We start from the raw sequence: 55,520 nt of genomic DNA, 5'->3' as shown, positions 1-55,520 counted from the left end.
CCGAGCAGAAGCTGGGCAAGCCGGTCGTGTCCGCGGCGATCTGCACGGCGCACCAGATGCTGCGCTCGCTGGGGCTGCCCGCGGTCGCGCCGGGAGCGGGCACACTGCTGTCGGGGCGGTACGCCGAGGCGGGGTGACCGGTCGGTAGGATCGCCGCCGAACCTGGCAGGAAAGGCGATCATGACGGAGAGCAGGCCGAGCTCGCTCATCAACACGGTCTACGGTGCGTTCGTCCGCCGCCTCGGCGGCTGGATCTCGATCGCGGACCTCATCACGTTGATGGCCGAACTGGACGTCGACGGCCCCGCGGTGCGCTCCGCCATCTCCCGCCTGAAGAAGCGCGGAACGCTGGTCGCCGAACGCCGCTCGGGCACCGGTTACCGGCTCGCCCCCGAGGTGGTGCCGGTGTTCGACGAGGGCGACCGCCGGATCTTCGACCGCCTCGAGCCCGCGGCGCTCGAGGACGGCTGGGTCGTGGCGGTGTTCTCCGTCCCCGAGAGCGAACGCGCCGCCCGGCACCAGCTGCGCTCCCGCCTGACCTGGCTCGGCTTCGGCAACGCGTCACCGGGCGTCTGGGTCGCGCCGGCCCGCCTGCTCGACGACGCACGCAGCATGCTCGAACGCGTCGGCCTGTCGTCCTACGTTCACCTGTTCGCCGGGGGCTACGAGGCGTTCGCGGACCTCTCGGACACGGTCGGCGCGTGGTGGGACTTCGAGGCGATCGAAAAGCAGTACGCCCAGTTCACCGACGCCTACGGCGGCATCGCCGCGGACCTGGGCACCGGCGACGAGGTCGACCCCCTCGACGCCTTCCGCAACTACGTCCCGATGCTCACCCAATGGCGACGCCTGCCCTACCTCGACCCGGGCCTGCCCGCCGAACTCCTGCCCGCCGACTGGAACGCCGTAGAGGCCCGCCGCGTCTTCGCGGACCTGCACGCGCTCCTGGCCGAACCCAGCCTGACGCACGTGCGGGCGGTGACGGGGCTGGAGGAACAGTAGGGGCACCGGCGATGCAGCTTCCTGCGGCCGCGCTCCGAGCTTCCGCCGTCGCCCGTATCCGTAACCCCCCGTGCCGTCCGCGCGTCGGCCCTGCCCGCGCTCCCGCTCCCGCGCCCCCAGCGCCCGCCCGCTGGCCCAGTCAGCCGCTCGTCAGCGTGCCCGGTCGCAGCGCTGCTCCCGCCCGTGCGCTCCGGGCGCTCGTGCCCACGGACGCGTTCCGTGTGCCTGGGGCCTGTGCTCCTGCCGTCCGCCGGGACCATGTCCCACGCCCCGCAGTTCGCGCCCTGCGCCCCCGCCGGCTGCGTTCGGGGTGTCTGGGGCCTGTGCTCCTGCCGTCCGCCGGGACCATGTCCCACGCCCCACCTTCCGCCGCAGCGCCGCTCGCGCGTTCGCCTCCGCTCTCGTGCGCTCCTGCCCACAGGCCGATCCGTCGCCCGAGCCCCGCCTTTCCGCTGGCGGTGCCCTCTCGCGGCTTCGCGCGGAGTGCTGGCGCACTCCGTCCGTTCCTGCGCGGAGCGCTCGTGCCCACGGACCCGTTGCTCGCGGCCACACATTCCGCAGGCCGCGCCGGGGCGGTCTCGCCTTGTGGCGCCGCTCTCGCGCTCCACGCTCGCACCCCCACTTTGCGCCCCCCTGCGCCCGCGTCTTGAGCTCGTGCCGCCGGATCCGTGGCCGACGCCCCCGCGATCCGCCTGCAGCGTCTCGCGCGTTCCGTTCGTGGCCCGTTCGTTCGCGCCCTGCGCCCCCGCCGGCTGACCGACCCGTCGTCCACGCCTCCCTGCCGCTCGTGCGCCGTGCTCGCGCGTTCGGGGTGTCTGGGGCCTGTGCTCCTGCCATCCGCCGAGACCGTGTCCCACGCCCCGCCTTCCGCCGCAGCGCCGCTCGCGCGTTCGCCTCCGCTCTCGTGCGCTCCTGCCCACAGGCCGATCCGTCGCCCGGGCCCCGCCTTCCCGCTGGCGGTGCCCTCTCGCGGCTTCGCGCGGAGTGCCGGCACACTCCGTCCGTCCCTGCGCGGAGCGCCACTGCGGGCAGGCGCGCCCACGTGTGCAGTAATTCTGGCGGTCGTCAGAATCTCGCGGTATCGTGCGGGATTGCTGGCTCGATTAAGCGGCCGGTATCGCACCGGAAGGGGTAGCACATGTCCGCAGCCGAGAACGACGTCGCAGGCGCGCCCGTCGTCGAGACCTCCGGCGGCGCGTTGCGCGGTACCCGTGAGGACGGGCTCGCCGTCTTCCGGGGGGTCCCGTACGCCGCCCCGCCCGTCGGTGAGCTGCGGTTCCGGTCGGCTCGGCCGCACCCCGGCTGGGCCGGTGTGCGCGACGCCTCCGCATACGGCCCGAGCGCCCCGCAGCCCGTCGGGCACCCCGTGCTCGGCGACCACGGCCGTCCGCCGTTCGACGAGGACTGCCTCACCCTCAACGTCTGGACCCCCGCCCCCGACGGCGCCCGCCGGCCCGTGCTCGTCTGGATCCACGGCGGCGGCTTCCTCTCCGGATCCGGCACGCTGCCGTACTACGCCGGCGACACGTTCGCGCGCGACGGCGACCTGGTCGTCGTCACCATCTCGTACCGCATCGGCGCCCTCGGCTACCTCTACCTCGGCGACGAGGACTCCACGAACGTCTGGCTGACCGACCAGCTCGCCGCGTTGCGCTGGGTGCACGAGAACATCGCGGCGTTCGGCGGCGATCCGGACAACGTCACCGTGGCGGGTCAGTCCGGCGGCGCGTTCTCCACCGCGGCGTTGGCCGTCCACCCCGAAGGCGGCCCGTTGTTCCGCCGCATGATCCTGCAGAGCCCGCCGTTCGGGCTCACGCTGCCCACGCCGGACGAATCCCTGGCCACCACCGAGCTGTTCGTCCGCGCCGCGGACGCCGGCAGCGTCGAAAAGCTGCGCGAACTGCCGTACGAGCGGCTGATCGAGGCCACCTTCGGCATGTTCGCGGCCCCGGCGCCGTGGGCGACCTGGCGCGTGCCGTTCCTGCCGGTCGCCGACGGCCGGCTGCTCGTCGGGAACCCGTTGGACACGCTGGTCGGCGGCGCCGCGGCGACCACCGACCTCATGCTCGGCTGGACCCGCGACGAGGCCACCTTCGCGCTCGTGCTCGAACCGCAGTACGCCGACCCGGACCCGGCCCTGGTCCGCGAACGCTTCGCCGGCGCGTTCGGCGAACGGGCCGACGCCGCCTACGCGCACTACACCGAGACCACGAGCGGCGGCCTCGGCGCGGTGGTCACCGACCTCCTCGGCGACGAACTGTTCCGCATCCCGTGCTCGACCCTCGCCGAAGCCCGCGCCACCGCCGAAAACCCCGCCTGGGTCTACCAGTTCGACTACGCGACCCCCGCCTACGACGGACGCCTCGGCGCGACCCACTGCCTCGAACTCCCGTTCACCTTCCACAACGCCGACCGCTGGTCCCAGGCACCCTTCCTGGCCGGCGCCGACCCCAAGACCGTGGCCGACCTCGGCGCCGCGATGCACCGGGCCTGGATCGCCTTCGTCCGCACCGGCGACCCGTCAGCGCCCGGCGACACCGGCCTCCCGGACTGGCCCCGCTACACCACCGACGGCCGAACGACGATGCGCTTCGACGCCACCAGCCACGCCGCCCCCGACGAACTCGGCGACCGCCGAGCCCTGTTCGGCGTCTGACCGAAATGGCGAACCGCCCGTGCCCCTGCGGATCTCCCACAGGGGCACGGGCCGTTCCCCGGCCACCACCACCCTCGCGGTCAGAGCCGCCCGCACACCGCCGCTACGCGCTCCCGCAGCGCGTCCGCGAGGTCGAGGTCGAGACCTTCGGAGACCCGCTCCAGCAGCTGCGCGAGCACCACCGTTTCGGCGACGCGCCCCGCCGCGCTGTCCAGAACCGGGAACTCCCTGCGGACGCGCGCCGCGACGTCCGGGTGCAGCAGTGCGTACGTGTGGAGCATCGCCGCGTCGAAGCCGACCGGGGCCAGGCCCCAGGCCTCCCAGTCGACGATGTGCGGGCCGTGCCGGGTCACGCTCGCCCAGTGCAGGTCGCCGTGCGCGGGCACCATGCCGCCGATCCGCGGCGCGGCGACGCCGACGAACCGCGGCACCGCCCGGTCCACCCAGTCCTGACGCACCGTCACCCGCTCGGTGCGGGCCCGGCCCACCGTCTCCAGCGCGCTGCGCAGCGTCGACCACCACCGCGGGCCGGGGTCGAATCCCTCGGGCGCGCGGGCCGACGCCGAGCACACCGGCTCGTCGACGTACGCGATCAGCTCCGCCCGGAACGCCGCACCGCCCTCGGCCCAGTCGAACAGGTTCAGCAGCGCGGGCCGTACCCCGGCCAGGTCCCCGAACGCCTTTTCGGCGGCCTCGTTCCCCTCCCACAGCCGGCCCCGCGCACCGGACGCGGACGCCTCCAACACCCGCAGCCACGCGGCCCGCCGCCCGTACCGCACCCTCCGGGACACCATCCGGGACGAGAATCCCCACACGACCTCGCCGTCCGACACCACACCCAGCACGTCGGCGGCCTGGTCGAGGGCATCGAGAACGCGGAGCGGGTCCGCGCCTTCCCCCGGCGACGAATACATCCGTAGCCCCCCTTCCCCTGGCGCCAGGCTACGGGTCGGCGGCGGATTGGCAACCCAGGTTCACCCGTAAGGATGCGGACCACCCGCGACCGCGCCGTGAGCTTCGTCGCCCGCCACCTCCAACGAACGCGCGGCGCACGGATCGTCAGGGCTTCGAGTTCACCGCAACTCATGTGACCTTTACCGCTGTTCGTCATTGAACAGTCGGAATGATCCGCTCCGTACCCGACGTCGAAGCGCCACCGTGCAGTGCGGTGGCCGCGGTACTGGGGGGTCCAGTCATGAACATCAAGAGGATGGCGGCAGGCGTGTCCGCGCTCGCCGCGTTGGGGATCGCCGTTGCGGGGCCTGCGGTTTCGGCCGGGGCGGCGGCGGACGGGACGGGCACCGACGCCGCCTACTTCGCTGTGAGCCTCAACGGAGGCAACGAGGTTCCCACGCCCGGCGGTCCCGCAGCGGGCGACAAGGACGGCACCGCCGTCGCCTACCTTCAGGTGAGCGGCGACGAGATCCGGTTCGCCGCCGCCTTCAAGGGGATCGCCGCGCCCGCGACCGGCACGATCCAGGCGGGGGCGAAGGGGGAGAACGGGGCGGTCGAGGTCACGCTGTTCACCGCCCCGGCGTACGGGAACAACGGCACGGCCACCGGGACCGTCCGCGTCAAGGACGCCCAGTTCCTCGCCGACCTGAAGGCGAACCCGCGCGCGTTCCACCTCGACATCGCCACACCGGAGTTCCCCGGCGGCGCGGTGCGCGGGCAGGTCAACGGCATCAGGAGCACGCTGGACATGGACCACGCGCTCCAGCGCGACACCAAGGCGTCGGTGACCCAGGGCGTGCAGATCTACGCCTGCACCGTGCAGCCGGACGGCTCGTTCGCGTTCACGCAGGACAACGTGCGGGCCACGCTCGACAACGGCATCTCGCACTTCTTCGCGAACCCCGGCCCCGCCGGCCCGCCCGAGTGGCTGGCGCGGGACCGGAGCGCGGTCACCGGCAAGGTGCTGGCCCGCACGCCGAACGGCACGGGCAACATCGCGGAGTTGGACCTCGCCGCGACGCAGGCCGGGCGCCCGTTCGGCCTCCTGGCCGGCACGGACGAGATCCTGCGCCTGAACACCGTGGGCGGCGTCGCCCCGTCCGGCCCGTGCGACCCGGCCGCGCAGGCGCGCGTCGAGGTGCCGTACCGCGCGGACTACGTGTTCCTCGACTCGACGCAGCCGATCGTCTGACGAACGCGGCGGCGGGCCGGTCCAGCCAGGGCCGGTCCGCCGCCGTCGCGTAGCGGCTACCCGCGCCGGGCCTCCAGCGCGTCGAGGATCAGGTCGAGGCCGTACGCGAATTCGGCCGTGTGGTCGTAGCCCGGCTTCAGCGCGTGCTCGACGATCATCTCCGTGAGGTACGGGAACTCGTCGGCGGGCAGGGCCGCGAGGATTCCGTCGGCGACCTCCGCGACCTCGTCCGTCGAGGTCAGCGGCAGGTTCTGCTCCTGGAGCACGTACCCGCCGACGTAGCTGTCGATGAGTGAGACGGCGTGTGCGGCCGTCCGGAGACCGAACCCCGCCTCCCGCAAGACCCCCAGCACGGCGTCGTGGTGCCGCAGCGTCGCCGGCCCCGGGTTGCGGCGCGAGTCCATCAGGCCCAGCGCCCAACTGTGCCGCGACAGCACCGCACGCGCGGAGTTCGCCCGCGCGCGGATCGCGTCCCGCCAGTCCTCCCGCCCGGCGTCAGGCAGTTCGATCGCCGCGAACACCACGTCCACCACGCCGTCGAGGACCGCGTCCTTGTTCGGCACGTGCCGGTACAGCGACATCGCCTCGACGCCCAGCTCCTGCGCGACCTTCCGCATCGAGATGGCGTCGACGCCGCCGCGGTCCGCGACCCGGACCGCGGCGTCCAACACACGTTCCCTGCTGAGCGGTCGGCGGGGCGGGGGAGAGGGCGGCACGCGAGCTCCTGACCGTGAGGGTGTTGACAGGCTTACACCCGTAAGCAAGCCTTGCAAGCGTACCCCGGCTTACGCCTGTAAGGCCCGAACGGTTGGGTCGGTGCGCCGGCCGGCACAGGAGCCAGGAAGGAAGCCACGCATGCCGATGCCGCTCTGGTGGGGCCACGTCAACAAGCGCGTCTTCAACCCGCGTGAGATCAGAAACGGCCGCCGCCCCGTCCTGATCCACGTCGGCCGGACCTCCGGCACGACGTACCGCACCCCGCTCGACGCCCACCCCGTCGACGGCGGCTACCTGTTCATACTCGTGTACGGCTCCGGCTCCGACTGGGTACGCAATATCCTCGCCTCCGGCACCGCGCGACTCCGGGTCGACGGACAGGAACTCGACCTCACCGCCCCACGCCTCGTCGACAGGGCCGAGGCCTTCCAGGCACTCCCGAATCATGTGCCCCGCCCGCCCAAGGTGCTCCGCATCACGGAGTTCCTCCGCATGGACCGCTTGTGAGGAGACCGGATTGACGTCGCCGTCGATGCTGCTCGAGGCGGCACCCGAGGCCATGCGCCCCCGACTGTTCGACCGCCTCGGGCCCGCGCTGCAGACCGCGGTCCTCGGCGACTTCCGCACCCCGGACGCCGTGGTCTCGGCGCACGTCGCGGCCAACGGCACCCGCGAGCAGCAGGCGGCCCTCGGCCGCAACCGGCGCGCCCATCCGGACACGATCTACGCACTCGCCGCGAAGGCCGACGTCCAGGTCGCCGTGGCGGTGCTCAGCAACCCGTACGCCCCGCGAGAAGCGCACAAGGCGGCCGCGAGGGTGGTGCCCCAGTACCTGATCCCGCGCAAGGGCGAGCCCAGCGGGCCCTACAGCCCGACAAAGCGGTTGATGCTGGCCATCGAATGCGACGACCCGGACCTGACCGTGGCCGCGCTCGCCGTGCTCCCGTTTCCGGGCGCCAAACGGACCAGCCCCGCGATCGCCCTCCGGGGCTGCCTGGGCCTGCGCCGCATCGTCGGGCCCGATGTGGCGCGCGGCGCGACCGCCCGGTTCCTGACCAGGCCCATACCCGAGCCGGTGCGCGTGGTCCTGGCCGACCCGACCGACCTGCGCCGTCTGGAGCGGACGTATGAACGCAGCTGTGGCACCCAGGGGTTCATCCGGATGCTGCGTGGCCGAAGGAAGGTGACCCAGGATGTCCTCGAGCGCTGGCCGCACACCCCGCTGGACTGGTCGCAGATCATGGACGCCGACCGCGCCGAGCCGTTCCAGCGCGAAGCGGTGACGTACCTGTCGAGGCAGGCCGGCTGCCCCGACCTCATCCGCGACCGCCGGGAGGGACGCCCCGACGATCAGGAAGCCCGCACGCACCTCGCAGGCCTCACCGCCGCGCGCCTCGGCGACGACATCGAGGCCTGGGCGGTCGCCCTCGCCCTGGCCGGGGACTTCGCCGGCACGACCCCCGAACTCCTCGACACCGCGGTCGCGGTCGTCGGAGGCCGGGCGGCCCCGTACTAGCCCTGCCGGGAGTCGACCAGCCCCGCCGGGTGGTCCGAGGTGGCCACCGGGATCGGTCCGGCCTCGCGGCGGGCCGCCTCGGCCCGCGCGACGGGGCCGCGCAGGCGGAAGATCGCGAAGAGCCCCACCGCCTCCAGGACGAACACCGAGGAGAACGCGATCCGGTAGTCGTCGCCCGTCGCGTCGAGGAGGACGCCGACCGTCAGGAGCGTCGTCATCGAGGCGACGAAGCCGCCCATGTTGACGATTCCCGAGGCCGTTCCCTGCCGCTCGGGCGGGTTGGCGGGGCGCCCGAAGTCGAAGCCGATCATCGAGGCCGGCCCGCACGCGCCGAGCACCAGGCACAGCACGACCAGCAGCCACATCGGCGCGATGCCGCCCGGGTAGAAGATCGTGGCCGCCCACGCCGTGGCCGTGGTGAGGACGGTCCCCAACGCGATCGGCAGCCGCGCGGCCTGGTGCCGGGCGATGACCTGTCCGAACACGAAGCCGAGCACCATGCTCGACAGCACGATGACGGTGAGCAGCCCGCCGGCCGTGCCGCGCGTGTGGCCCTGCGACTCGACGAGGAACGGCATTCCCCACAGCAGCAGGAACACCATCGCCGGGAACTGCGTCGTGAAGTGCGTCCACAGCCCGAGCCGCGTTCCCGGTTCGGCCCACGACTCGGCGATCTGCCGCCGCACGTAGGCGGCTCCGCGGTGCGCCACCGCCGGCACCTCGTACCCCTCGGGGTGGTCCTTCAGGAACAGCTGGACGAGCACGAACACGACCGCCCCCGCCGCCGCGCTCCCCGCGAACACCGCCGTCCAGCCGGCCTCGTGGAGCAGCCGGGAGAGCACGAGCGTCGAGATGAGGTTGCCCGCCTGCCCGATGAGCGCGGCGAGTTGCGCGACGAGCGGCCCGCGCCGCGCCGGGAACCAGCGCGTTCCGAGCCGCAGCACGCTGATGAAGGTCATCGCGTCGCCGCACCCCAGCAGCGCGCGCGACGCGAGGGCCATGCCGTACGACGTCGAGAACGCGAAGCCCAACTGCCCGACCGTGAACAGGACGATGCCCATGGTCAGCATGCGCTTGGTGCCGAGCCGGTCGACGAGGAGGCCGACGGGTATCTGCATGCCGGCGTACACCAGCAGCTGGAGGATGGAGAACGTCGACAGCGCCGACGCGTTGACGTCGAACCGGTCGGCGGCGTCGAGTCCCGCGACGCCCAGCGAGGTCCGGAAGATGACCGCCACGAAGTACACGGCGACGCCGACCGACCAGACGGCGACCGCGCGCCGCCCGCCGGGGGGATCCGTCGGCCGGACGGGGGAGGCGGCCGGTGTGTGTGTCTGCGTCATGTCAGCGCACCTCGCCGCGGATGATCTCGGGCAGCCGCCCGACGTGACGGTGGACGGCCGCGACGGCCGCGTCGGCGTCGCCGCCGCGCAATGCCTCGAGGATCTCGGCGTGGTCGGTGAGCGACCGTGCGACCCGCTCGGCACCCGCGTGCATGACGGCGACGACCATCCGCACCTGGCGGTCGCGGAGCTGGTCGTAGAGCCGGGCCAGGATCTCGTTGCCGGCGCTGCGCACGATCGCGGCGTGGAAGCACCGGTCGGTGACGGCCGCCTCGGCGAACTCGCCGGCGGCGACCTGCGCGCGCTGCTGGTCGAGCAGTTCGGTCAGCCGGGCGATGAGTTCGGGCGACGCGGGGACGGCCTTGCGTGCCGCGTGCGCCTCCACGAGCTGCCGGGTCTCGACGACGTCCGCCACCTCCTGCGCGGACACCGGCAGGACGAGCGCGCCCTTCTTCGGGTACAGCCGCAGCAGCCCCTCGGCCTCGAGCCGCAGCAGCGCCTCGCGGACGGGCGTGCGCGACACCCCGGCGGCCTCGGCGAGCTCGCCCTCGGTGAGCAGCGTGCCGCCCTCGTAGCGGCGTTCGAGGACGCCGAGCTTGACGTGCTGGTACACGCGGTCGGCGGCGGGCGGTGGTTTGGCGGGGGACGGGACGGCGGCCATGCGCACAAGATAGATACAACATGGATGCGTGGGGAGGGTCGTCCATACTGCGGACGCACCAAGGGATTTGCCGCCCGGCAAACGCCAACAAAACGGACGAAACAACCATGCGAAAAGGGCGGCCGGACCCTCAGGCCCGACCGCCCCCGCTACCTCACACCCCCGTCACACCCGCATCGGACGCGGCTCAGACCGCCGGCTGCGCGTCCGCCATCTCCCGCAGCTCCTTCTTCAGAATCTTGTCGAGCGTCCCGGTCGGGAACGCGTCGACGAAGTACACCGCCCGCGGCACCTTGAAGTCCGACAGCTTGGCGCGGCACAGCTCCACGACCGCCTTCTCCAGCTCGGCCGCCTCCGGCGCCGCCGCGTTGCGGATCACGAACGCCACGACCACCTCGTCCAGGAAGTCGTGCTTCTTGCCGACGACCGCCACCGAGCCGACCCCGGGCACGGTGAGGATCAGGTCCTCGACCTCGCGCGCCGACACGTTCTCGCCGCCGACCTTCAGCAGGTCCTTGTCGCGCTCCCGGTAGAAGACGTTGCCGCCCTCGCCCAGCGCCACCATGTCGCCGGTCTTGAACCAGTCGCCCTCGAACGCCTTCTCGGTCGCCTCGGCGTTGCCGTAGTACTCCAGGAAGAACTGCACGCCGCGCTCGCCGTGCAGCCACAGCTCGCCCTGCTCGCCGACGCCGCACTCCTCGCCGGTGTCGCGGTCGACGATCTTGAACCCGTAGCCCGGCGCCGGCCGGCCCATCGACTTGGCCGGCAGGTGCTCGGACGGCTTGCCGGTGATGGCGTGGATGACCGTCTCGGTCATGCCGTACGCGCCGTACACCTTCAGCCCGAGCATCTTGTCCAGCATGGTGTTGACCATCCCGAACACGCCCACCCGCAGCTTCGACTCGGGCCGGTCCTTGGCCGCGAGCGTGCCCATCGCGAAGGGCATCAGCGAGATGTGCGTGATCCCGTTGCGGACCACGACGTCCCAGAAGCGGCTCGTCGACCACTTCGGCATGAGCACCGCGGTCGCGCCGACGCCCAGCACCGAGAACATCGACCAGCTCTGCGCGTTGACGTGGAACAGCGGCAGGTAGATCAGGTAGCGGTCGTCCGGCCCCAGGTCGATGCTGCGCGGCCCGGAGCGGCTGGCCCACACGGCGTTGGCGTGCGTGTGCACGACGCCCTTGGGGCGGCTGGTGGTGCCGGACGTGAACATGATCCCGAACGGCAGCAGCGGCTCGATCGGGCGGCCGGGGTACGCGTCGGCGTCGCCGTACAGCTCGGCGAACGGCACGGCGCCCTCGGGCAGCGCGGCCGCGTCGTCCGCCCCGATGACCGCCGTCCAGCGCAGGTCGGCGCCCGACTCGGCGATCAGGTCGAGGAAGCGCGGCTGCGTGATCGCGGTGGTGCAGTGCGTGTGCTCGGCGAAGTACGCCAGCTCGCTCGCGGTCGCGTGCGTGTTGGTGGTCACCGCGACGGCGCCGACGGTGGCGCAGGCCAGCCAGGCGACGAGCATCTCGGGGCAGTTGTCGGCGTGCACGAGGACCTTGTCCTCGCGGCCGACGCCGCGTGCGTGCAGGCCCGCCGCGACGCGCAGCGTGTCGGCGAGCAGCTCGGCGTACGTCCAGGTGCGCCGCTCGCCCTCGGCCGGCTCCCATACGAGCGCCGGGTGCTCGGGCCGGTGCTCGGCCCAGTGCCGCAGCAGCCAGGGGATGTCCTGTCCGTGGACCTGGTGGCCCCAGTTACCGGAGGTGAGCCCGTTGAGTGCGGCCGCCATCGCGTTCCCCTCGACATTCCGCGCGCGCTGCGACGCGTGCGCGGGCGCTTTCGGGCGCACTCGCGTGCACCCCGCATCGCGGGAACGATAGGCGCCAGTTTTTGACAGTGTCAAGGATGTGGGCGGGAGGCGGACCGCACACGGGACACCGCCCGTATCCATCGAAAGTCGGAGAGGCGGCTGCACCGAAAGATCCCGCCGGCCCCAACCGCCGCGCGATGCCCCGGCACACCCGTGCACCGGAGAGTAGAGGACAACGGCGGCCGACCGGTCGCCGGGAACGTCCGGGCCCGGTCCCGCGGGCCCGGGCAGGCTTGAGGAGGGTGCGCGTGTTCGTCGCGTTGCGGGATCTGCGGTCGGCCCGAGGGCGGTTCGCGCTCATGACCGTCGTCGTGGTGCTCATCACGACGCTGGTCGTGCTGCTGTCGGGGCTCACCGCGGGCCTCGGCCGCGAGAACACCTCCGCCGTCGACGGGCTCCACGCCGACAAGCTGGCGTTCTCCGCCTCCGCGGGCGTGTCCTTCTCCTCCTCCACCGTCAAGGAGGACGCCTGGAAGGGATGGGCCGCGCAGCCCGGCGTGCGCGACGCGTCCCCCCTCGGCATCGCGATGACCCGGCTCGGCGCCGGCGAGCGCACGGCCGGAGGCGCCGCCTTCGGCATCGACCCGGCGGGGCCGCTCGCGCCCGGCGGGGCCCGGCCGACACCCGGCGGCGTCGTCCTGTCCCAGGACCTCGCCGACGAGCTCCACGTACGCGCGGGCGACACCGTCGCACTCGGCCCGGCCGGGAACATGCGCGTCGACGCCGTCGTCCCCGGCGCGTCGTACAGCCACGCGCCCGTCGTCTGGACGACCCTCGACGACTGGCAGCCCCTCACCCCGGGCCCGCGCGCGTCGGGCGCGAAGCAGGCCACCGTCGTCGCGCTCGACCTCGGCAAGGGCGCCGACATCGGCGCGGGCGACGCGGCCCTGCACACCGAGACCGTCTCCAAGGCGGACGCCCGCAAGGGCATCGGCTCCTACACCTCGGAGAACGGCTCGCTGCAGCTGATGCGCGGCTTCCTCTTCGTCATCTCGGCACTGGTGGTCGGCGCGTTCTTCACCGTTTGGACGGTGCAGCGTTCCGGCGACATCGCCGTCCTCAAGGCCCTCGGCGCCTCGACCGGCTACCTGCTGCGCGACGCGCTCGGCCAGGCCCTCGTCGTCCTCACCGCGGGGACGGCACTCGGCACCGCCATCGCCGCGGCGGCGGGACGGGTCGCCGAAGGGACCGTGCCGTTCGTCCTGGACGCCGGGACGACCGTGCTGCCAGCCGCCGTCATGGTCGTCCTCGGCCTGGTGGGCGCCGCACTCGCGGTACGCCGTGTCACCGCCGTCGACCCGCTGACCGCACTGGGGAGCGCCCGATGAACGAGGTGGAGCGGATGGAGCGTGCGGAGCGGGTGGACGGGCTGGACGGGGTGGAGCGGGCGAAGCAGGAGGAGCAGGTGGGCAGCGTGGACCGGGTGAACATCATGAGCCAGACGCACCAGGTAAGCCGGGAGAGCCAGGCGAACCAGGCGAACCAGGGGAGCCAGGAGAGCCAGGAGAGCCAGGCGAGCCAGGCGAACCAGGGGAGCCAGAGGATCCAGGGGAGCCAGGACGACCGTGCGGGCCTGCGCCTCACCAACGTCACCCTCACCTACCCCGACGGCGACCGGCGGCTGACCGCCCTCGACCGCGTCTCCGTCACCGTCGCGGGCGGCGAACTGGCCGCCGTCGTCGGGCCGTCCGGATCCGGGAAGTCCAGCCTGCTGGCCGTCGCCGCGACGCTGGTGACGCCGGACTCGGGCACCGTCGAGATCGCGGGGGCACCCGTAGACGGCCTGAAGCCGGGTCGGCGGGCCGAACTGCGCCGCACCCGGCTGGGCATCGTCTTCCAACAGCCCAACCTGCTGCCGTCGCTCACCGCCCTGGAGCAACTCCAGGTGATGGCCCACCTGGACGGCCGCTCACCCCGCGCCGCGGCCGCCAAGGCCCGCGAACTCCTGGACGCCGTAGGCCTGTCGGAGCAGGCGCGACGACGCCCGCACCAGCTGTCCGGCGGCCAGAGGCAGCGCATCAACATCGCCCGGGCACTGATGAACGACCCCGCCGTCCTGCTCGTCGACGAGCCGACCAGCGCCCTCGACCACGAACGCGGAGCAGCGGTAGTGGAGTTGCTCGCCCGCCTCACACGGGAGCGCGGGACGGCGACCGTGATGGTGACCCACGACCGCAGCCAACTGGTCTACGCCGACGCGGCGTACGCCATGACCGACGGCCGCCTGGCGGTCCTGAACGAGGCCGCGGCCGCCTGAGCTCGGTCGGGCCCGCCGGCCGCCCGGCGGTGCGGCGAACGGGCTTCGCGGAACCGGCGCGTCCGCGCCGCCGGCCGGGGCCTTGGCCGGCACGTCCGGCCGGTGCCCGGGCACGTACAGGTGCGACCTGGGCGCCGGGCCGACGGGCGAGGTCATCCGCGAAACCCCCCTGGCCTCAGGCGGGTTCGGCACGGGCGAAGCCGACCGGGACCGGGCGGTCGGTGACGATGCGGGTGTCGAGGAACTCCCACCAGTCGTCCTGGCTGACCCGTTCGTCCTCCCAGGTGCTGCCGGCCTTCAGGTTCGCGAGCGCCGAGCGGTAGGCGCCCCAGGCCGCTCGTCCTCGAACGCCGCCCAGCTCTCCAGGACGTAGACCTCGCCGATCACGCTGTAGTACCAGCGCACTTCGCGCCCCATGGGGAGGTCCTGAACCAGCGCTCGCGCTCCTCGAGCCAGGACCAGAAGGCCTTCTGGTTGCGCCGGGCCCGTTCCGTCATCCGCATGCGGTACACGAGGTAGTTCACCGGCCGGCCTCCGTCGCGACGAGGGTGTTCCGCCGCTCGCATGCTACGCCGCGAAACGGTGTTTCTCGATATGGAACAGGCTTGCGGCGTGGAGGAGTCGGTGACCGGTCACGCCCCTACGACCGGCGGCGCGGCTTCCCGCGCTTCGGCGCCGCCTTCGCGCCGCCCGAGCCCGAGCGTCCACCACCCTTGCCGGACGATCCCGCGCCCGGCTTGCGGCCCGCCGAGCTCTTACCCGAGCCCGACCCGGATCCCGAGCGCGCTCCCGAACCCGCCCCCGACCGCTGCCCCGCCCCGGACGACGCCCGGCCCGCGCCGCCCTTGTCCTTCGCCTGCGGCGCCGTCGCCTGCCGGCCGCGCGAGCTGTTGACCGTCCGTCCGCGCACGATCCCGATGAACTCCTCCACCAGGTCCGTCGTCTTCGCCTCCGGCCAGGACAGCGCCACACGCGAAGCGGGCGCGTCGAGCACCGGCCGGTAGGTCAGGTCCTTACGGTGGTGCAGCCGGGCCAGCGACTGCGGCACGACCAGCACGCCGACCCCCGCCGCGACCAGCTCGACCGCGTCGGCCGTCGTCGCCGGACGCTCGACCGCGGGTCGACCAGGCGGCTCGTCCCACCCGAGCGTGTCGTCGAGGGGGTGCAGCACGAGCTCGTCGGAGAGGTCGTTCGTCGTCACCTCGTCGACGGCCGTCACGACGTGGTCCTTCGGAACGATGACCACGGTCGTCTCCGTGTACAGCGGGATCGCGCTCAGATCGGTGCCGTCCACCGGCAGCCGCAGCAGCGCCGCGTCGGCGCCCCCGCCGCGCAGCGTCGCCATCGCGTCGCCGGGCTCGACGGCGACCAGGTCGAGCGGGACGTCCGGCAGGCGCTCGTGCCAGACCCGAGCCCATTTCGCGGGCGTCACGCCAGGGACGTACGCGAGCCGGAAGGACGAGGGGGCATCCGCGCTGATCACCCCGCCAGGCTACCGGCCAGGATCAGAGGTGCCGCGCACGCTCGATACCCTTGACCCCATGACGTCGCACAAGACCGCCCAGACGATGAAGCCCGCGACCGCGGCGAAGAAGCTGGGCGTGTACCTCGAGGCCACCCCCGCCGAGTTCCAGGAGGGTGTCGTCACCCGCGACGAGCTCAACGCGCTCCAGACCGACCCCCCGCAGTGGCTCCGCGACCTCCGCCGCACCGGCCCCCACCCCCGCCCCGTCGTGGCCACCAAGCTCGGCATCTCCATCTCGGGCCTGGCCCGCGGCGGCGTCACCGAGGCTCTGACCAGCGACGAGATCGAAGCCATCAAGGCCGAAGACCCGGAATGGCTCCGCCGCGAACGCGAAACCCAGGCCGACGTCCGCCGCGAAACCGCCCGCCTGAAGGACCGCGACGCCGAACGCGCCGCGAAGCCCGAACGCGCCGCAAAGCCCAGCCGAGGCCGCCGCTCCTGACCGCGCGGCCTGACCTGACCACCTGACCGCGTGGTGGTGCGGGTGCCCGGCCACCCGGCCGGAGGCGACCGCGGCCCGGTGCCCCGAGACCGCGTGCCCGTCGGGGCTTCGCCCGGCTGCGTCAGCCGGGCCGTCCCCGGTGGGCACCAGAATCGCCGCCATGCCGCTCTGCGACCACCTCTCCGCCGTCGACGACCAGGCTGCCGTCGAGGTCCTCCAGACTCCGGGCGGCCCGGAGCAGGGGGACTTCGACGTGGTCCTCCTCAAGAACATCGACCCGGTCCTCGCGATCGCCCAGCTCGAAGCCGCCGTGACGGCTTGCGGCTACGAGGAGGCGAGCGCACGTCCTCGCTGCGGGCGGTTCCGGGCGTCGGTGCCTGACTGCGTGGGCGCGAGACGACCTGACCATGTGGCGGGCTGGCGACACGGTTCGCCGGCTGGTCGTGCCCCTGCGGCGTGACCGGTTCACCGTGTGACGGCTGGCCGCGTGGCGGACGGCCGACGGGGCCGGGGCAACTGCGTGCGCGTGCCCTCGCGGCGCGGCTGCGTGATCGGATGACGCCGATCCAGGTCGGCGCCTCCCGCCTCGCTCACCCGGCGTTCTCGCGGGTCGGCCCTTGCGGGACTGGCGAGGTCCGGGTTCCGGTGCTCCGGTCGGAGGTGGCTCGCCCGGCGCGTCCACGGGCCCGGCGGGTCCTGCGGTCTGCCTGGACGTTCACGTCGAGCCGTCCCGTGGTCTGCCCAGGCCCCGCCTGCCCAGCCCGTCGTGCGGTCTGCGTGAGCCTGTTTGTTCAGCCCGTCCGGTGGGCCTGCCTGAGCCTGCTCGGCGGGACCGCCCCGCAGCCTGCCGAAGGCCGTCCTTTCGGCCTGCCCCGCACTCTGCCAAGGCCTGCCTCTTTCGGCCCCCCGCGCCGTCCTGTCGCAGGCCGCCCTTTCGGTCGGTGCCGCGGGTCGCCCCTGGTCCCGCCAACCCCGTTCGGCCGGCTCGTCAGGCCGTCGTTCCCGCTGCCCTGTCCAAGGGGCTGGGCTCGGTGTCGGCGTCCACCGTGACGACCCTCCACCACGGCTGCTCCGGGAGCTTTTCCGCGCCCGGTTCGAAGGGCTCGCCGGGGCGGGGGAGGGCGATACGGGCTCCTGCGGTGCGGGCTGCGGCGAGCGTTCCTTCGCCGGGGGCCGCCCAGGGGTGGAGGGCCAGGTTGAAGGTCGCCCAGTGGATCGGGAGGAGAGGGCCCGCGTCCGGGCCGCCCTGGAGGTCGAGGTGGGTGCGGACGCCCTCGTCGGGGGTCATGTGGATGTCCGGCCAGTACTCGCTGTACGCGCCGATCTGGATCATCGTGGCGTCGAACGGCCCGTGAGCAGTCCCGATGTCCGCGAAGCCCGGGAAGTACCCGGTGTCGCCGCTGTGGAAGACGCGGTGCTCCGGGCCGCGGACGACCCATGAGGCCCACAGCGTGTGCTGGGGCCCGCGGAAGCCGCGGCCGCAGAAGTGGCGGGCGGGGGTGGCGGTCAGGGTGAGGCCTTCGACCGTCGTCGACTCGTGCCAGTCGAGCTCCCGCAGCCGGTCGGCCGGCACGCCCCAGTGCTCCAGGTGCGCGCCGACGCCCAGCGGGACGGCGAAGACGGTGTCGGTGCCGACCAGCTCCTTGATCGTGGGCATGTCGAGGTGGTCGTAGTGGTCGTGCGAGATCACCACGACGTCGACGGGCCCGAGCGCGGCGAGCGGCAGGGGCACCGGGTGCAGGCGGCGCGGGCCCACGAACGGGAACGGGGAGCAGCGTTCGCCCCACACCGGGTCGAACAGCACGCGGCGCCCGTCGAGCTCGGCGAGCACGCTGGAGTGGCCCGTCCAGGTCAGCCGCAGTCCGGTGGTCGGCGGCTTCGCGAGGTCGGCGTACGTCGTCGGGTGCACCGGCACCACGCCGGCGGGCGCGCGGTGGGCCCGGTCCTCGGCGCGGAAGTACGCCCGGGCGAACTCCCGCATCGAGCCGCTCGGCTCGGTGCGTGCCGGCACGGGGTTCTGGAACGACCCGTCGGCGAAGTTCGGCGAGCTGCGGATCCGGGCCAGCCGCGCGCCCGTCGGTTCCGCTCCGAAGGCGTCGGGTCGCAGCGCGCGGAGGCCGGAGGGGATCAGGGAACGTGGCACGGCGTCTCCCGGTGAGCGGTCTGTGCCCGCTGTGCGCGGACTTCTGACACTACCTGGCGCTGCGGGGCCGCCTGGTGTCCCAACAGGTGTCGGATGTGCTCGCCGTGTGCCGGATTCCGAGCGGCCCGTCCGGGGTCACCCCCCCACGCCCGGCGGCCTGCGTGGCACCATCGGTGGATGGACGCTACGGGGGAGCACGACACGGTGGCGGCGACGCCGCTCGGCGAGGTCCGCCTGCGGGGCGGGTCCGACGGTCGACTGACGGCCGAACTCGCGGAGTTCCACTGCATCAACGGGCGCGGCTTCGGCGGTTGGACGGCCTCCCTGGCGGCCGCCGCGGCGGCCAGGTCGGCGGGCGGCAAACAGCTGCGCAGCCTGCACACGGTGTTCTCGCGTGCCGCGGTTGCCGGCGAACTATCCTTTGACGTCGAGACGTTGGCCAACGGCCGGACGGCGTCCGCCTTCCAGGTGACGGTCCGCCAGGGTGGCGAGGCGGTGCTCGCCGCGTCGGCCTGGTTCGCCGACCCGGAGCTGTTCGGCGGGCCGGGCGCCGCCGACCCGGGCGCCGCCGGCGAGGCCGGGCTTCCGCTCGGGCCCGCGGCGTACCCGCGCCTGTCCTGGGTCGAGAAAGTCGCCGAGTGCCTGGGCGGGTTCGCCGAGTACGCCGTGGACTACGCCGAGACCTACGAGGAGTTCGAGGGCGCCTTCCGCGACGGCGGCGACTCGGTCGCGCTGTGGATCTGCCCCGCCGACCCCGACGTGCTCCGCCCCGACGCCCCCTCGACCCCCGGCCTCGCCGAACGCCTCACCGACATCATGCAGTTGGACGCGCACCTGATGGACGCCGCCCTCCGCGGCCGCCCCGGTGACGGCATGGTCAGCCTCGACCTGGCCGCGACGTGGTACGCCCCCGCCCGCGTCCCCGCGGCCACCCTCCTGGAAGCCCGCGGCCGAACCCAGGGCCTGCTCGCCTCCACGTGGGGCACGCTCACCGACGCGACCGGCGTGCTGAGGGCGAGCGGGACGAGCCAGTGCCGGGTGTACCCGGGGGCTGGGTCGCCGGGCGGTTCCGCCTGAGGGGCACACGGTCGGCACAGTTCAGGCATCGATGAAATGCCGGTCCCATCGTCGAATCCCTACGCGAACACCGCCCCCGCCGTGGCCAGCAGCTCAGGCAATGTGCCTGTGAACTCCGGCAACAGCCGCACCGCCACCGCCCAGGCGTCCGCGTCGTCCCCGACCGTCCCGCGTATGTGCTCGTCGACGACCGCGCGGGCCGCCGTGTGGCCGTCGGGGAAGACCGGTGCCAGCTGCTCGACGGCGGTGAGCAACTGATGGGCGGGGTGGGCACGTTCGACGAACTCGTGGAACGTCAGCACGCCCCGGGCCAGGGCGTCGACGTACCACCCGTGCTCCGTCCACGACCACGTCACCTCGACGGGGTGCCCGAGCGCGGCCACGGCGTGGGCGTGTGAGCGGCCCGCGAGCTCGGCGGCCAGGTCGGCGTCCGCCTTCGAGGCGGCCAGGCTGAGTTCGTCGGGGCAGTTCCCGTGCCGGACGAGGTGCGCCAAGACCTCGACCGGCAGCGGCCGTTCGGCGTGCGCCGCAATCGCCGCCGGCCAGAACGACGGGGGCGGGTACCGGCGTGCCGTGTCGGGCGAACGGCGCATCGCGGCGATCAGCTCCGCGGGGTCCTCGTGCCGACGCACCTCGGCCCGCAGCCGCGCCATGCCGCCCAGCCCACGCGGCACCTGGCGCAGCAACCGTCCGGCCTCGGTGTCCGGCGGCAACGCCCGCAGCAGCCGCGGGTCGAACAGCGCGCCGCGTCCCCAGGCCTCCCACAGGCCGAGCAGACCCCTCAGCACTCCCGCGGTGCCGAGGCTGTCGGCGCGTTGTTCGAGTGCGGTCCGGATGAACGACGCGTGATGCCCGTGGACGGCCTCCAGGCAGCCGTCGCCCAGCCGTAGGCGCAGCCACCCTCGGTTGTCGGCGGGCAGCCGCACACGCGGCTTGGCCTCCAGCCGCGTGGCCCGGAACACGGCGTGCTGGGTCTCTGCGTCCCGTCGGGCCGACAGCAGCGCGGCGTTCACCTGCGGGTCGTGCCTCGCGAGCAACTCACGCACGGCCGCCCTGTCGTGGTCCATGCGGTGCATGAGGTCCCACACGAGCGACGGCTCGCGGCGCAGCAGCGTGAAGGTGAGGTGGGTCGGCAGCATTTCGTGCACCGGGAGGAAATCGTCGAGCGCGCTGCGGGGCAGCACCGCGAGGACGGCGTCCGCCGCGTCGGGGGAGAGCCGCCCGATCAGGCCGAGCGGGGTCAGGGAGTTCCATCGGTGAAAGTCTGAGGGGCTGTTGACAGTGTTCACACGCGGATCGCCGGTTGCCGTAGCGGCACGACGGGTGTCGTACGCCAGCCGCGCGGTCGCGTTGCCCGCGGCGGCGCATAGCTCAGGGAACGTGCCCGGGTAGCCCGGGGCGTGCCGGATCAGCCAGGCCCAGGCGTCGGCGTCGGGGCCGGGCAGCAGTTGGGCCGCCTCGTCGAGGACGCGTCCGAACGGTGCGAACGGCTGGTCGTAGATGCTCGGCCGCGTGTGCCGCGCCACGGTGCTGAGCGCGTGCCAGCCGGGCCGGCCCTCGAACGCGACCTGGCGCGGCGTCACGGACCCGCGCTGCACGGCGATCAGGAACGCGGACGGCGAGTCCGGCCGGGGATGGTGCGCGAACCTGCCCTCCGGCACGAGCGCGAGCGCCGCCGAACCGGGGCAGTCCGCGCGGGCGACGAGCGCGCGGACGACGTCCTTGGGCAGTGCCGTGCGACCGTGCTCACGGACGATCAGGTCCCACTCGGCACCCGAGACCTGCGGCAGGTCGTGAACCGACGCCTGCACACGCGGAGTTCGCAGCCACGGCACCAGCCCCGTCCCGCGCGTGCGCGGAGCGGCGACGGCCTGGCCGGACGACCGCAGATCGGGAACGTCCGGCGGACGAGGCTCCTGGGGCACGGCCTCGGGGCCGAGCCGCTCCCGCACACGCGCGGCGGTCGCGGGCGAGGCGTACCGCAGCAGGAACGCACCTGCCGAGACCGAGCTGTTCACCGGAGCCGCCATCCCGTCGACGCTACTGCCCGGCGGCGCACGAGACGGCGCCGACGCCCGACCGCGACCCGTGAGACGCGTTACTCAGCCGCGTCTCAGCCGGATCAGGACCTCGCCGCGGAGGCCGCCGTCGCGAACAGTTCCGGCAGCGTGCCGACGAACTCCGGCAGCAGCATCACCGCCACGGCCCACGCCTCCGCGTCGTCGCCCAGCGCGGCGCGCGCGTGCTCGGCGACGACGGCCTCCAAGGCCTCGGCGTAGGACTCCGGAAGCACGCCGGACAGCGCCCCCGTCGCCTCCACCGCCCGCGTCGCCGGATGGGCACGTTCGACGAACTCCCGGACGGAGACCACGTCGTCGGCCAGGGCATTGCCGATCCAGTCGCCGATCCCGCCGCGCCCGGCGTTGGCCCACCGCGGCGGCGGTCCGAGCGGTTCCGCGAGTGCGGCGAGCGCGTACTCCCGCGACCGGCCCGCGAGTTCGACTGCCAGGTCGCCGTCCGTCCGGACGGCGTCCCGGACGAGTTCCGCGGGACAGTCCGGGTGCCGGGCCAGGGCGGCGAGGAGGCGCCGGCGCAGCGGTTCGTCGGCGTGGGCCGTCACCGCCGCGGGCCAGAACGCCGCCGGGAGGTACCCGCCGGCCATCGCCGGGTGCTCGCGGACCGCGGCCACCAGGGCGTCCGGCTGTTCGAGGCGCTCCACCTCGGCCCGCAGCCGGGCCAGGCCGTCGGCTGCGTTGCAGGCCCAGTGCAAGGCCCGCCACGTGGCGGGGGTACCGCGCAGCAGCGACCGCAGCCGCGGGTCGAGCAGCGCGCCCCGGCCCTGCGCCTCCCACAGGCTGAGCAACCCCCTCAGCACGGCCGCAGGGCTCAGGTCGTGCGTACCGCGGCGCAGCACGGTGCGGAGGAACGCCACGTGGTGGCCGTACACCGCCTCCGGGCAGCCGTCCCGGTACTGCAAGTTCAGCCAGCCGCGGGAGTGCGGCGTCAGCCGCACGCGGGGCGACGCGTCACGTCGGGACGCGGCGAACACGGCGTGCCGTGTCGCGGCGTCCTTCGACTCGGCCAGCAGCGCGGCGTTGATGTGCCGGTCGTGCCTGGCGAGTAGCACGGCCTCCGTGTCCCGGTCGGGGATCATGCGGCGGACGAGGCCGCGCGCGTCGAGCTCCGGGTCCCGCATCAGCGTGAGGACGAGGTGGCCGGGCAGCGGTTCGTTCACCCGCCTGAGCTGGGCGCACACGTCGGACGGCAGGACCGCAAGCACGGCGGCCGCGTCCTCCGGCGGAAGGCGGCCCAGCAGCCCCAGCGGGGACATGCGGCCCCAGCGCTGCGGGTTGCGGCGCGGGTCGGCGGGGTCCGGCGGATCGGACCACACGAGGGACGCGCCGTCGACAGCCCCCGCGTCGGCCCTACCGGGGTCGGCGGCCCGTGCGGCCTCCGCGCACAACTCGGGGAACGTCCCCGGGTAGTTCGGCGCGTGGCGCACCAGCCACGCCCATGCCGCAGGGTCGGGGCCCGGCAGCATCCGCGCCGCTTCGTCCACGATGCGGTCGAGCGGTGCGAAGCGGGGCTGGTCGTACGCGGGGCGCGCGACCCTTGCCACGGTGCCGAGCGCACGCCACGCGGGCCTGCCCTCGAAGGCGAGTTGACGGGCGGTCAGGAGGCGCCGGTCCAAAGCGACGCTGAACGCCCTGCCATGACGTGCCGTGACGCTGAACGGCGACTCGGTGGCCAGCACGAGGACGGCGTCCCGCGGGCAGTCGGGGTGCACGACCAGCTGGCGGGCGACCTCGTCGTCGAACGCGCTGCGCAGGTGTTCCTCGGCGACCAAGTCCCAGTCGGCGCGGGCGTATCCGTCGAGCGCCGTGCTGTCCACCCGCCCCTTGGGGTTCCGCAGGCGCACGGCCAACGGGGTACCGTCCGGATCCGGCCCCACCGCCCCGCCCGACACCGCCGCCGCCCCGTCCGACGCCGCCGCCGCGCTGCGCGCGGAGGCCCCGCCGGAGGAACCGTCGGCCCCGGACCCGGCCTCAGCGGCACCGACCGACAACCCGAGCCGGACACGGGCCCGTTCAGCCGTCGCCGCGTCCGCGTGCCCGAGCAGCAGCTCCGCCACGGACACCGGACCGCCCCCGTCGATCTTCACCCGAACGACGGTACCGGCCATGCCACGGCCGCCGCCGGACCCGGCGGCACCGCCGACCAGGCGCGGGGCGGGTGCGTGCCGATCACGCGGCGGTGCCGCGGCTTGCGGCCGACCATGGAAGCAGGGCCGTTCGCGATGTCGACGGCAGCTGTTTCACGGTTCGGTCCGGTCAGCGGATCCCGTGCCCGCCGCCGGTCGCCGTGGCGCGCGTCGGCGCGATACCGCATCCCGCCGGCTCGCGTTGTTCGCGTTCGACCAATCTCCTTTGGCTCTCGCCTAGTTCGTCCCGAATCCCTACCCTGGATCGGGCGCTGGGGGCCGGGGCGCGCCGCTCGCCGGGGGGTGCCGTGTCGAGGTTGGTCGGGGAACTCGCTCTCGTGCTGGCCGGGTGGATCGCGGCCGGGTGTGTCGTGTTGGTGCTGCTCTACGGGTTGGTCAGGCTGCGCGGCCGCGCCGACGGGCCGGCCGTCGCGCCCGAGGCGGTGCTCGGGCTGGACGTCCTGCACGCCGCAGGGATCGTCGGCGGAACGCCGCTCGTCGACCGGGTCGCCGTCTGCCTGCTGGACCGCGACCAGCTCGTGCACCTGTCCCGCGACGGGACGTTGACCGCGACCGTCGCCGCCACCCGAACCCCGCCCGGACACCCGGTCTGCGCGGCGCTGCTGGACGCCGTCGAACGCGCCGGGGGCGGCTGCCGGTTCGGCAAGGCCGTCGCGGCGCCGGGCTACCGGCGGGCGCGGGCCCGGCACGAGGCCGGGCTCAAGCGCCGGTTCCGCGGCAACGGTTGGACGGCGGTCGCGTCCGGCGGAGTTGTGTTCGGTGCGGTCGCGGGCGCGATGGCGCACGGCGTACGGGTGTTCCTCGCGGACGGGCCCGAGGCCGGAACCTCCGTGCCTTTTGTCGCGGGCCTGGCGGCGTGGAATGTCGTCGCGCTTGCGGCCGGCCTGGGTGTGCTCTCACGCGTATCGGCCCGCCTGCCGCGGGGGATGGCGCGCGGGATGCCGCCCGAGGTGACGGTGTGGGCGGTGCGTACCGTCGAAGCCGAGGCGTCGTTCGAACTCGATGAACTGGCACCGGGGTTCCGGCTGGGCCGGAAACCGGGCGGGCACCGTGCCGCGGTACGGGGGCCGGTCGCCGACATCGACCTGACGTGCGGCGGGGGAGGCCCCGCGACGACCCGGCGCCCACGCGGCCGGGGCAAGCACGCGTGACCGGTCACGCCCGCTCCGTCGCGCCACCGGTCACATGCGGCCCGTTGACGCGGCGCTCACGCCTCCCGCGACCACGACCCGAGCACCATCAGCGTCTTCGTCCCCGTCACGTTCCCCGACCGCCGCAGAGTGTCGATGACCTCCTGAAGGTGGGCGATGTCGCGCACCCGCACCTGGATGAGCGCGTCCGGGTCGCCCGCGATCGTGAAGACCGCCTGGACCTCCGGCACGCCGGTGGTCGTGCGCATGATCTCCTGCACGGTCGTGCTTCCCGCGTAGCGCAGCTCGGTGAAGGCCTCGATGCCCCAGCCGAGCTTCGCGTGGTCGACCTGCACGGTGAACCCGGTGATGACACCGATGTCACGCAGCCGATCGACGCGCCGCTTCACAGCCGCGACGGACAGGCCCACCTCGGTGGCCATCTCGGAGAAGGTGCGGCGGCCGTCCTCGCGCAGCAGGCGCAGCAGCTCGTGGTCGGTGGCGTCGACGTCGGCCATGGCGGGACACCTCGTTTTTCGGGGGTCAGGGTGCAAATAATTGATGATATCCCGCGCAGCCTGTTGAGATCTTTGCGTCTTTGTGGCGATTTCCCGCGAGGTACTTGCGTGGCATCGGGCTCGGTTGGTGTCCTAGCGCCGACCCACCCCGCCCGTTTCTCCGCCGGAGGACCCCGTGCGCATCGACCGCTCCGCCGTGTCGCTGGACGACAAGTACACGGCCGCCGACGGCCGTGTGCTGATCTCCGGCATCCAGGCCCTCGTCCGGCTCACCCTGGAGCAGCGCCGCCTCGACACCGCACGAGGCCTGGACACGCGTGTGTACGTGTCCGGCTACCAGGGCTCCCCGCTCGGCGGCGTCGACCTCGAGATGGGCCGTGCCGCCAAGCACCTCGACCCGGCCGGCGTGGTCTTCCAGGCCGGCCTCAACGAGGAGCTCGCCGCCACCGCCGTCGCGGGCACGCAGCTGCTCGACCAGGTCCCGGGCCGCCGCCACGACGGCGTCGTCGGCTTCTGGTACGGCAAGAACCCCGGCCTGGACCGCGCCGCCGACGCGATCCGGCACGCGATGCTGGCCGGCACCGCCCCGCTCGGCGGCGCGGTGGCGTGGATCGGCGACGACCCGGGCAGCAAGTCCTCCACCGTCCCGAGCTCGTGCGAGCCCATGGCGGCGAGCCTGGCGATGCCGCTGCTCGCCCCCGGCTCGGTGGCCGAGATCATCGAGTACGGCCTGCACGCCGTCGGGATGTCCCGCGCCAGCGGCCTGTGGACCGGCCTCAAGATCGTCGCGGACATCGCGGACGCGTCCGGCACCGTCGAGCTCAGCGGCCTGTCCCGCGACGTCCCCGAGCCGGCCCGCACCCCGCGCGGCCCCGCCCCCACGCTGGTCGGCCCCGCGTCGCTCGACGCCGAGTACGACATGCTGACCCGCCGCCTGGACAGGGCGCGCGCGTACGCCGCCACCGTCGGCCTCAACCGCGTCACGTTCACCACGCCCGGCGCGAAGCTGGGCATCCTGGCCTCCGGCACGCAGTACGCCGTCGTCCAGCGCGCGCTGCACAACCTCGGCATCGGCGAGGCCGAGCTGGCCGCGCTCGGGCTGCGCCTGATCAAGCTCGGCATGCCGTTCCCGCTGGCCGACGCCGAGCTCGCCGGGCTGACCGAGGGCCTCGACGAGGTGCTGGTCGTCGAGGACAAGGTCGGCTTCCTCGAGGGCCGCCTCAAGGAGGCGCTGTACCGGCGCCCCGACGCCCCGCGCGTCGTCGGCCGCCGCGACGAGGGCGGCCGCGTGCTGCTGACCCAGCGCGGCACCCTCGGCGCCGAGGACGTCGCCATCGCGCTCGCCTCCCGCATCGGCGCCGACCGCCTCCCGCACACCGCCGCCGCCCACGTCGAGGCCGTGACGCCCAAGCCCAAGCGGCCCGCGCGCATCGCGCTGCCGATGGCCGCGCCGCGCACGCCGTACTTCTGCTCCGGCTGCCCGCACAACACCTCGACCCGCACCTCCGACGACACCCTCGTCGGCGTCGGCATCGGCTGCCACGCGATGATCGCGCTGGACGGCAAGGGCCGCGGCAACCGCGTCGGCCTCACCCAGATGGGCGGCGAGGGCACGCAGTGGTTCGGCCTCGCGCCGTTCACCGCCGACAAGCACTTCGTGCAGAACCTCGGCGACGGCACCTTCCACCACTCCGGCTCGCTCGCGGTCCGCGCCGCCGTAGCCGCGGGCGTCACCATGACGTACAAGCTGCTCTACAACGACGCCGTCGCCATGACCGGCGGCCAGCGCCCCGAAGGCAAGCTGAACATCCCGGACCTGACCCGCTGGATGGCCATCGAGGGCGTGCGCCGCGTCGTCATCACCACCGATGAGCCCGCCGCCTACCGGGGCATCGCGCTCGACCCCGTCGCGACCGTCCGGCACCGCGACGACCTCGCCGACGTGGAACGCGAACTGGCCGGTGTCGAAGGCGTCACCGTCCTCATCCACGACGACCGCTGCGCCGCCGAGGAGCGCCGCCTGCGCAAGCGCGGCGAACTCCCCACGCCCGCCGAGAAGGTCGTCGTCAACGAGCGCGTCTGCGAGGGCTGCGGCGACTGCGGCGACAAGTCCACGTGCCTGTCGGTGCAGCCCGTGGACACCGAGTTCGGCCGCAAGACGCGCATCCACCAGGCTTCCTGCAACAGCGACTTCAGCTGCCTCAAGGGCGACTGCCCGTCGTTCCTCCTCGTCGAGCCCGGCACCCGCAAGCGCCGCGAGGTCCCCGCGCTGCCCGTCGAACTCGCTCAGCCCGCACAGCGCTTCGCGTACGACGACGAGATCCTGGTCCGCATGCCCGGCATCGGCGGCACCGGCGTCGTGACCGTCTCGGCCATCCTCCAGATGGCCGCGCACCTCGACGGGCTGCACACCGCGGGCCTCGACCAGACCGGCCTCGCGCAGAAGGGCGGACCGGTCGTCAGCGACCTGCGCATCGGCCGCAAGCCCGTCGACGGCGCGCTGCGCGCCTCGCGCGGCACCGCCGACGTCCTGCTCGGCTTCGACCTGCTCGGCGCCGCCGCGGACGGCAACCTGTCCACCGTGCGCGCCGGACACACCGTCGCCATCGTCAACACCGCGATCGTGCCGACCGCCGCCATGGTCACCAACCAGCTCGCGGTGCCCGACTCGCCGGACGACTGCGTCGCCCGCATCGAGACCGCCACCCGCGCCACCGGTGCGCTGTCCGCGGACAACCGCTACCTCGACGCCCTCGCCCTCTCGCAGGCCCTGTTCGACGACCACATGCCCGCCAACATGCTGCTCATCGGCGCCGCGTTCCAGCACGGCTGCCTGCCGGTCAGCGCGGAGGCCGTCGAACAAGCCATCCGCCTCAACCGGGCCGCCGTCGACAAGAACCTCGCCGCGTTCCACTGGGGCCGCGCCGCCGTCCAGGACCCCGAGGCCGTGCGCGCCGCCGTCGCCGCACCGGTCCGCGCGACCGTCGAGGTCGACCCCGAGTCCTACGCGCTCGCCGACCGATCCGCCCTCGGCGAGGCCCTGCGCGACGTGCTCGCCACCCGCATCGCCGATCTCACCGGGTTCCAGAACGGCACCTACGCCCGCAGCTACGCCGAGGACGTCCGCCGCGTCACCGCCGCCGCGGCCGCACGCGTCGGCACCGAGGCCGGCGAGCGCATCGGCGTCGCCTACGCCAAGGGCCTGCACAAGCTCATGGCCTACAAGGACGAGTACGAAGTCGCCCGCCTCCACCTCGACACCGTCGAAAAGGCCCGGCGCGAGGACGAGTTCGGCGCGGACGCGGACGTCTCCGTACTCCTCCACCCGCCCGCGCTGCGCGCCCTCGGCATGAAGCGCAAGATCCGGCTGCGCCGCACCGCCGTCCCCGCGTTCCGCGCCCTGCACGCCGCACGCGGCCTGCGCGGCACCCGGTTCGACGTGTTCGGCTATGCCAAGGTCCGCCGCGTCGAGCGCGAACTCGTCGCCGAGTACCGGACGATGATGCGGGACGCACTGTCCGCGCTCCGCGACGACACCGTCGGCGCCGTCACCGACTTCGCCGAACTGCCCGACCTGGTGCGCGGATACGAGGACATCAAGCTCGCCCGCGTCGACGAGTACCGCGCACGCGCCGCGGCCGCGCTCGCCGAACTGGCCGAACCCGCCTCCCGTCGCGCAACGGTCGCCGCGAACCCGACGGCCTGAAATCATCGAGCCCGGGACGGCGACCCCGTCCCGGGCTCATTCGTGCGCCAACCGCTCCCGCCGGGCCACCCGCCCGGCCCACGCTCCGAGGAGACCCCTCAGTGGCCGTCGTCGACCGCCTCCTGCCCACCGAGGAATCCCGCGACCTGCTCGCCCTCACCCAGGCGATCGCGGACAAGGAACTCGCCCCCATCGCGGCCCGGCACGAACGCGAAGAGACCTACCCGGAAGGGCTGTTCACGCTGCTCGGCCAGACCGGCCTGCTCGGCCTGCCCTACCCCGAGGAATACGGGGGCGGCGGCCAGCCCTACGAGGTCTACCTCCAGGTCGTCGAGGAACTCGCCGCCCGCTGGGCGGCGATCGCCGTCGCGACCAGCGTCCACACCCTCGCGTGCTTCCCGCTCTACACGTACGGCACCCAGGACCAGCGCGAACGCTGGCTGCCGCGCATGCTCGAGGGCGAGTGGATCGGCGGCTACAGCCTGTCCGAACCGCACGCCGGCTCCGACGCCGCCGCGCTCACCTGCAAGGCCAACAAGACCTCCGACGGCTACGAGATCGTCGGCACCAAGGCGTGGATCACCCACGGCGGCAAGGCCGACTTCTACTCGCTGTTCGCACGCACCGGCGAAGGCAGCCGCGGCATCTCGTGCTTCCTCGCCCCGGGCAGCCACGACAACCTGACCTTCGGCCGGCCCGAGGACAAGATGGGCCTGCACGCGGTCCCGACGACCACCGCGCACTACGACGGCGTCCCCCTCGACGAGGACCGCCTCATCGGCGACGAGGGCCAGGGCCTCTCCATCGCCTTCAGCGCCCTCGACTCCGGCCGCCTCGGCATCGCCGCCTGTGCCACCGGCCTCGCCCAGGCCGCGCTCGACGTCGCCGTCGACTACGCCAACCAGCGCACCACCTTCGGCCGCCGCATCGTCGACCACCAGGGCCTCGGCTTCCTCCTCGCCGACATGGCCGCCGCCGTCGACTCCGCCCGCGCCACCTACCTCGACGCCGCCCGCCGCCGCGACGCCGGCCGCCCCTACAGCCGCCACGCCTCCGTCGCCAAACTCGTCGCCACCGACGCCGCCATGAAGGTCACCACCGACGCCGTCCAGGTCCTCGGCGGCGCCGGCTACACCCGCGAGTTCCCGGTGGAGCGCTACATGCGCGAAGCCAAGATCATGCAGATCTTCGAAGGCACCAACCAGATCCAACGCCTCGTCATCAGCCGCCAGTTCGCCAAGGCCTAGCCGCCACCACGCACTATTGTCCGATCATGCGCCCGCCCCTGTGGACGACTCCCGACGCCCACCCGGCAACCTTGCTACACATCGCAATGGGAACCGCGCCCGCGGTGACATAAACACACCGCGGGCGCGGCCCCCGCGCGACCCGAAGGCGCCCACGTCGGCGGCAGCGTCCTGCGACGAGTGTCCCCAACGCTCCTGCAGCGCTTCCTGGATGCGCCGAACGAGGACGGTATGCCGGTTCGGTCAGCAGCGGTTCGGTCAGCAGTCCGCCTCGGCGGCTGCGTCGTTGAGTCTGCCGAGCTCAGCCGCCCAGCCCCTTGAGCGCCGCCTCATATGCGCCGGCCTGTGTCGGCGAAAGCGTCTGCGTGATCCGGAGTAGGTACGACCCGCTGATGTAGTCGTACTCACGCATGACCGTGGCTTGGATGTCCTTGGTCAAGGCCTGGATGTAGTCGGCGCGGGCTTGGGCGCTCTTGTGGTCGGGCCACACCTCGACGCCTCCGCCGCGGGAGATGTCGCCCTTGGTGTCGAGGGCGTTGCTCAGGTCGACTCGGGTGTCGACGAACCCGACTTTCGACGTGTACTTCCCGGGGCGGCCGAGCTGGTGGTTCGGGTCGGTGTCCTCGTCGAACACTGTGACCTCGCCAAGGGGCAGGCCTGCTGCTTTGAGGGTGGAAGCGACCTGTGCGGCGGTCATCTTGCCGGGAGCTGCTGCGCTGCCGTGGCTGCCGCTGCTGCATCCGCCGGCCAGTAGCGCGGCGGCAGACGTGAGCGCGCCGATGCGCAGGGCTGTCCCCACAGCCATCACCCCCCACGGTGTAGGCGTCCGACCGTACTCCGGGCGGGTGGTGGCGAGGGCTGGGTTCCATGAAACCGATTCGTCGTGTGCGGACGGGAATACGTCGTCCCCTGCGGCTGCGGTCGCGGACCTGGGGTGAGGTAAACACATCGCGGGCGTGGCGTCCGCTGGTTAGGCTGATCATGGTTCAGGTGCGTAGCTGATCCTTACTTCCTTTCAAAGGGAATACGCGGGTTCGAATCCCGTCGCCGGCTTGGCCGGTGTCGTCTAGCGGCCTAGGACGTCTTCGGTGTGGATCGGCGGTTTTTGACCTCTGAACGACGACCACCGCGCGCCGCCCGGGCAAGGGGCGGCGCGCGGTGGTTTTGGTTTTACGGGGGCGGTCAGACGGTGATGGTGGCCGGGTCGCTGGTGCTCGGGCGGCCGTTTTCGACGTGGCCGGCGAGGCGGCGGGTGAAGGTGTCGTCCTGCCAGCAGGCGACGGTCAGGTCGTACCAGCCGTTGCTCTTGTTCAGGCGGGCGGTGTGGGTGGCGCGGGCGCCCGGGCGGAGGCGGTAGGAGTCGCGGTTGCCGCCCTGGTTGTTGTTGTCGCCCTGGCTGTTGTCGTTGCCGTTCCCGTTGCGGTGGCCGTAGGCGTCGGTGACGGTCAGGTCGATGGTGCGGGTGCTCTCGTTGACGAGGGTGACCTCGACCAGCTGGTGGTCGCCGTTGTGGCGGGCGGTCACGTCGGCGACGAGGACGCCGGCCTTGCCCTTGGCCTGGCGCATGAAGCCGTTGGGGCCGTGCACGCTGAAGTCGTAGAGGCCGTTCGGGTCCGCCGAGACGTCCCACGTGCCGGACAGCGTGCGCCGGGGCTCGACCGTGTAGGTCCACGGGCCGGCCGCGTGCGTCGTCGAGGTGACCAGGAACGTCGCGCCCGCCTGGCCGCGGTTGTCGAAGTCGAGGCGCAGGCGCCCGTCCGCGCCGGCGTGCGCGTCGGCCGCGAGGTCGTACGGCAGCGCGCGGGCCGGACGCAGGCCGCGCTCCTGCTTCGGCAGCGCGCCGACGGCCGGCGGCACCGGCACGAAGTCGGGGTGCCGGTCGTGGTCGGCCGGGACGTACGTCGACGTGCTGGGCAGCTTCGGCACCTTGTGCTCGGTGTGCCCGAAGTCGAACGCGTTGGTCAGGTCGCCGCACACCGCGCGCCGCCACGGCGAGATGTTGGGCTCCTGCACGCCGAACCGCTTCTCGATGAACCGCACGATCGAGGTGTGGTCGAACGTCTCGGAGCACACCCAGCCGCCCGTGCTCCACGGCGACACGACCAGCATCGGCACGCGCTGCCCGAGGCCGTACTGCCCGGCGATCGCGCCGCCCTGTCCGGCGTAGAACTCGCCGGTGGTGGCGACGGTGGACGCGCCCTGCTGCGGCGTCGCGGCGGCGAACGGCGGCACGACGTGGTCGAAGAAGCCGTCGTTCTCGTCGTACGTGATGAGCAGCGCGGTCTTGCTCCACACGTCGGGATTGGCGGTCAGCGCGTCGAGCACCTGAGCCGTGTACCAGGCACCCCAGTTGACCGGCCAGTTCGGGTGCTCGGTGAACGCCTCGGGCGCCACGATCCAGGAGACCTGCGGGAGCCGGTTCGCCTTGACGTCGGCGCGCAGGATGTCGAAGAAGCCTTCGCCGGCCTTGCTGTTGGTGCCGGTGCGGGCCTTGTCGTACAGCGGGTTGCCGGGGGCGGCGGTGCGGTACTGGTTGAAGTAGAGCAGCGCGTTGTCGCCGTAGTTGCCGATGAACGCGTCGTTGGTCCAGCCCCACGAGCCGGGTCCGTCGAGGCCGTCGCCGATGTCCTGGTAGATCTTCCAGGAGACGCCCGCCTGCTCCAGGCGCTCGGGGTAGGTCGTCCAGCCGTAGCCGAGTTCGGCGTTGGAGATGACGGGGCCGCCGCCCTTGCCGTCGTTGCCGGTGTAGCCGGTCCACATGTAGTAGCGGTTCGGGTCGGTCGGGCCCATGAGCGAGCAGTGGTACGCGTCGCAGATGGTGAACGCGTCGGCGAGCGCGAAGTGGAACGGGATGTCGTCACGCGTCAGGTGCGCCATCGTCGTGGTGCCCTTGTTCGGCAGCCACTTGTCGTAGTTGCCGTTGTTCCAGGCGCGGTGGCCGTCGTTCCAGCCGTGCGGCGTGCCCTGGATGAACTGCATGCCCAGGTCGTCCTTCTCCGGGCGGAACGGCAGCACCTCGCGGCTGCCGTCCGACTGGTTCCAGACCGGCTTGCCGCTGGGCTGCGTCACCGGACGCGGGTCGCCGAAGCCGCGCACGCCGCGCAGCGTGCCGAAGTAGTGGTCGAACGACCGGTTCTCCTGCATGAGGACGACGATGTGCTCGATGTCCTGGATCGAGCCTGTGCGCCGGTTGGCGGGAATCGCGGCGGCCCGCGCGATGGGCGCGGACAGCGCGGACATGGCGGCGGTGCCGCCGGCCAACTGCATGAAGCGACGACGGTTGATGGCGTTCACGGCAGGCGTGTCTCCTGGGTCGAGCTGCGGGGCGAAAGACGTCGTTAATGTCCGGGGACGCCGGGAACGCGGTGAGGCCGCGCGGCTAACTCCCGGGGAAGCCTGCGGCAACTTCGGGTCGGCCGGGTTGGTACGGTGCGGGCGGGTGGGACCCGGTGCCGGAAGTCAACGGATGGAGCAGCATGGCCGAGCCTTTGATCGCCGCTGTCGCGGGCCGCGAGCCCCGCATCGACCCCGCCGCGTTCGTGGCCCCGAACGCCGTGGTCGTCGGGTCGGTGACGCTGGCCGCGGGCGTGGGCGTCTGGTACGGCGCGGTGCTGCGCGGAGACACCGAAACCATCACGATCGGTGCGGACACCAATATTCAGGACAACTGCACCATGCATGCAGACCTGGGCTTTCCCGCGGTGGTGGGGGAGCGCGTCTCGGTCGGCCACAACGCGGTGCTGCACGGCTGCACGATCGAGGACGACGTGCTCGTCGGCATGGGCGCGGTCGTGCTGAACGGCGCGCACGTCGGCGCGGGCTCGCTGATCGCGGCCGGCGCGGTGGTGACGCAGGGCATGCAGGTGCCGCCGGGGTCGCTGGTCGCCGGGGTGCCGGGCAAGGTCCGGCGCGAGCTCACCGAGGAGGAGCGCTCCGGGATCAAGGCGAACGGCGAGGGCTACGTGCTGCTGGCGCAGGTGCACCGGCAGATCGCCTGAGGACGGGGTGGTCCGGGAACCGCCCGTTGACGGTGTTCACAGGCGGGCCGACCGTCGGGCCGTGTGATGTCGTTCCCGGGGCGGGGGGGGGGGGGGGCGCCGCCCCCCCCCCCCGCCCCGGGGTGCGTCAGTCCGCCGCCGACTCCACGAGCGCGCGCATGAGCGGCGTCCGGTCGATCCAGGTCAGCGGGTCGACGCGGCGCTGCGGCGCCGCGTACCGGCGAAGGAGCGCGGCGTTGCGCTGGAGCCAGGCCGCCGCGTTCGCGCAGTACGGCGGCGGCATCTCGGCGATCAGGTAGGTGCGCCCGTCGGCGGCCACCCACACCTCGTCCTGGTCGAGCAGCCACAGCCACGCCGCGGTGCCCGCCGGGCCGCGCGAGATCAGCGCGCGGCGGCCCTTCCACGTGGTGCGGACCGGCCGGCCGAGGCCCGGCACGGGCGCGCCGTAGCGGACCATGCTGCGCGCGTCGAGGGTGTGCAGGGTGCGGGCGGAGATGCCGGGCGCGCCTTCGCGGCCCGACGCGTGGGTGCGGACGGCGTCGGAGGCGATGCGCGCGAGCGCGCGGCGCGCGGTGGACATGCGGACGGGCGCGGGCCGCGGCCCCGCCGGGTCGGTGCGCTGGACGGGGAGATCGGGTCGGTTCGGGGGAGCGGGATTACGGGTGAAGGTCATGCCGGACTCCGCTTCTGGCGTCGCCGATTTGCCCTGTTCGATGCCGCACAGGGAGTGTTGATAACCATTGTTCCAACTCCCACTGACATCCGGCTGTCTGTTCCGCCGCCCAGCGCGGTGCTCTGACGGCCCGTCATGAGGCGGCCCGGAAAGCCGGATTGCCGCACGTCAACGGGTCTGACGCGGCGTCGGAAACCCTGCGGAGACGAGGCCTCGGAACGGCTACCGCGCGCACCCTGCGCGGCGGTAATCTGTGCGCCCGTCCGCAGACAGGGGGTGTGGCCGTGGGTGCGGTCGCCGCGTTCGATCCGGCCGCCGAGCATGCCAGGACCCGCGCCGCGCTGGCCGCCGTCGTGCCGCGCCTGGCCGACCTGATGCGCGGCGTACCGGACCTGGAGGCCCCGTCCGGAGTGCCGCCGTGGAGCGTCGGGGACGTCGCCGCCCACGTCGGCGCCGCGTACCTGCTGTACTCGGTGCTGTTCACCGGCGAGGAGTTCGACTGGGCCGCGGTGCTCCCGCCCGGCGACGCCCCGCTCATCGAGCGCATCTCCGCCGTCAACGCCGTCGCGATCGGCCTGTTCGGCGCCGAAGAGCGGCGCACCATGGGCGACTTCGTCACCGAGCGCGCCGCCGCGTTCCTCGACGCGACCGCGGACCTGCCGCACGACCACATGGTCGCCGCGCCCTGGTACGGCGCGACGGTCGAGGTCGCGCTGTCCACCATCACCGGCCTGCTGGTGAGTGAAAGCCTGTTGCACGGCCTGGACATCGCGCGCGGCGCCCGCCGCCCGTGGCGCATCGGTCCGGAGGAGGCGCGGCTCGCCGTCGGCCAGACGATGCCCACGATGATGCCGCTCGCCCTGAACACCGAGAAGACGCGCGGCGTCAGCGTCGCCATCGACATCGCGCTGCGCGGCGGCCCGCACATCGGGTTCGTGCTCGAGGACGGCGTCGCCACCGTCACGCGGGACCCGGCGCCGCGCTCGTACGACTGCCGGATCTCGGCGACCCCGGCGGCGTTCCTGCTGGTGGGTTTCCGCCGCACGCCGCTGTGGAAGACCATCGCCACCGGCCGCATCACGGCCGTCGGCCGCAAGCCGTGGATCGCCGCCAGGCTGACGCAACTCGTCGGCAGCCCCTGAACGTTCGCGATCCCGGACGCGCCGCCGCGCCGCACACGGCGCAGCCCCACGAGGAAGGCACCGGGTGTCCGACAAGAAGGTCTTCATCGTCACCGGCGGCGGCAGCGGCATCGGCGCCGCCACGGCGCGCCTGCTGTGCGCGGCGGGCCAGCACGTCGTCGTCACCGGGCGGCGCCCCGAACCGCTCGTCGAACTCGCCGCCGAGACAGGCGCGTTGGCTCAGCCCGGCGACGTCACGGAGCCCGGTGCGGCGGACGTCCTGGTCGAGGTGACGCACGCCCGGTTCGGACGGATCGACGGGCTCGTCCTCAACGCCGGCGTCATGGTGCCGGGCCCGGTCGGGGGCCTGTCCGACCGGGACTGGGACACCGTCCTCGGCACCAACCTCACCGCGCCGTTCCGCCTCGTCCGCGCCGCGCTTCCGCACCTGCTGGCCGAGCGCGGCTCGGTGGTCGCCGTCTCGTCCGTCGCCGGGCTGCGTGCCTCGGCCGGCGCCGCCGCCTACGCGACGTCCAAGGCCGGGCTCGTGATGCTGTGTCAGACCCTGGTCGCCGACTACGCCGCCCAGGGCCTGCGCGCGAACACCGTGTGCCCCGGCTGGGTGCGCTCCGAGATGGCCGACGCCGAGATGGACGACTTCCTCGCCGCGCACGGCGGCCTGCCGGGCGCCCGCGACGCCGCCTACGCCGAGGTCACCCGCCTCGTCCCCCAGGCCCGCGCCGGCTACCCGGAGGAGGCCGCCGCCGCGATCGCGTGGCTGCTGTCGGACGCCGCGGCATACGTCAACGGCGCCGTGCTCACCGTCGACGGCGGCTCCACGGTGGTGGACGTCGGAACCGCCGCCTACACGTTCGACGTCCGCCGCCGGTCCTGACCGGACCGGCCCTGAGCCGACCGCCCGCGGCCCGACCCCGACCGCCGGACCCCCGGGACGGCGCCGACCAGGGCCGCGAGGAGCAGCGCCGTCGACAGCCACGCGAACCAGTCCCCGAACCGGGTGTAGAGCGTGCGGTTGTGCGGCAGCGCGGCGTCCGCGACCAGGCTCGTGAACTGTCCCGAGCCGCCCGTGCGGCGCTCGGCTGACACCCGGCCGTACGGGTCGCTCACGGTCAGCGCCCCACGCCGCGCCGAACGGGCCACGGTCAGCCCGTTCTCCACGCCCCGGGTCGCCGCCATGCGGCTGTGCAGCCACGCGTCGGAGTCGAAGTCCCACGCCGGAGCGAGCAGGAAGCGTGTGCCCTCTCGGCCGAACTCCCTTACCAGATCAGGGAAGTCGAGGTCCTTGCAGATGATGACGCCGTACCGGGTGCCGGTGCCGGGGACGAACGCGAGCCCCTCGCCCGGCGTGAAGTCGTCCTCCAGGCCCGGCACCATGTGGTGCTTGCGGTACACCGAGGGAGCGCCGCCCGCGGCCGGGAAGTCCCACGCCGTGTTGTACGTCGTGGCGCCGGAGCCGAGCCGCACACCGACGACCACGTCCACCCGCCGCTCGGTGGCGAGCGCGGCGAACGGGCCGGACAGCATCGGCATCGTGCGGTCGTCCGCCTCGAAGGTGTTCTCGGGCAGGACGACGAACCGCGCGCCGCGCTCGGCGGCCTGCCGCGCCTCGGCCAGGTAGCCGGCGAGCAGGTCGCGGCCCTCGGGGGTGTCCACGGGGATCGGGTCGCGGTCCCGCGACGTCGACACGAGCGCGACCCGCACCCGCTCGGCGGAGCCCGCCGAGGCGTCCAACCGCCACGCGCCGTAGCCGAGCGCGGTCGCGAGCAGCGCCGCGGCGGCCACCGACGCCGTGATGCGGACCCGGTTCGTGACGTCGGGCGCGAGGCACGTCGCCGCGGCCGCGGGAACGGCCAGGACCAGGAACGTCACGCCCCACGGGCCGGTCGCCGACGCGGTCTGCAGGACCGGCAGCACGTCGGCCTGCGAGTAGGCGAGGCTCCAGAACGCCCCGTGCGGCGTCACCAACGAGGCCAGGTACTCGACGGCCGCCCACGCGGCGGGCAGCGCCACCGCCGCGAGCGCGAACCGGCGCAGCCGCAGCAGACGGCGGACGAGCAGCACGACCCCGGCGAAGACAAGCGCCGTGCCCAGGAACACGGCGAGTACGGCCGGCAGCGGCATGTCCAGCTGGTCCTCGCCGCGGTAGTACGACCACATGCCGCTCTCACCGCCGAGCCACGCCGCGAACGCGGCGCCCCCGGCGGCGGCCGCCCCGACCCGCGGCGCGGCGACGAGCACGGGCAGGGGAGCGAGCCAGGTCAACCAGGCGGCGGGATCCAGGCCGGTGCCGAGCCGGAAGAGCACCGCCGAGGCGAGCGCGGCCCCGAGCGCGACGACGAGCGGGCCGCCCCGACGAGGCGACGGAGGGCTTTCCAGTACGGATTCGACGGCATGAACAGGCAGGGTGGACACGGAACTTCGCACTCCTCGCAAACGGCGAGGCAACGCCGGCCAGGGACGGGCCGGGACGTTGCTGGGGACACCGCCGATGCTCGCGCGAGTGCGGGGTCGGACGGATCGCCGACGAGAGCGGACCTGCCCTCACCCGCACGGGCGATCCCCCGGGCCCGCGACAAGGCGGCCCTCCACCGCACGGGGGATCCGACGAGGCAAGGCGGCCGGCCCGCGGACGGCGTCGCCGCGTAGCGGGTATCAACGCCCCGGCTGCCGGGTGCGCCGCGTCGCAGGTTGAGGCTCCGGCCGCGGCATGGTTCCGCGGCACAGGGGAGCGCGCCCCTCAGCGCGCCGAACCCGGCGGCTGAGCCTGCGAAGAGGCATGGCCGCGTCGCAGATTGCGGCAGCGGCGGTGACGTGGCTCAGCGGCGATGCCGGGAAGCGCGCTCCTGTGCCACTCAGGCGCGCCCCCACGCCCCTCAGCGCGCCGAAGCGACGGTTGAGCCCGCGAGGAAGCGCGGGCCGCGTTCGCAGGGGGCACCGGCCGCCGCGTGGTTCGGCGGCGATGCGGGCGAAGTGCGCTCCCGTAGCTCTCAGTTACGCCCCCACCGTACCCCTCGGGCGCGTCCCGCCCCCTCAGCGCGCCGAAGCCGACTCCTTCGTCTCCGCCCGCTTCACCGCCGAACGCGGCGTCGGGTGCAGGGACTTCCGCAAGTCCGTCCGCATCGTCGTCGCCGCGTCGATCAGCGAAGTGCGCTCCCGTAGCTCTCAGTTACGCCCCCGCCGTACCCCTCGGGCGCGTCCCCACCCCCTCAGTGCGCCGAAGCCGACTCCTTCGTCTCCGCCCGCTTCACCGCCGAACGCGGCGTCGGGTGCAGGGACTTCCGCAAGTCAGTCCGCATCGTCGTCGCCGCGTCGATCAGGTAGTTCTGCCGGACCAGCCACGGGCTGCGGTCGCCTTGACGCGGGAAATCGCCGATGGAGCGCTGGATGTAACCCGCCGCCAGGTCCAGGAGCGGACGCGGCGTCAACTCCCGGTCGGGGCGCGGCACCACGGCGGCGTAGCCGTTGCGGTCCATGTGGTTGAGGACCTTGCACACGAGCCGCGAGCTCAGGTCCGCGCGCAGCGTCCACGACGCGTTCGTGTAGCCGATGCACACGGCGAAGTTCGGCACGCCGGTCAGCATGAGCCCGCGCCACACGAACTGCTCCGACAGCACCACCGGTTCCCCGTCCACGTGCGGCGTGACGCCCCCGAACGCGAGGAGCTTCAGACCGGTCGCCGACACCACGATGTCGGCCTCCAGCACCGTGCCGGACTTCAGCCGCACACCCTCCGGCACGAACGTGTCGATGTGGTCCGTCACCACCGACGCCTTGCCGGACTTCAGCGCCTTGAAGAAGTCCGCGTCGGGCGCCGCGCACAGCCGCTGGTCCCACGGGTCGTACGCGGGCGTGAAGTGCTCCCTGACCGCCTGCTCGTCCTTCAGCACCCGCGCGTTGAGCCGGGTCAGCATCTTCCGCGCGGTCGCCGGGTACCGCTGGCAGAACTGGTAGAAGCCCAGCGTGAACAGCACGTTCTTCATCCGCGCGACCTGGTGCGCGTGCTTGGCCGGCAGCACCGCGCGGATCGCGTCGGCGACGCGGTCGCGGCCGGGGATCGAGCTGATCCACGTCGGCGAGCGCTGCAGCATCGTGACGTGCGCGGCCTCCTCGGCCATCGACGGCACCAGCGTCACGGCCGTCGCGCCGCTGCCGACCACGACGACGCGCTTGCCCGCGTAGTCGAGGTCCTCCGGCCAGAACTGCGGGTGCACCAGCGTGCCGGTGTACGACTCGACACCGGGGAACTGGGGGTCGTGGCCCTGCCCGTAGTCGTAGTAGCCCGTGCACGAGTACACGAAGTCACACGTCAGGCTGGCGAGTTCGGTCGATCCGTCGGCGGCGGTCCGTTCGGTCTCCAGCGTCCAGCGCGCGTCGCGGGTCGACCAGTCGGCGGACAGCACGCGCGTGCCGTACCGGATCCTGCGGTCGATGCCGAACTCGGCGGCCGTCGCCTTGATGTAGCGCAGGATGGAGTCGCCGTCGGCGATCGCCTTCGCGTCCTGCCACGGCTTGAAGGGGTAGCCGAGCGTGAACATGTCCGAGTCCGAGCGCACGCCCGGATAGCGGAACAGGTCCCACGTGCCGCCCAGCGTGTCGCGGGCCTCCAGGATCGCGTACGAGCGGCCGGGGCACTCGGTCTGCAGCCGGTACGCCGCGCCGATGCCGGACAGGCCCGCGCCGATCACGATCACGTCGACGTGCTCGGGCGCGCTGACCAGGTCGGATGCGGCGGGCTGCGCGTTCGCTGGGGGCGTCATGGGGAACATTGTCCGGGCTTGGGCGGCCATGACAAGCGCCGCGCCCAGGTACGTGGGCGGGCCACAACGGCCCGCCCGGCCGCGTACCGGGCCTCAGCCCAGCGCCCCGGCCAACCGCACGTCGAACGGCCCGGCCGCCACCGACCCCATGCCGTCCGCCTCCATCATCGTCCGGAACGTCCCCCAGTCGACGTTGCCGCCCGACAGGACGACCGCCGTGCGGCCCGGGTCGCCGCCCAGCGCCCCGCCGAGCAGCGCCGCCATCGCCGTCGCGCCGCTGGGCTCGACGACCACGTGCAGGTGCCGGAAGCAGAGCCGCACCGCCTCGGCGATCGCATGGTCGTCGACGACGAGCACGTCGTCCAGCAGCCGCCGGTTGACCTTGAACGGTCCCGCCGACGGCGTCGTGTGGGTCAGCCCGTCGGCGATGGTGCGCGGCGCGGGTATCGAGACCCGGCGGCCGCGCAGCAGCGAGCGGCGGGTGTCGTCGGCGCCCGCCGGCTCCACACCGATCACCCGGGTCCCGGGCTTCACCGCTTTCACATACGTCGCGCACCCGGCGGCCAGTCCGCCGCCGCCGAGCGGCACCAGCAGGGTGTCGACGTCCGGCGCGTCCCGCAGGATCTCGGCCGCCACCGTGCCCGCCCCGGCCATGACCGGCACCGAGTCGGCCGACGGCACGACGGCGAGCCCGTGCATCGCGGCCAGCTCGGCGACCAGCGCGTCCCGGTCGTCGACGCCGCGCCGGTACGTCGCCACGGTGGCCCCGGTCCGCCGGATCGCGTCGAGTTTGGCCAGCGGTACGTCGTGCGGGATGACCACGGTCGCCCGGGTGCCCAGCAGCCGGGCCGCGAGCGCGAGCGCCTGCGCGTGGTTGCCCGACGACGCGCCGATCACGCCGCCCATGCGCGCGTCGGGCGGCAGCGTCGCGACGTGGTGGTAGGCGCCGCGGAACTTGAACGCGCCCGTGCGCTGGAGGTTCTCCGCCTTCGCGGCGACCCGGACGCCCAGCTCCGCGTCCAGCAGCGGCGACGACAGCATCGGCGTGCGCACCGCGACGCCGTCGAGCAGCCGCGCGGCGGCCTCGACGGCCTGAGCGGTGACGGTGCCGGCGCGCGGCCTCACCGCGGCTCGCCGGTGTACGCGGTGGCCAGCACACGGTCGATGAGCTGCTCGTACGTCGCCCCGGCGGCCTCGGCCATGAGCGCGAGGGTGCCGCTGCGCCGCAGGCCCGGCAGGGTGTTGAGCTCGAGCCAGGCGAAGGTGCCGTCGTCGGCGACGACGAAGTCGCTGCGCGAGTAGCCGGCGCAGCCGAGCGCGCGGTGCGCGAGGCAGGCGGCGTCGGTGAGCGCCTCGGCGACGCCGGCGGGCAGGTCGGCGGGGCAGTGGAAGGCGTGCCCGGCCGGGTCGAGCTTGGCGGTGTGGTCGTAGAACTCGGCGTCGGTGGTGACCTCGACGACCGGGAGCGCGACGGGTTCGCCGTCCTCCTCCAGGACGCCGACGGTGACCGCCCGCCCGGCCATGAAGGGCTCGGCGAGCAGCGGCTGCCCGGACCGGCGCAGCCGGGTGAGCACCTCTGTGAGAGACGCCACGTCGTGGGCGACGGCGATGTCGATCGAGGAGCCCTCGCTCTCCGGCTTGACGATCACCGGGGCGGGGAGCGCGTCCAGCACCTCCTTGGCCGCGACGCCGGCGTCGCGGGTGGGGTGCACCTGGACGCCGGGCAGCACCGGCACGCCGGCCGCGGCCGCGACGGTCTTGGCGGTGGGCTTGTGCATGGCCAGCGCGCTCGCGCGCACGCCGGAGCCGGTGTACGCGATGCCCTGGGCCTGGAGGAAGCCCTGCAAGGTGCCGTCCTCGGCGCCGCGTCCGGCGATCGCGAGGAAGGCGGCGTCGACACCGCGCACGGCGCCCGCGAAGGCGGCGTCGGCGGTGTCGATCAGCTGTGCGGTGTGCCCGAGGGCGGCGAGCGCGTCGGCGACGTCGCGGGCGGTGGCCAGCGAGCGCTCGCGTTCGCGGCTGGTGCCGCCGGTGAGGATGCCGATGCGCGCGCCGCGGGGTGGCCGCGGCACGGCGGCGGTGGGGAAACGTCCTGGCACGGGTGGTCCTTCTACTGCTGGCTTCGACGGGGGGGCACGCCGGTCCGCGGGGGGCGCGATCACGGCGTAGTGGGCCAACGGTCGCGTGCCGCGCGGGTTCCCGCTATGCCCGCGCGGCGAACGCTGCGGAAACTCCTGCCGTACGCACGGTGAGGAGGCCTCACCGGATCGGCGTATCGCGTCCTATTGACGTTCGTCAGAGATCGGAGATAACTTCGTGCCAAGACCTCCACTCACCCCGAGACGAGGCGGCGCTCATGGAGCTGTCCCCTTCTGCTCATGCGGACACGTTTTGCCGTGATCGGCTTCCCGCGTTCGAGCAGTGGCCCGACCTGATCTTCGAACTGCCCGAGCTGGCCTACCCCGACCGGCTCAACTGCGGCACCGCACTGCTGGACGACGTCATCGCGAAGTTCGGCGCGGACCGCCGCTGCCTGCTGACCCCCACGGAGACGTGGACATACGGGGAACTGCTGCACCGCGCCCGGCAGGTCGCCCAGGTCCTCACCGAGGACCTCGGCCTGGTGCCCGGCAACCGCGTCCTGCTGCGCGGCCCGAACAACCCCTGGCTGGTCGCCTGTTGGTTCGGCGTCATGCGGGCCGGCGGCGTCGTGGTCACCACCATGCCGCTGCTGCGCGCCAAGGAGCTGACCACGCTGAGCGCGATCAGCCTCCCGGCGGTGGTGATCACCGACCACCGCTTCGCCGACGAGGTGGCTGCCGCCGACCTCGGTGACGCCCACGTCCTGACCTACGGCGCCGACACCGCCGACGACCTGGTGGCCCTGTGCGCCGCGAAGGAGGGCGTGTTCGACCCCGTCGACACGGCCGCCGACGACGTCGCGCTGATCGGCTTCACGTCGGGAACCACCGGGCGGCCCAAGGCCACCATGCACTTCCACCGCGACGTGCTGGCCAACTCCGACACGTTCTCCCGGCACATCGTCAAACCCGTGTCGGACGACCTGTTCACCGGCACGCCGCCGCTCGGATTCACCTTCGGGCTCGGCGGACTGGTGGTGTTCCCGCTCCACGTCGGCGCCGCGACACTGCTCATCGAGCGTGCGACCCCCGAGGAACTCGCCAACCTGGTCGACGAGTTCAAGGTCACCGTGCTGTTCACCGCGCCGACCGCGTACCGCGCGATCATCGGTGCCGGGCTCGCCGACCGGATGGCCGGCCTGCGGCGCTGCGTGTCGGCGGGCGAGGCCCTCCCGGCACCGGTGTGGCGGGACTTCCACGAGGCGACCGGCCTGCGGATCATCGACGGGATCGGCGCCACCGAGATGCTGCACGTCTTCATCTCCGCCGCCGACGACGACATCCGTCCCGGCGCCACCGGCAAGGCGGTGCCCGGGTTCCGCGCCACGGTGCTGGCACCCGACGGCGGCCCCGCCCCCGAGGGCGAGGCCGGGCTGCTTGCGGTCAAGGGCCCGACCGGGTGCCGGTACCTGGACGACGAGCGGCAGACGACGTACGTGCGCGACGGCTGGAACATCACCGGCGACACCTACGTCCTCGACGCCGAAGGCTACTTCTGGTACCAGGCGCGCAGCGACGACATGATCGTCTCGTCCGGCTACAACATCGCCGGCCCCGAGGTCGAGGTCGCGCTCGCCAAGCACCCCGCGGTCGCCGAGTGCGGCGTCGTGGGGGCACCGGACGAGGCGCGCGGCATGATCGTCAAGGCGTACGTCGTGCTGCGCGAAGGCCGGGAAGCCGACGACGACATAGCGCGCGACCTGCAGTCCTTCGTCAAGGAGAGCATCGCGCCGTACAAGTACCCGCGCGCGGTCGCGTTCGTCGACGAACTCCCGCGCACCTCCAACGGCAAGCTCCAACGCGCCGAACTGCGCCGCTGGGCTTCAGAAGGCCGGTAGGGCGAGCGGGGCGTCCGCCGCCACGGGCGCCCCGCACTCCCGCCGAGAACGCCCCACCCCGCCCGGGGTACCTCGCCCCCTGTACCTCGTGTACCTCGAAAGGCACCACCCATGAGTCAGCACCAGCCGGACCCCGACGCCCCCGTCGGGCCGCCCGTCACCGGCCAGGACGCCGCGCCCGCGAGCGTCGTCGTCGAGCGCCGCGTCGAGTGGTCCGACACCGACGCCGCCGGGCACTACCACTTCTCCGCGGTGTCGCGGTGGGCCGAGGCCGCCGAGGCCGTGCTGCTGCGCCGACTCGGTTTCGCGAGCCTGTTCGGCGCCATCCCGCGCGTCCACTTCGAGGCCGACTACCTCCAGCGCCTGTGGTTCGGCGAGACCGTGCGGATCGAGATGCGCGTCGCCAAGGTCGGCGTCAGCTCGCTGCACTACGCGTTCGAGATCCGCGGCCGGGAGGGCCTCGCGGCCACCGGCCGGATGTCCATCGTGCACGCCGTCGTCGGCGCGGAGGGCTCCACGCCGTGGTCCGACGACGTGCGGGCCGCACTGACCGGGGCCGGCCCGCAGCCGCCCGAGACGTACGCGACCGGCCCCGCGGACGGCGCCCCCGAAGGCCCCGGAGCGGGCACCGCACCCCCGGACGGCGGTCGGCCGGACGGCGGGTAGCGGAAAAGGATGATCGAGGAGAAAGCGCTATAGATTCATGCTGACAGCACATTCGGGAGGAACCGTGCGCGTAGCGGTCATCGGCGGCGGCCCCGGCGGCCTGTACTTCGCCGCCCTCGCCAAGCAGCTCTCGCCGGACTGGGAGGTCACCGTCTGGGAGCGCAACGCGGCCGACGACACCTTCGGCTTCGGCGTCGTGTTCTCCGACGAGACCCTCGACGGCATCGCGGACGCCGACCCGCGCGTGCACGCCGCCATGTCCGCCGAGTTCGCCCGCTGGAGCGACATCGACGTGCTCTTCCGCGGCCGCACCCTCACCTCCGGCGGACACGGCTTCGCCGCACTCGGCCGCAAGCGGCTGCTGCGCATCCTCCAGGACCGCTGCGCGGAGCTCGGCGTCGACGTCCGCTACCGCACCGAGGCCCCGGACGTGGCCGTGCTGTCCGCCGAGTACGACCTGGTCGTCGCCTCGGACGGCGTCCGCTCGGCGGCCCGCGCCCGCTACGCCGACACCTTCCGCCCGAGTCTGGACGAACGCCAGTGCCGCTACATGTGGCTGGCCACCGACCGCGTGCTGGAAGCCTTCACGTTCATCGTCGACGAGCACGACTTCGGCGTCGTCCAGGTCCACGCCTACCCGTTCGACGCGACGCGCAGCACCTTCATCGTCGAGATCGCCGAAGACGCCTGGCACCGCGCCGGGTTCGCCGAACTCGCCGAGCGTGCCGCGCAGTTGCCGCCGGGTGAGAGCGACGAGGCGAGCATCGCCCGCTGCGAGGAGCTGCTGGCCGAGCACCTCGACGGCCACCGGCTGATCCCCAACAACTCGCGCTGGATCCGCTTCACGACCGTGCGCAACGCGACCTGGCGGCACGGCAACGTCGTGCTGCTCGGCGACGCGGCGCACACGGCGCACTTCTCGATCGGCTCGGGCACCAAGCTCGCCATGGAGGACGCCCTCGCGCTCGCCGCGTGCCTGCACGAACAGCCCGGTATAGACGAGGCGTTGGCCGCGTACGAGGCCGAGCGCCGCCCCGTCGTCGAGTCGACGCAGCGCGCCGCGCAGGCCAGCCTCGAGTGGTTCGAGCACACCGGCCGCTACACCGGCCAGGAGCCCGACCAGTTCGCGTTCAACCTGCTCACCCGCAGCCGCCGCGTCACGTACGACAACCTGCGCGTGCGCGACCCGGAGTACGCGGCCCGGACCGCGGCCGCGTTCGGCGCCGACGGCCCGCCCATGTTCCAGCCGTTCCGCATCGGCGGCCGCGTCGCCGCGAACCGCGTCGTGGTCCCGCCGATCGCCACCTACTCGGCCGCGCACGGCATCCCCGGCGGTTTCGAGGCCACCCACCTGGGCACCCTCGCGCTCGGTGGCGCCGGACTGGTGTTCGCCGGGATGACCGCCGTCACGCCCGACGGCCGCATGACCAACCACTGCCCGGGCCTGTGGGACGACCGGCAGGAAGCCGCCTGGCGGCAGATCGTCGAGACCGCCGCCGCGCAGTCCGACGCGCTGCTCGGCGTCCAGCTCACGCACGCCGGGCGCCGTGCGGCACGCACCGTCCCCGAGGCCGACGGGTCCGACGCGGCCCTGCGCGACCTCGGCTGGCCGACCGTCGCCGCGTCCGCGCTGCCGTGGGACGACGACAGCACCACCCCGCGCGAGGCCACCGAGGCCGACCTCGCCCGCATCCGCGACGCGTTCGCCACGGCCGCGCGCCGCGCCGACCGGGCGGGCTTCGACGTCCTGGAACTCCAGTACGGGCACGGGCACTTCATGTCCGGCTTCCTGTCCCCGCTGACCAATACCCGCACCGACGGGTACGGCGGCGACCTGGCCGGCCGGCTGCGCTACCCCCTCGAAGTCCTCGCCGCCGTGCGGGAGGTGTGGCCCGAGGACAAGGCGCTCGTCGTCCGGATCTCCGCGTGCGACTGGGCCGACGGCGGCATCACCGAGGACGACGCGGTCGCCGTCGCCGGCGCGCTGGCCGCAGCCGGCGCCGACGCGGTCGACGTGTCCACGGGCGAGGTCGTCTCGCACGAGCGCCCCGCGTACGGCCGCAGCTACCAGACGCCGTTCGCCGACCTGATCCGCAACGCCACCGGCGTGCCGGTCATCGCGGTGGGCGCGATCTCCACGTACGACGACGTCAACTCCATCCTGCTGGCCGGCCGCGCCGACCTGTGCGCGATCGGCCGCGCCCACCTCTACGACCCGCTGTGGACGCTGCACGCGGCGGCCGACCAGGGCTACACCGGGGCCGGCGCGCCGTGGCCGGATGCGTGGCGCCCCGGCAGCCGCAAGCCGCCCGGCGCGCGCACCGACCGCGTGCCGCCGCGCCTGCACCTGCTGCGCGCGCCCGAGGAGCGCGTGCACAGCCGGTGGCGGCCCGCCGCGCCGCTCGTCGGCACCACCTCGGGCGGCTGAACCGCCGGCAGCCACCCGGATCACCGGCAGCCACCCGGACCACCGGCAGCCACCAGGACCACCGCGACCACCCGGACGGACCCGGACCCACCCACGGAGCCCCGCATGCAGAACCTGCTGGACCATCAGAGAGACGAACTGCCGCGCTTCACCGCGGCCGCCGTGCAGGCCGCGCCGGTGTTCCTCGACACCGCCGGCACGGTGGCCAAGGCCGTGCGGATCATCCGCGAGGCCGCCGCGAACGGCGCCAAGCTGATCGTCTTCCCCGAGGTGTTCGTCGCCGGATACCCGTACTGGAACTGGACGATGAACCCCGTCCAGGGCTCGCCGTGGTTCGAACGCCTTTACAAGGCCTCGGTCGACATCCCCGGGCCGCACGTCGAGACGCTGCGCGCCGCGGCCCGCGAGGCCGGCGCCGTCGTCGTGATCGGCGTCAACGAACGCGGCGCGCACAGCCTCGGCGAGCTCTACAACACGATGCTCACCATCGGCGACGACGGCGAACTGCTCGGCGTCCACCGCAAGCTCGTGCCCACGTGGGCCGAGAAGCTCACTTGGACGGGCGGCGACGGCAGTTCGCTGCGCGTCCACCCGACGGCGGTCGGCCCGCTCGGTGTCCTCGCGTGCGGCGAGAACACCAACACCCTCGCCCGGTTCGCGCTGCTGTCGCAGGGCGAACTCGTGCACGCGGCAAGCTACATCGCGCTGCCGGTCGCGCCCGCCGACTACGACATGGCCGAGGCGATCGCGGTGCGCGCCGCCGCACACTGCTTCGAGGGCAAGGTCTTCACCGTCGTGTCGTGCTCGACCGTCTCGCCCGAGATCGTCGACGCGGTCGCCGGCGACGACGACGAGGTCCGCAAGCTGCTCGCACGCCCCCGCAGCGCGCTGTCCGGGATCTTCGGCCCCGACGGGCGGCCGGTCTCCGAACCGCTCGTCGACGACGAGGGCGTCGTCTACGCCGAGATCGACCTCAACCGCTGCATCCAGCCCAAGCAGATGCACGACATCCTCGGCCACTACAACCGCTTCGACATCTTCCGGCTGACCGTCGACAACCGGCCGCGCCGCCCGGTCGGCTTCGCCGTCGACCCGGCCGCCGGAACCCGCGTACAGGACGTGCAGGACACTCAGGAGGAGGGGTCATGACGACGCAGGACGACAGCATGCTCGGCCGGGCACGCGTGTCCGACACCCCCGAACTGGAGGCCTACTACGGCGAACTGGCCGGCCTCGAGGCCGGCGCGCTGTGGACGGTCGCCAACAAGATCGAACCGTGGTACCCGCAGCCCACGTCCGTGCCGGTGCTGTGGCGCTACTCCGACCTGCGCCCGCTGGTGCGCAAGGCCCTGGACCTGGTCAAGGCCGACGACGCCGGACGCCGCGTGGTCATGCTGGTCAACCCGGGCCGACGCGACGTCAGCGCCGCGGTCGGGCTGCTCTACACCGGCCTGCAGATCATGGGCCCGGGCGAGGCGATGACCGCGCACCGGCACCAGGCCGCCGCCCTGCGGTTCGTCCACGAGGGCCAGGGCGCCTGGACGATCGTCGACGGCGAGAAGCTCCGGGTCGGGCCCGGCGACTTCGCGATCACCCCCAACGGCACGTGGCACGAGCACGGCAACGAGGGCGAGGACGAGCCGGTCATCTGGCAGGACGGCCTCGACATCCCGCTGGTCAACGCGCTCGACGCGGGCTTCTACGAGGTCCACCCGGAGCTGTACCAGCGGGCCCGGCCGGTCGTCAACGCCTCGGTGCTCACGTACGGCGGCAACCTGCTGCCCTACGGCGTCGAGAAGTGGACCCGGCCCTACTCGCCGCTGCTGGCCTGGCCGTGGGAGCCGAGCTACCAGGCGCTGCGGGACCTCGCCAGGACCGGCGAGGGCTCCCCGTACGACGGCGTGATCATGGAGTACACCAACCCCGTGACCGGCGGGTCGGTCATGCCGACCATGGGCGCGCACCTGCAGCTGCTGCTGCCGGGGCAGGCGACCAAGGCGCACCGGCACACCGGTTCGGTCGTGTACACGGTCGCCAAGGGGCGCGGCGTGTCCGTCGTCGGCGGGCAGCGCTTCGAGTGGAGCAAGGGCGACATCTTCTGCGTCCCGTCGTGGGCGTGGCACGAGCACGAGAACCTCGACCAGTCGGACGACGCCGTCCTGTTCTCGTTCAACGACTTCCCGGTGATGCGCTCACTGGGCTTCTACCGAGAAGAGGAAAAATGCGACTGATCACCTACACCGTCGACGGCGGACCCGAGCGGTTCGGCGCCGAGGCCGGCGGACGCGTCGTCGACCTCGCGGCACTGGCCGCCGAGCGCGGCGCCGAGATCCCCGACGGGCTGCTGTCCGTGGTGCGGGGCGGGCCGGAGGCGCTGGCCGCGGTGCGTTCGCTCGTCGAGTCCGCCGGCGCGGACGCCCCCGGGCACGCGCTGTCCGACGTCTCACTGCGGGCGCCGCTGCGCCCCGGCAAGGTGATCGGCATCGGCCTGAACTACGTCGAGCACGTCGCCGAGTCCAGCCGCACGCTCGACACCGACAAGGAACTCCCGGACCGCCCCGTGCTGTTCGGTAAGCCGGCCACCGCCGTGACCGGGACCGGGCAGCCGATCCTCCACAACGGCGACCTGACGCAGCAGCTCGACTGGGAGTGCGAACTCGCTGTCGTCATCGGGCGCACCGCGTTCAAGGTGAGCGAAGAGGACGCGTACGACTACGTCTTCGGCTACAGCATCATGAACGACATCAGCGCCCGCGACCAACGCCGGTCGGGCCAGTGGTTCTTCTCCAAGGGCCAGGACTCGTACTGCCCGTTCGGCCCCGCCGTCGTGACCGCCGACGAGATCGCGGACCCGCTGGACCTCGACCTGTCGCTGACGGTCAACGGGCAGACCAAGCAGAAGTCCAACACCCGGCACATGCTGTTCAAGATCCCGAAGCTGATCGCGGACATCACCTCCGGCATGACGCTCGAACCCGGCGACGTCATCTCGACGGGCTCGCCGTCGGGCGTCGGCGCGGGCATGGTTCCGCCGGAGTACCTGTGGCCCGGCGACGTGGTCGAGGCCACCGTGCAGGGGATCGGGACGCTCAGCAACCCCGTGGTGGACGCCCGCTGAGCCCTGGCGAACCCGTCGCCCGCCGAACACACGGAGGCAGCCCATGGTCGAGACCGCGCCCCGGCCCGGTGCGCTCATCAGCACCATCTACGGCGCGTTCGTGCGGCCGTGCGGCGGATGGGTCCCGATCGCGGACCTCATCACCCTGATGGCCGACCTGGACGTCGACGCGCCCGCCGTCCGGTCGGCCATCTCCCGCCTGAAGAAGCGGGGCATCCTGACGCAGGAGCGCGGCACCGGGCCGCGCGCGGGCACGGGCTACCGGCTCACGCCCGTGCTGGGGCCGGTGTTCGACGAGGGCGACCGGCGGATCCTGGGCGGCCTGGAGCCGGCCGCGCTGGAGGACGGCTGGGTCGTCGCGGTGTTCTCGGTCCCGGAGACCGAGCGCGCCGCGCGGCACCAGCTGCGGTCCAGGCTGACGTGGCTCGGCTTCGGCAAGGCCGCGCCGGGCGTGTGGGTCGCGCCGCGGCGGCTGCTCGCGGACGCCCGCGCGACGCTGGGCCGGGTCGGACTCAGCGACTACGTCCACCTGTTCGCCGGCGCTTACGCCGGCTTCGACGACCTGGCCTCGGTGGTCGGGACGTGGTGGGACTTCAAGGCCATCGAGGACCAGTACGCCGAGTTCACCGCGGCGTACCGCCCGCTGGCGACCGAGCTGCGGCCCCCGGTCGCCGAGGACGAAGCCTTCCGCGCCTACGTCCCGATGCTCACCGCCTGGCGCCGCCTCCCCTACCTCGACCCGGGCCTCCCGGCCGAGTTGCTCCCCGCCGACTGGAACGCCGTGGAGGCCAGACGCCTCTTCCAGGAACTCCACGCCCTCCTCGCCACCCCGAGCCTCCGCCACGTCGAAGCGGTGACAGGCCTCCGCGCGACCTGAGCCGGGACCCGACGAGGGTGGCCGGCCCGACGGCCGGGCGTGGTCCGGGCGAGAGGCGTGACCAATGAGCCGGCATTGGCATGGAGCGGCCGCCTGCGCGGCTGAGCTCCGCGTGGACCGCTGCTCCGTTGGAACCCGGTTGAGGCGAGCGGGCTGTTCGGGAGATGCGCGCCCTGCCGTCGGAGCCGGGCCCGCGGTACGTAAGGCCTTCGCGCGAGCTGAGCCGGCCAGATGCGGATGCGGTGCGGCGGACGCGCTCGTGCCGCTGGTGCCGGGGGCCGGCCCGTGTTGCCGCAGACCCTGGGCTCGCCGGTGGCGGGTGACCCCCGGCCCACGCGTGTTCGCGTGTGCTCTCCCACCACGCGCCCAGCCCGCCCCGGAAGCCGTCTCGTCAGGGCGGCCTGCACGTCGGGTGTCATGACCGATAAGTCGGCTTTGGCATGGAACGATCGCGTGCGTGGCTGAAGCTCTGCGTGGACCGCTGCTCGGTTGGACGACGTTTGTGCCGATCATGGCGCTGGTCGCGCTCGGCTTCACCTGGGGGCGGGACAATCCCGGGTGGGTGGTGGGGGTCGTCGCGGTGCTGCTCGCCGGGGCGGTGCTCGCGGCGGTGCATCACGCCGAGGTGGTGGCGCACCGGGTCGGGGAGCCGATGGGGGCGCTGGTGCTCGCGGTCGCGGTCACGGTCATCGAGGTCGCGCTCATCATCACGCTCATGGTGAGCAGCGAAGGGACGAAGGGCGCCTCGCTCGCGCGGGACACCGTCTTCGCCGCGGTCATGATCACCTGCAACGGCATCGTCGGCATGTGCCTGATGGTCGGCGCGCTGCGCGGCGGGGTCGCGCGGTTCAACCCCGAGGGCGCCGGCGCGGAACTCGCGACCGTGGCGACGCTGGCCGGGCTCAGCCTCGTCCTGCCGACGTTCACCACCAGCTCGCCGGGACCGAAGTTCTCCGGGCAGCAGCTGGTGTTCGCCGCGATCGCGTCCGCCCTGGTGTACGGGCTGTTCGTCGCGACGCAGACCATCCGGCACCGTGAGGACTTCCTGCCGGTGACCTCCGCCGGCGAGCCCGTCGACGAGGAGCACGGGACGCGGCCGGAGGCGGGCGAGGCGTGGTTCAGCCTCGGCCTGCTCGGCCTCGCACTCGTGTCCGTCGTCGGGCTGGCGAAGGTCATCTCGCCGACGCTGGAGTCCGGCGTCGAGTCGGCCGGGCTGCCCGAGGCGGTCGTGGGCGTGGTCATCGCCCTGCTGGTGCTGCTCCCGGAGTCGATCGCCGCCTACCGCGCCGCGCTGCGCGACCGCGTGCAGACCGGTCTCAACCTGGCGCTCGGCTCGGCGATCGCCAGCATGGGCCTGACCATCCCGGCCGTCGCCGTCGCGTCGATCTGGATCTCCGGCCCGCTGCTGCTCGGCCTCGGCGCGACGCACATGGTGCTGCTCGCGCTCACGGTCGCCGTCGGGATCCTGACGGTGGTGCCGGGGAAGGCCACCCCGCTGCAGGCCGGCATGCACCTGGTGCTGCTGGCGGCGTACGTCGATCTCGCGATCAACCCCTGACCGCGCGGGCGGCCAGGGGCTGACGGGGCGGCGTGGCGGCGTCAGGCGCGCAGCGGGTTGCGGGCGAGGCGGGCGCGCCGGGTCGCCTCGCCCGGGGTGCTGGCGGCCGTCGCGTCGGCGGGCTCACCGATCTCGACGAGGCACTCGGCGGCCGCGAGCACGAACCGCTCGTCGCCGCCGAGCACCTCGCGCAGGCGTTCGAGTGCGACGTTGAAGGGCCCGCTGAGCGCCGCCGCGACCCCCGGGTCGGACGCCATCGGGCCGCCGCCGGCGGTGCGCGGCTCGGGGCCGGTGAACAGCAGGATCCGCTCACCGGGCCGTGACCGCACCGCGTGCGGCGGCACCCGCAGGCTGCCCGGGTTGAGCAACCCGATCGCGGGTTGGGCGAGTGGCGGGGCGAGGCTGCGCGCCTCGCCCCAGCCGACCAGGACCGGGGCCGGCATGCCGCGGTTGACCACGGCGAGCATGCCGTCCGGCCGGTGCTCCAACAGGGTCAGCCGGGCCAGTTCCTGGGCGCTGCCCATGCGTTCTTCGCTGACGCTGAGCGCCATCTGGTACGCGACCCGGCCGAGGTCCGACTCGTGCTCGGCGCCGCCGCGGAAGCCGTCCAGCAGCCGCGCGGCGATCGCCAGGCCGCGGGCGCCGGCCATGGCCGTCTCGCCGAACAGCAGCCGGGTCCCGAAGCGGGTCGCGGTCGCGCCGTAGAGGAAGCGGTGGGCGGGCTCGTGCGGGTGGTCGGAGGGGATGCTGGTCGCGATCCGCAGGCTGCCGGTCGCGGCGGACGCCGTGCCGTTGGGGCCCGAGCCCGGGACGGCGGAGCCGAAGTACTGGTCGGTGGGGGCGAGCAGGGTGCGCATGAGGGCTCCTCGGTGTCGGGCGCGGTAGGTCGGACACCATCGTTCTGCCCAGTTCCGGATGAAGAGTAGATAAATCCATAAACAGATGAGTCGAGAGTCACGCTGTGCCGTCAGCGCCGTCAGGCCAGGTCGAGCCCCCCGGCCCGCCCGCCCGTCGCACCGCCAGCACCGCAACGTCGTCGTCCCGCTCGCCCGCGCCGAACGCGGACATGTCGGCGCGCAGCGCGTCCAGCAGCCCGTCCGACGGCTCCCGCGCCCACGCCCGCACCCGCTCCGCCAGCGGGTAGAACGCGCCGTCCCGGTCGCGCGTCTCGCTCACCCCGTCGGTGTAGAGCAGCAGCCGGTCGCCCGGGCCGAACGCGATCTCGTCCACCTGCGGGCGGTCGTCCACGGTCAGCCCCAGGTTGACCGGCAGCAGCGGCACCGACGGCTCGACGCCCCGTACCCCGCCGTCCGCGCCCAGCCGCAGCGGCGGGGGATGGCCGCAGTTCAGCAGCCGCGCGACCGGCGCGCCCTCGGGGATCTCCACCAGCACCGCCGTCGCGAACCGCTCGGCCGCGTCCGACTCCGCCTGCTGCTCGCTGTAGCGCTGCATGCTCAGCTCCAGGCCGGCCCGCAGCTCCGGCAGGCCCGGCGTGTCGTAGGCCGCCTCCCGGAACGCGCCGAGGAGCACCGACGCCACCTCGACCGACGCCAGGCCCTTGCCCTGCACGTCGCCCAGGATCACGCGGACGCCGTACGGGGTGCGCAGCGCCTCGTAGAAGTCCCCGCCGATCCGGGCCTGCGCGGCGGCCGCCTCGTACCGCACCGCGAGCTCGACGTCCCCGAGCCGCGGCGGGAGCGGGCGCAGCACCATCCCCTGAGCGGTCTCGGCGACGGCCCGGACGTCCGACAGGTCGCGCTCCTGGCGCTGGCGGACCCGGCTGGCGTACGCGGCGGCCAGCGTCACCGCGAGGATGACCCCGGTGCCGATCCCCGACTGGTTCGCGAACGCGTCGTTCCGCTCGTAGCTCAGCGCGAACTCCATCACGGCGGACAGCAGCCCGATCAGGAGGGTGCCGGGCACCCCCCAGGTCGCGGCGGCCAGTGCGGGCGCGGCGGCGAGCAACTGGTCGAACCGTCGTGCCTCCGGCGCGGCGATGTCGGCGGCCGCGGCGACCGCGATCAGCAGAAACGGCGACCAGTGGGCCACCAGCGCCCCGATCACGGGGGCCAGGGCCGCCGGGGCGGGATCGCGGCTGTGCACTCCTTCAACGCTACAGTTGCCCGGTTTGCCGGTCCTGGCGACGAGGCCGGGCAGG

General features: G+C 73.3%; 43 protein-coding genes. 24 read left to right on the top strand and 19 right to left on the bottom strand.

Annotation, left to right across the window (positions count from 1 at the left end; all coding sequences use genetic code 11):
- The first annotated feature begins 180 nt into the window (after positions 1-180).
- Positions 181-1,002 (top strand): PaaX family transcriptional regulator, encoded by an 822-nt coding sequence (locus tag QI554_RS27875; protein WP_281473498.1) that lies wholly within the window; start codon positions 181-183, stop codon positions 1,000-1,002.
- 1,138 nt (positions 1,003-2,140) lie between these two features.
- Positions 2,141-3,658, top strand: coding sequence for a carboxylesterase/lipase family protein (locus QI554_RS27870; RefSeq protein ID WP_281473496.1), 1,518 nt, complete (start codon positions 2,141-2,143; stop codon positions 3,656-3,658).
- An 80-nt stretch (positions 3,659-3,738) separates the two neighbouring features.
- Here the strand turns inward: QI554_RS27870 and QI554_RS27865 are convergent, their stop codons facing one another.
- Positions 3,739-4,572, bottom strand: coding sequence for a hypothetical protein (locus QI554_RS27865; RefSeq protein WP_281473495.1), 834 nt, complete (start codon positions 4,570-4,572; stop codon positions 3,739-3,741).
- A 281-nt stretch (positions 4,573-4,853) separates the two neighbouring features.
- Here QI554_RS27865 and QI554_RS27860 point away from each other — a divergent pair, with 281 nt between their 5' ends.
- Positions 4,854-5,804, top strand: coding sequence for a CHRD domain-containing protein (locus tag QI554_RS27860; protein ID WP_281473493.1), 951 nt, complete (start codon positions 4,854-4,856; stop codon positions 5,802-5,804).
- A gap of 56 nt (positions 5,805-5,860) precedes the next feature.
- Here the strand turns inward: QI554_RS27860 and QI554_RS27855 are convergent, their stop codons facing one another.
- Positions 5,861-6,475 (bottom strand): TetR/AcrR family transcriptional regulator, encoded by a 615-nt coding sequence (locus tag QI554_RS27855; RefSeq protein ID WP_281473508.1) that lies wholly within the window; start codon positions 6,473-6,475, stop codon positions 5,861-5,863.
- Positions 6,476-6,659: 184 nt separating this feature from the next.
- On the opposite strand from QI554_RS27855, the gene QI554_RS27850 reads away from it, so the two are divergent.
- Positions 6,660-7,028, top strand: a complete 369-nt coding sequence (locus QI554_RS27850; RefSeq protein ID WP_281473492.1) for a nitroreductase family deazaflavin-dependent oxidoreductase — start codon at positions 6,660-6,662, stop codon at positions 7,026-7,028.
- Between the two features lie 10 nt (positions 7,029-7,038).
- A complete protein-coding gene (locus QI554_RS27845) occupies positions 7,039-8,037 on the top strand; it encodes a hypothetical protein (protein WP_281473491.1) in 999 nt (332 codons plus the stop codon).
- Here QI554_RS27845 and QI554_RS27840 read toward each other — a convergent pair.
- The 3 genes from QI554_RS27840 to QI554_RS27830 all read right to left on the bottom strand — a co-directional run bounded on the left by QI554_RS27840 (position 8,034) and on the right by QI554_RS27830 (position 11,818).
- The gene (locus tag QI554_RS27840) at positions 8,034-9,380 is read right to left on the bottom strand and encodes an MFS transporter (RefSeq protein ID WP_281473489.1); all 1,347 of its coding nucleotides are present in this window, start codon (positions 9,378-9,380) and stop codon (positions 8,034-8,036) included. The genes QI554_RS27845 and QI554_RS27840 overlap by 4 nt on opposite strands.
- A 1-nt stretch (position 9,381) precedes the next feature.
- Positions 9,382-10,041: a GntR family transcriptional regulator gene (locus tag QI554_RS27835; RefSeq protein WP_281473487.1), complete on the bottom strand. Its 660-nt coding sequence runs from the start codon at positions 10,039-10,041 to the stop codon at positions 9,382-9,384.
- A 187-nt stretch (positions 10,042-10,228) separates the two neighbouring features.
- Positions 10,229-11,818, bottom strand: a complete 1,590-nt coding sequence (locus tag QI554_RS27830) for a class I adenylate-forming enzyme family protein (RefSeq protein WP_281473485.1) — start codon at positions 11,816-11,818, stop codon at positions 10,229-10,231.
- Between the two features lie 329 nt (positions 11,819-12,147).
- On the opposite strand from QI554_RS27830, the gene QI554_RS27825 reads away from it, so the two are divergent.
- Both QI554_RS27825 and QI554_RS27820 read left to right on the top strand, forming a co-directional pair.
- Positions 12,148-13,227: an ABC transporter permease gene (locus QI554_RS27825; RefSeq protein WP_281473484.1), complete on the top strand. Its 1,080-nt coding sequence runs from the start codon at positions 12,148-12,150 to the stop codon at positions 13,225-13,227.
- Between the two features lie 245 nt (positions 13,228-13,472).
- Positions 13,473-14,156, top strand: a complete 684-nt coding sequence (locus QI554_RS27820; RefSeq protein WP_281473506.1) for an ABC transporter ATP-binding protein — start codon at positions 13,473-13,475, stop codon at positions 14,154-14,156.
- A 640-nt stretch (positions 14,157-14,796) separates the two neighbouring features.
- Here QI554_RS27820 and QI554_RS27815 read toward each other — a convergent pair.
- Positions 14,797-15,639 carry a substrate-binding domain-containing protein gene (locus QI554_RS27815; RefSeq protein ID WP_281473483.1) on the bottom strand — a complete coding sequence of 281 codons (843 nt, stop codon included), beginning with the start codon at positions 15,637-15,639 and terminating at the stop codon, positions 14,797-14,799.
- A 58-nt stretch (positions 15,640-15,697) separates the two neighbouring features.
- Between QI554_RS27815 and QI554_RS27810 the strand changes: the two genes are divergently transcribed.
- Positions 15,698-16,123 carry a DUF5997 family protein gene (locus QI554_RS27810; protein WP_281473481.1) on the top strand — a complete coding sequence of 142 codons (426 nt, stop codon included), beginning with the start codon at positions 15,698-15,700 and terminating at the stop codon, positions 16,121-16,123.
- 160 nt (positions 16,124-16,283) lie between these two features.
- Positions 16,284-16,583: a hypothetical protein gene (locus QI554_RS27805; RefSeq protein WP_281473479.1), complete on the top strand. Its 300-nt coding sequence runs from the start codon at positions 16,284-16,286 to the stop codon at positions 16,581-16,583.
- Positions 16,584-17,111: 528 nt separating this feature from the next.
- Here the strand turns inward: QI554_RS27805 and QI554_RS27800 are convergent.
- Entirely contained in the window at positions 17,112-18,266 is a 1,155-nt protein-coding gene (locus QI554_RS27800; protein ID WP_281473477.1) for an MBL fold metallo-hydrolase, read from the bottom strand.
- Positions 18,267-18,443: 177 nt separating this feature from the next.
- On the opposite strand from QI554_RS27800, the gene QI554_RS27795 reads away from it, so the two are divergent.
- Complete coding sequence (locus tag QI554_RS27795) at positions 18,444-19,343, top strand: acyl-CoA thioesterase domain-containing protein (RefSeq protein WP_281473476.1); 900 nt, start codon at positions 18,444-18,446, stop codon at positions 19,341-19,343.
- 59 nt (positions 19,344-19,402) lie between these two features.
- On the opposite strand, the gene QI554_RS27790 is transcribed toward QI554_RS27795, so the two are convergent.
- Positions 19,403-21,373, bottom strand: coding sequence for a hypothetical protein (locus QI554_RS27790; protein WP_281473475.1), 1,971 nt, complete (start codon positions 21,371-21,373; stop codon positions 19,403-19,405).
- 92 nt (positions 21,374-21,465) lie between these two features.
- Complete coding sequence (locus QI554_RS27785; protein ID WP_281473474.1) at positions 21,466-23,505, bottom strand: hypothetical protein; 2,040 nt, start codon at positions 23,503-23,505, stop codon at positions 21,466-21,468.
- Positions 23,506-23,852: 347 nt separating this feature from the next.
- Between QI554_RS27785 and QI554_RS27780 the strand changes: the two genes are divergently transcribed.
- Positions 23,853-24,716: a hypothetical protein gene (locus QI554_RS27780; RefSeq protein ID WP_281473473.1), complete on the top strand. Its 864-nt coding sequence runs from the start codon at positions 23,853-23,855 to the stop codon at positions 24,714-24,716.
- 56 nt (positions 24,717-24,772) lie between these two features.
- Here the strand turns inward: QI554_RS27780 and QI554_RS27775 are convergent, their stop codons facing one another.
- Positions 24,773-25,213 (bottom strand): Lrp/AsnC family transcriptional regulator, encoded by a 441-nt coding sequence (locus QI554_RS27775; protein WP_281473472.1) that lies wholly within the window; start codon positions 25,211-25,213, stop codon positions 24,773-24,775.
- 175 nt (positions 25,214-25,388) lie between these two features.
- Between QI554_RS27775 and QI554_RS27770 the strand changes: the two genes are divergently transcribed.
- Together QI554_RS27770 and QI554_RS27765 are read left to right on the top strand one after the other, a co-directional pair.
- The gene (locus QI554_RS27770; RefSeq protein WP_281473471.1) at positions 25,389-28,919 is read left to right on the top strand and encodes an indolepyruvate ferredoxin oxidoreductase family protein; all 3,531 of its coding nucleotides are present in this window, start codon (positions 25,389-25,391) and stop codon (positions 28,917-28,919) included.
- 101 nt (positions 28,920-29,020) lie between these two features.
- Entirely contained in the window at positions 29,021-30,166 is a 1,146-nt protein-coding gene (locus tag QI554_RS27765; RefSeq protein WP_281473469.1) for an acyl-CoA dehydrogenase family protein, read from the top strand.
- Positions 30,167-30,467: 301 nt separating this feature from the next.
- Here the strand turns inward: QI554_RS27765 and QI554_RS27760 are convergent, their stop codons facing one another.
- Together QI554_RS27760 and QI554_RS27755 are read right to left on the bottom strand one after the other, a co-directional pair.
- Positions 30,468-30,971, bottom strand: a complete 504-nt coding sequence (locus QI554_RS27760; RefSeq protein ID WP_281473467.1) for a hypothetical protein — start codon at positions 30,969-30,971, stop codon at positions 30,468-30,470.
- Between the two features lie 377 nt (positions 30,972-31,348).
- Positions 31,349-33,460, bottom strand: coding sequence for a phosphocholine-specific phospholipase C (locus tag QI554_RS27755; protein WP_281473465.1), 2,112 nt, complete (start codon positions 33,458-33,460; stop codon positions 31,349-31,351).
- A gap of 182 nt (positions 33,461-33,642) precedes the next feature.
- On the opposite strand from QI554_RS27755, the gene QI554_RS27750 reads away from it, so the two are divergent.
- On the top strand, positions 33,643-34,164 hold the full coding sequence (locus tag QI554_RS27750; protein WP_281473463.1) for a gamma carbonic anhydrase family protein: 522 nt from the start codon (positions 33,643-33,645) through the stop codon (positions 34,162-34,164).
- Positions 34,165-34,291: 127 nt separating this feature from the next.
- Here the strand turns inward: QI554_RS27750 and QI554_RS27745 are convergent, their stop codons facing one another.
- On the bottom strand, positions 34,292-34,837 hold the full coding sequence (locus tag QI554_RS27745; protein ID WP_281473461.1) for a hypothetical protein: 546 nt from the start codon (positions 34,835-34,837) through the stop codon (positions 34,292-34,294).
- 284 nt (positions 34,838-35,121) lie between these two features.
- Here QI554_RS27745 and QI554_RS27740 point away from each other — a divergent pair, with 284 nt between their 5' ends.
- Together QI554_RS27740 and QI554_RS27735 are read left to right on the top strand one after the other, a co-directional pair.
- Positions 35,122-35,979: a maleylpyruvate isomerase N-terminal domain-containing protein gene (locus QI554_RS27740; RefSeq protein WP_281473459.1), complete on the top strand. Its 858-nt coding sequence runs from the start codon at positions 35,122-35,124 to the stop codon at positions 35,977-35,979.
- Between the two features lie 64 nt (positions 35,980-36,043).
- Positions 36,044-36,853 (top strand): SDR family NAD(P)-dependent oxidoreductase, encoded by an 810-nt coding sequence (locus tag QI554_RS27735; protein WP_281473457.1) that lies wholly within the window; start codon positions 36,044-36,046, stop codon positions 36,851-36,853.
- Here the strand turns inward: QI554_RS27735 and QI554_RS27730 are convergent.
- The 4 genes from QI554_RS27730 to QI554_RS27715 form a co-directional block, all read right to left on the bottom strand.
- The gene (locus tag QI554_RS27730; protein WP_281473455.1) at positions 36,823-38,391 is read right to left on the bottom strand and encodes a nitrilase-related carbon-nitrogen hydrolase; all 1,569 of its coding nucleotides are present in this window, start codon (positions 38,389-38,391) and stop codon (positions 36,823-36,825) included. The genes QI554_RS27735 and QI554_RS27730 overlap by 31 nt on opposite strands.
- A gap of 794 nt (positions 38,392-39,185) precedes the next feature.
- Entirely contained in the window at positions 39,186-40,736 is a 1,551-nt protein-coding gene (locus QI554_RS27725; protein ID WP_281473454.1) for a flavin-containing monooxygenase, read from the bottom strand.
- Between the two features lie 93 nt (positions 40,737-40,829).
- Positions 40,830-41,861: a pyridoxal-phosphate dependent enzyme gene (locus QI554_RS27720; protein WP_281473452.1), complete on the bottom strand. Its 1,032-nt coding sequence runs from the start codon at positions 41,859-41,861 to the stop codon at positions 40,830-40,832.
- Entirely contained in the window at positions 41,858-42,781 is a 924-nt protein-coding gene (locus QI554_RS27715) for a D-alanine--D-alanine ligase family protein (protein WP_425528068.1), read from the bottom strand. The genes QI554_RS27720 and QI554_RS27715 overlap by 4 nt, the downstream gene beginning before the upstream one ends.
- A gap of 311 nt (positions 42,782-43,092) precedes the next feature.
- On the opposite strand from QI554_RS27715, the gene QI554_RS27710 reads away from it, so the two are divergent.
- The 8 genes from QI554_RS27710 (at position 43,093) to QI554_RS27675 (ending at position 53,362) form a co-directional block, all read left to right on the top strand.
- Entirely contained in the window at positions 43,093-44,715 is a 1,623-nt protein-coding gene (locus QI554_RS27710) for an AMP-binding protein (protein ID WP_281473450.1), read from the top strand.
- 111 nt (positions 44,716-44,826) lie between these two features.
- Positions 44,827-45,381 (top strand): acyl-CoA thioesterase, encoded by a 555-nt coding sequence (locus QI554_RS27705; protein WP_281473449.1) that lies wholly within the window; start codon positions 44,827-44,829, stop codon positions 45,379-45,381.
- Positions 45,382-45,445: 64 nt separating this feature from the next.
- Positions 45,446-47,809 (top strand): oxidoreductase, encoded by a 2,364-nt coding sequence (locus QI554_RS27700; RefSeq protein WP_281473447.1) that lies wholly within the window; start codon positions 45,446-45,448, stop codon positions 47,807-47,809.
- 105 nt (positions 47,810-47,914) lie between these two features.
- On the top strand, positions 47,915-48,958 hold the full coding sequence (locus tag QI554_RS27695; protein WP_281473445.1) for a carbon-nitrogen hydrolase family protein: 1,044 nt from the start codon (positions 47,915-47,917) through the stop codon (positions 48,956-48,958).
- Positions 48,955-50,040, top strand: a complete 1,086-nt coding sequence (locus tag QI554_RS27690) for a cupin domain-containing protein (RefSeq protein ID WP_281473443.1) — start codon at positions 48,955-48,957, stop codon at positions 50,038-50,040. The genes QI554_RS27695 and QI554_RS27690 overlap by 4 nt, the downstream gene beginning before the upstream one ends.
- On the top strand, positions 50,031-50,927 hold the full coding sequence (locus tag QI554_RS27685) for a fumarylacetoacetate hydrolase family protein (RefSeq protein ID WP_281473440.1): 897 nt from the start codon (positions 50,031-50,033) through the stop codon (positions 50,925-50,927). The genes QI554_RS27690 and QI554_RS27685 overlap by 10 nt, the downstream gene beginning before the upstream one ends.
- A gap of 43 nt (positions 50,928-50,970) precedes the next feature.
- Entirely contained in the window at positions 50,971-51,804 is an 834-nt protein-coding gene (locus QI554_RS27680) for a PaaX family transcriptional regulator (RefSeq protein ID WP_281473438.1), read from the top strand.
- Positions 51,805-52,315: 511 nt separating this feature from the next.
- Positions 52,316-53,362 (top strand): calcium:cation antiporter, encoded by a 1,047-nt coding sequence (locus QI554_RS27675; RefSeq protein WP_281473504.1) that lies wholly within the window; start codon positions 52,316-52,318, stop codon positions 53,360-53,362.
- 41 nt (positions 53,363-53,403) lie between these two features.
- Here the strand turns inward: QI554_RS27675 and QI554_RS27670 are convergent, their stop codons facing one another.
- Positions 53,404-54,219 (bottom strand): SpoIIE family protein phosphatase, encoded by an 816-nt coding sequence (locus QI554_RS27670; protein WP_281473436.1) that lies wholly within the window; start codon positions 54,217-54,219, stop codon positions 53,404-53,406.
- A 97-nt stretch (positions 54,220-54,316) separates the two neighbouring features.
- Positions 54,317-55,465, bottom strand: a complete 1,149-nt coding sequence (locus QI554_RS27665) for a PP2C family protein-serine/threonine phosphatase (protein ID WP_281473434.1) — start codon at positions 55,463-55,465, stop codon at positions 54,317-54,319.
- Positions 55,466-55,520 lie beyond the last annotated feature (55 nt).

The sequence above is a fragment of the Yinghuangia seranimata genome (genome assembly GCF_029953285.1).
Classification (GTDB): domain Bacteria; phylum Actinomycetota; class Actinomycetes; order Streptomycetales; family Streptomycetaceae; genus Yinghuangia; species Yinghuangia seranimata.
The sequence above is the reverse complement of the archived record's forward strand: the minus strand, read 5'-3'. Positions and strand labels throughout refer to the sequence as shown.

Excerpts from the sequence above, each read along its gene's own strand:
- QI554_RS27760 (WP_281473467.1), bottom strand. The coding sequence starts at position 30,971 with ATGGCTGTGGGGACAGCCCTGCGCATCGGCGCGCTCACGTCTGCCGCC.
- QI554_RS27850 (WP_281473492.1), top strand. The coding sequence starts at position 6,660 with ATGCCGATGCCGCTCTGGTGGGGCCACGTCAACAAGCGCGTCTTCAAC.
- QI554_RS27745 (WP_281473461.1), bottom strand. The coding sequence starts at position 34,837 with ATGACCTTCACCCGTAATCCCGCTCCCCCGAACCGACCCGATCTCCCC.
- QI554_RS27795 (WP_281473476.1), top strand. The coding sequence starts at position 18,444 with ATGGACGCTACGGGGGAGCACGACACGGTGGCGGCGACGCCGCTCGGC.
- QI554_RS27710 (WP_281473450.1), top strand. The coding sequence starts at position 43,093 with ATGGAGCTGTCCCCTTCTGCTCATGCGGACACGTTTTGCCGTGATCGG.
- QI554_RS27685 (WP_281473440.1), top strand. The coding sequence starts at position 50,031 with ATGCGACTGATCACCTACACCGTCGACGGCGGACCCGAGCGGTTCGGC.
- QI554_RS27680 (WP_281473438.1), top strand. The coding sequence starts at position 50,971 with ATGGTCGAGACCGCGCCCCGGCCCGGTGCGCTCATCAGCACCATCTAC.
- QI554_RS27830 (WP_281473485.1), bottom strand. The coding sequence starts at position 11,818 with ATGGCGGCCGCACTCAACGGGCTCACCTCCGGTAACTGGGGCCACCAG.
- QI554_RS27690 (WP_281473443.1), top strand. The coding sequence starts at position 48,955 with ATGACGACGCAGGACGACAGCATGCTCGGCCGGGCACGCGTGTCCGAC.
- QI554_RS27865 (WP_281473495.1), bottom strand. The coding sequence starts at position 4,572 with ATGTATTCGTCGCCGGGGGAAGGCGCGGACCCGCTCCGCGTTCTCGAT.
- QI554_RS27835 (WP_281473487.1), bottom strand. The coding sequence starts at position 10,041 with ATGGCCGCCGTCCCGTCCCCCGCCAAACCACCGCCCGCCGCCGACCGC.
- QI554_RS27860 (WP_281473493.1), top strand. The coding sequence starts at position 4,854 with ATGAACATCAAGAGGATGGCGGCAGGCGTGTCCGCGCTCGCCGCGTTG.
- QI554_RS27805 (WP_281473479.1), top strand. The coding sequence starts at position 16,284 with ATGCCGCTCTGCGACCACCTCTCCGCCGTCGACGACCAGGCTGCCGTC.
- QI554_RS27810 (WP_281473481.1), top strand. The coding sequence starts at position 15,698 with ATGACGTCGCACAAGACCGCCCAGACGATGAAGCCCGCGACCGCGGCG.
- QI554_RS27670 (WP_281473436.1), bottom strand. The coding sequence starts at position 54,219 with ATGCGCACCCTGCTCGCCCCCACCGACCAGTACTTCGGCTCCGCCGTC.
- QI554_RS27870 (WP_281473496.1), top strand. The coding sequence starts at position 2,141 with ATGTCCGCAGCCGAGAACGACGTCGCAGGCGCGCCCGTCGTCGAGACC.
- QI554_RS27695 (WP_281473445.1), top strand. The coding sequence starts at position 47,915 with ATGCAGAACCTGCTGGACCATCAGAGAGACGAACTGCCGCGCTTCACC.
- QI554_RS27750 (WP_281473463.1), top strand. The coding sequence starts at position 33,643 with ATGGCCGAGCCTTTGATCGCCGCTGTCGCGGGCCGCGAGCCCCGCATC.
- QI554_RS27725 (WP_281473454.1), bottom strand. The coding sequence starts at position 40,736 with ATGACGCCCCCAGCGAACGCGCAGCCCGCCGCATCCGACCTGGTCAGC.
- QI554_RS27705 (WP_281473449.1), top strand. The coding sequence starts at position 44,827 with ATGAGTCAGCACCAGCCGGACCCCGACGCCCCCGTCGGGCCGCCCGTC.
- QI554_RS27675 (WP_281473504.1), top strand. The coding sequence starts at position 52,316 with ATGGCGCTGGTCGCGCTCGGCTTCACCTGGGGGCGGGACAATCCCGGG.
- QI554_RS27790 (WP_281473475.1), bottom strand. The coding sequence starts at position 21,373 with ATGGCGGCTCCGGTGAACAGCTCGGTCTCGGCAGGTGCGTTCCTGCTG.
- QI554_RS27875 (WP_281473498.1), top strand. The coding sequence starts at position 181 with ATGACGGAGAGCAGGCCGAGCTCGCTCATCAACACGGTCTACGGTGCG.
- QI554_RS27775 (WP_281473472.1), bottom strand. The coding sequence starts at position 25,213 with ATGGCCGACGTCGACGCCACCGACCACGAGCTGCTGCGCCTGCTGCGC.
- QI554_RS27840 (WP_281473489.1), bottom strand. The coding sequence starts at position 9,380 with ATGACGCAGACACACACACCGGCCGCCTCCCCCGTCCGGCCGACGGAT.